The sequence below is a fragment of the Joostella sp. CR20 genome, from assembly GCF_038433465.1.
Lineage (GTDB): Bacteria > Bacteroidota > Bacteroidia > Flavobacteriales > Flavobacteriaceae > Galbibacter.
This window is the reverse complement of the sequence record NZ_JAESVF010000001.1, coordinates 1-57,206: the sequence shown is the minus strand read 5'-3', so window position 1 is coordinate 57,206 and position 57,206 is coordinate 1. Positions and strand designations below refer to the sequence as shown.

The window sequence follows — 57,206 nt, the reverse complement described above, 5'->3', positions numbered from 1 at the left end:
TACGTCATTGTTAATAGGAACTCCATCAACAACAAATAAAGCTTGGTTGTTTCCAGCGATAGAACTGTTACCTCTAATTACAACTTGAGTAGATCCACCCATTGTTCCAGAAGGTTTAATATTCATTCCGGCAACTTTACCAGATAAAGAGTTAACGAAGTTTTGAGACTTCACGGTAGAAACCGCATCTCCTTTAACTTCTTGCGTAGCATAACCTAATGCTTTCTTTTCTCTTTTAATACCAAGGGCAGTTACAACAACCTCGTCTAATGCTTGTGCATCTTGAGATAGCGTAACATCTATAGTATTAGAAGCGCCTACAGTTCGTTCTTCGCTTTTTTGTCCAACAAAAGAGAATGTTAAGATATCTCCAGTGTTAGCTTGGATGGAGTAGTTTCCATCAAAATCAGTCTGAGTACCATTTGCGGTACCTTTAACTACAACATTCGCTCCAGGAAGTGGCAGTCCATCTTGGTCTGTGATCACCCCTGTTACGGTTTTTTCTTGTGCAAAAGTTATTTGCACAATTAACGCTAGTATTAGCGTCAAAAATCCACTAAACTTTGTTCTCATTTTATAAATTTATTTGAATTAGCTGATGCGAAAGTGATAAAAACATGTTAATATTCCAACTTTTTTCTCATAAAATGTAAAATTACTGTTAATAATAATCAAAGATTTAATAGTTAATGTTATAAAATCAATAATTCGTAATTTCAGCTTCTTATTTTGAGAAATGTGTATTTCGTTGCGGTTTATGATGCTTTGTTTTGTCATTTTGTTGAAAAATGTTCTTTATAAATATTGTGTAGTGATTTGTTTTTTGTGCTATTTGTTTTTCGATTTTATTGAAAATTAATTGTTTAAGGTTTGATTTATTCAAATATATCATTACCTTTGCCACCCTTTTAAGCGAGAGGTGTGTCTAGTTTGTAGCTGATCATCAGGGTTTTAAGGGGAATTTTAATTAATAAAACATAATTATTGTTTAGTAGATTATGCCAACAATTTCACAATTAGTACGAAAAGGAAGAGCCACAATTACTAAGAAGAGTAAATCGGCTGCTTTAGATTCGTGTCCTCAAAGAAGAGGGGTTTGTACGCGTGTGTACACTACTACGCCTAAGAAGCCAAACTCAGCTATGCGTAAAGTAGCAAGGGTTCGTCTTACCAATGGTAAAGAAGTGAATGCTTACATCCCTGGAGAAGGACACAACTTACAAGAGCACTCGATAGTATTAGTAAGAGGCGGAAGGGTAAAAGATTTACCAGGTGTTAGGTATCACATTGTTCGTGGTGCTTTAGATACAGCTGGTGTTCAAGGAAGAACGCAACGTAGATCAAAATACGGAGCAAAACGCCCTAAGAAGTAATTAAAACTTTTAACAAGAAGACATGAGAAAAAGACAGGCCAAGAAAAGACCTCTTTTACCAGATCCAAGATTTAATGATCAGTTAGTGACGCGTTTCGTTAACATGATGATGTGGGATGGTAAAAAGTCGGTAGCATTCAAGGTTTTCTATGATGCAATTGATATCGTAGAAGAAAAAAAGCAAGACGAAGAAAAAACTGCTTTAGAGATTTGGAAAGATGCATTGTCTAATGTTATGCCACATGTAGAGGTGAGAAGTCGCCGAGTAGGTGGGGCTACATTCCAAATCCCAATGCAAATTAGACCAGATAGAAAAGTATCGATGGCTATGAAGTGGTTGATTGGATATTCTCGTAAGAGAAACGAAAAATCAATGGCTCAGAAGTTAGCTGCTGAAGTTTTAGCTGCTGCTAAAGAAGAAGGAGCTGCAGTTAAGAAAAGAGTTGATACTCATAAAATGGCTGAAGCAAATAAAGCATTCTCTCACTTTAGATTTTAGTAAAAAAATAAAATGGCACAAAGAGATTTAAAATATACAAGAAACATAGGAATTGCAGCTCACATTGATGCTGGTAAAACAACAACAACGGAGCGAATTCTTTTTTATACTGGAGTTTCTCATAAAATAGGAGAGGTGCACGATGGTGCTGCTACTATGGACTGGATGGAGCAAGAACAAGAAAGAGGTATTACAATTACTTCTGCAGCTACAACATGTACATGGAGATTCCCTATGGAGAATGCTAAAGAAACTGATGAAACTAAAGGGTATCACTTTAATATTATTGATACTCCTGGTCACGTTGACTTTACTGTAGAGGTAAACCGTTCTTTACGTGTATTAGATGGATTAGTTTTCTTGTTTAGTGCGGTTGATGGTGTTGAGCCTCAGTCTGAAACTAACTGGAGATTAGCAGATAACTACGGTGTTCCTAGAATTGGTTTCGTTAACAAGATGGACCGTCAAGGGTCTAACTTCTTAAATGTTGCTAATCAGGTAAAAGAAATGTTAGGTTCAAACGCAGTGCCTATCGTTTTACCAATTGGTGATGAAGCTGATTTTAAAGGAATCGTAGATTTAGTTAAAAACAGAGCTATTGTATGGCACGAAGATAACTTCGGTTCTACTTTTGATGTGGTAGAGATTCCTGCAGATATGCAAGACGAAGTAAAAGAGTACCGTGCTAAATTAATCGAAGAGGTTGCTGAGTATGATGAAAGTCTACTTGAAAAATTCTTCGAAGATGAAAATTCAATTACTGAAGAAGAAATTCACGCAGCTTTAAGAGCAGCGGTAATGGATAGAGCAATCATTCCTATGATTTGTGGTTCTTCTTTCAAAAATAAAGGTGTTCAGTTCTTATTAGATGCTGTTTGTCGTTACTTGCCTTCGCCAGTAGATAAAGATGCTATCGTAGGAACAAACCCAGATACTGGAGCAGAGGTTAAAAGAAAGCCGTTAGTAGACGAGCCTTTTGCTGCTTTAGCATTTAAAATTGCTACCGATCCTTTTGTTGGTCGTTTAGCATTCTTCCGTGCTTATTCTGGTAGATTAGATGCTGGATCTTACGTGTTAAACAACAGATCTGGTAAAAAAGAGCGTATTTCTCGTATTTACCAAATGCACTCAAACAAGCAAAACGCAATCGAATATATTGAGGCTGGAGATATCGGAGCAGCTGTAGGTTTTAAAGATATTAAAACTGGAGATACGCTATCTGATGAAAAAGCGCCAATCGTATTAGAAAGTATGGATTTCCCAGATCCAGTAATTGGTATTGCTGTGGAGCCTAAAACAAAAGCAGATGTTGATAAAATGGGTATGGCTTTAGCTAAATTAGCTGAAGAAGATCCAACATTTACAGCTAGAACTGATGAGGCTTCAGGACAAACAATTATATCTGGTATGGGTGAGCTTCACTTAGATATTATTGTTGACCGTCTTAGACGTGAGTTTAAGGTTGAAGTTAACCAAGGTCAGCCACAGGTTGAGTATAAAGAGTCTATTACGCAAAAAGCAGAACACAGAGAGGTTTATAAAAAGCAATCTGGTGGACGTGGTAAATTTGCGGATATCGTATTTACACTTGAGCCAGCTGAAGAAGGTAAACTTGGACTTGAATTCGAATCTGTAATTAAAGGTGGTAACGTTCCTAAAGAATTTATCCCTTCAATTGAGAAAGGATTTAAAGAAGCAATGAAAAATGGTCCGTTAGCGGGTTATGAAGTAGATGCTATGAAAGTAACGTTAACTGACGGTTCTTATCACGATGTGGATTCAGATCAGTTATCATTCGAATTGGCTGCAAAATTAGGATTTAAAGCTGCTGCAAGAGCTGCAAAAGCTGTAATCATGGAGCCAATCATGAAATTAGAAGTGTTAACTCCTGAAGAAAACATGGGAGATATTGTAGGAGATCTTAACCGTCGTCGTGGTCAAGTTAACAACATGAGCGACAGAGCTGGATCTAAAGTAATCAAAGCTAGTGTTCCGTTATCAGAAATGTTTGGATATGTAACTTCGTTACGTACCTTATCATCTGGTAGAGCAACATCTACAATGGAATTCTCACATTATGCTGAAACACCTTCAAATATAGCTGAAGCTGTAATTAAAGAAGCAAAAGGAGTTGAAGCTTAAATTTTAAGAAAATGAGTCAGAAAATCAGAATAAAACTTAAATCATACGATTATAACTTGGTTGACAAGTCGGCTGAGAAAATCGTAAAAACAGTAAAAACAACGGGTGCTGTAGTAACAGGTCCAATTCCGTTGCCAACAAACAAAAAGATCTTTACTGTTCTTCGTTCTCCACACGTAAACAAAAAGTCTAGAGAGCAATTTCAATTAAGCTCTTACAAAAGACTTCTTGATATTTACAGTTCTTCATCTAAAACAATTGATGCTTTGATGAAGTTGGAATTGCCAAGTGGTGTTGAAGTAGAAATCAAGGTTTAATTACCTTCATTCATAATTTGTAATTATGAATAACATGTCCTGAGCTGTTAGCGAAGGAAAAACGGATAAAAATACATTCAGGGCTGAAAGTGTTTTTTCGCCCTGAAGTTTTTTAGATAAACAACAATTAGTAGTAACAATGAGGTGGAGGGTTTGTGATAGTTGCAAATTGTGCCTCGTAAATTAAATTAGAATGTCTGGGTTAATAGGAAAAAAGATTGGTATGACCAGCATCTTCGACGAGAATGGAAAAAACATTCCATGTACAGTAATCGAAGCTGGGCCATGTGTAGTTACCCAAGTCAGAACCGCAGAGGTTGACGGGTATGAAGCTCTTCAACTTGGTTTCGATGACAAGGCAGAAAAACATGCTAATAAAGCTGAGTTAGGTCACGCTAAAAAAGCAGGTGTTTCTCCTAAGAAAAAAGTTGTCGAGTTCCAAGATTTTAAAGGAGATTTCAAATTAGGTGATACTGTAACAGTAGAACAATTTGTAGAAGGAGAATTTATTGATGTTACAGGTACATCAAAAGGAAAAGGATTTCAAGGGGTTGTTAAACGTCATGGCTTTGGTGGTGTGGGTCAATCTACTCACGGTCAGCACAACCGTTTAAGAGCACCTGGTTCTATTGGTGCTGCATCATATCCTGCTCGTGTATTTAAAGGTATGCGTATGGCTGGACAAATGGGTGCAGAAAAAGTAACAGTACAAAACTTAAGAGTGTTAAAAGTTGTTCCAGAGAAAAATCTTTTAGTAGTTAAAGGATGTGTTCCAGGACATAAAAACGCTTATGTAATCGTTCAGAAGTAATGGAAGTAGCAGTTTTAGATATCAACGGAAAAGAAACTGGAAGAAAGGTTAGTCTTTCTGATTCAGTTTTTGGTGTAGAGCCAAGTACTCACGCTGTATATTTAGATGTTAAGCAATATTTGGCTAATCAACGTCAAGGTACGCATAAATCTAAAGAAAGAGCAGAGATTGCTGGTAGTACACGTAAGATTAAAAAGCAAAAAGGTACAGGTACTGCTAGAGCAGGAAGTATCAAATCTCCTGTTTTTAGAGGAGGAGGTAGAATTTTTGGTCCTAGACCAAAAGATTATACACAAAAGCTTAACAAAAATGTGAAGCGTTTAGCGAGACGTTCAGCATTATCAATCAAAGCAAAAGAGGAATCAATTATCGTTTTAGAAGACTTCAATTTTGAAGCTCCAAAAACTAAAAATTTCACTAATGTTTTGAAAGCTTTAGGGTTAGATAATAAAAAATCCCTTTTTGTCTTGGGTGATTCAAATAATAACGTATATTTGTCGTCACGCAATTTAAAGACGTCTGAAGTTATAACTAGCTCAGAATTAAGCACTTACAAGATTGTTAATGCAAATAACATCGTGCTTTTAGAAGGGTCTATAGAAGGAATTGAGTCGAATTTAAGTAAATAAGAAACCAATGAGTGTGTTAATAAAACCAATTATTACCGAAAAAGCGACCGCTGATAGCGAGTTGAATAATCGTTATGGTTTCATTGTAGATACTAAGGCAAACAAGTTACAAATTAAGGATGCCGTTGAAGCTGCTTATGGAGTTTCTGTTGAAAAAGTTCGCACAATGAATTACGGTCCAAAAAGAAGTACTCGCTATACGAAAGCAGGAATTCAGCATGGTAAAACTAATGCTGTAAAGAAAGCTGTTATTCAAGTAGCTGAGGGGGATATTATTGATTTTTATAATAATATATAAGTAAAGACAAGAAATGTCAGTAAGAAAATTAAAACCAGTAACTCCTGGACAGCGATTTAGAGTAGTAAACGGATTTGACGCGATTACTACTGACAAGCCGGAGAAGAGCTTACTTGCTCCGTTAAAAAAGTCGGGAGGTAGAAACAGTCAAGGAAAAATGACTATGCGCTATTTAGGTGGTGGTCATAAGAAAAAGTATCGTTTGGTTGATTTTAAAAGAGCTAAAGCAAATGTTGAAGCTACTGTTGAATCAATTCAGTACGATCCAAACAGAACTGCGTTTATTGCATTGATAACTTACAATGACGGAGAGAAGAGTTATATTATCGCTCAAAACGGTTTGCAAGTAGGTCAAACTGTAGTCTCTGGAGTTGGAGTTGCTCCTGAAATAGGTAATGCAATGCCTTTGAGTGAAATTCCATTAGGTACTATTATATCTTGTATCGAATTACGTCCGGGTCAAGGAGCTGTTATGGCTCGTTCGGCTGGTGCTTTTGCTCAATTAATGGCAAGAGACGGGAAGTATGCTACAGTGAAGCTTCCTTCTGGTGAAACAAGATTGGTGTTAGCAGGTTGTTTAGCTACAATCGGAGCGGTATCTAACTCAGATCATCAGTTAGTAGTTTCAGGTAAAGCAGGTAGAAAACGTTGGTTAGGTAGAAGACCTAGAACAAGACCAGTAGTGATGAACCCGATTGATCATCCAATGGGTGGTGGTGAAGGTAGAGCTTCTGGAGGTCATCCAAGATCTAGAAACGGAATACCAGCTAAAGGATTTAGAACAAGAGCTAAATCTAAAGCGAGTAATAAGTATATTGTAGAACGTAGAAAGAAATAAAGTATTAAAAGATGGCACGTTCACTGAAAAAAGGACCTTACGTTCACTATAGTTTAGAGAAAAAAGTTCAACAGAATGTTGAATCTGGTAAGAAGACAGTTATTAAAACTTGGTCTAGAGCATCTATGATTACTCCAGATTTTGTTGGTCAAACAATAGCTGTGCATAATGGTCGTCAATTTGTTCCTGTATATGTTACAGAGAACATGGTAGGTCATAAATTAGGAGAATTTTCACCAACAAGATCGTTTAGAGGTCACGCTGGTGCGAAAAATAAAGGAAAAAAATAATAAGTAGCCATGGGAGTTCGTAAAAGAGAAAGAGCAGAGCAAATAAAAGAGGCTAAAAAGAATTTAGCATTTGCAAAGTTGAATAACTGCCCAACTTCACCTAGAAAAATGAGGTTAGTTGCCGATTTAGTTCGTGGGGAGAAGGTTGAAAAGGCACTTGCTATTTTGAAGTTTAGTCAAAAAGAGGCGTCTCGTCGTTTAGAGAAATTGTTAGTTTCTGCAATTGCAAACTGGCAAGCTAAAAACGAAGATGCTAACTTAGAAGAAGCAGATTTATTTGTTCAGGAAATCCGTGTAGACGGTGGAGCTATGTTGAAGAGACTTCGTCCAGCACCACAAGGTCGCGCGCACAGAATTAGAAAACGTTCAAACCACGTAACAATTGTGGTTGGAGCTAAAAATAACACACAAAGCTAAGATAGAGTATGGGACAGAAAACAAATCCAATCGGAAATCGTCTTGGTATCATTAGAGGATGGGAATCTAACTGGTATGGAGGTAATGACTATGGAGATAAACTTGCTGAAGATGATAAAATCAGAAAGTATATCCATGCTCGTTTGTCAAAAGCTAGTGTGTCTAGAGTAATTATTGAGCGTACGCTTAAGCTTGTAACCGTTACTATCACTACAGCACGTCCAGGTATCATTATTGGTAAAGGAGGTCAAGAGGTAGACAAGCTAAAAGAAGAGCTTAAGAAAATTACCGACAAAGAAGTTCAAATTAACATCTTTGAAATTAAGAGACCAGAACTAGATGCTAATCTTGTAGCTGCAAGTATTGCGCGTCAAATCGAAAACAGAATTTCGTACAGACGTGCTATTAAAATGGCTATTGCTGCAGCAATGAGAATGAACGCCGAAGGTATCAAAGTTCAAATCTCTGGACGTTTAAACGGAGCCGAAATGGCACGTTCTGAAGCGTATAAAGATGGTAGAATTCCTTTGTCAACATTTAGAGCTGACATTGATTACGCACTTCACGAAGCTCATACTACTTATGGTAGATTGGGAATCAAAGTGTGGATCATGAAAGGTGAGGTTTATGGAAAGAGAGAGCTTTCTCCGCTTGTTGGAATGTCTAAGAAGCAAGGGAAAGGCGGCAATAACAATGCCGGTGGTGGAGCTAGAAAATCTCGTCGTAGAAAGTAATTTTTTAAAGTAAAAGAAAAATGTTACAGCCGAAAAGAACAAAATACCGTAAGCAGCAGAAAGGCCGTATGAAGGGTCTTTCTCAAAGAGGGCACGAACTTTCAAATGGTATGTTTGGTATAAAATCAATGGATTCATCATTCATCACAGCACGTCAAATTGAGGCGGCTCGTGTTGCAGCTACTCGTTTTATGAAGAGAGAAGGGCAATTATGGATCAAGATTTTCCCAGACAAGCCAATTACAAAGAAGCCACTTGAGGTGCGTATGGGTAAAGGTAAAGGTGCTCCAGAATATTGGGCAGCTGTAGTTAAACCAGGTAGAATTATGTTTGAAATAGGTGGAGTACCTATGGATGTTGCAAAAGAAGCTTTAAGGCTTGCAGCGCAAAAACTACCTGTAAAAACAAAGTTTATTGTAGCTAGAGATTATTCAGCTTAATTAATTTAAGAAGATTATGAAACAGTCAGAAATTAGAGAATTATCTACTGCTGAGCTACAAGAGCAGCTTGGTATTGTTAAAAAACAATATGCAGATTTAAAATTAGCTCACACAATCACACCTTTGGAGAATCCACTTCAGTTGAGACATACTAGAAGAACGGTGGCTAGAATTGCAACAGAGCTTACTAAAAGAGAATTACAATAATTCGATTCTGCTAGAAGATGGAAAATAGAAATTTAAGAAAAGAGAGAATAGGAGTTGTTACAAGTAACAAAATGCAGAAATCGATTGTGGTTTCTGAAGTGAAACGTGTAAAACACCCTATGTACGGTAAGTTCGTGTTAAAAACAAAGAAATATGTTGCGCACGACGAAAAAGACGATTGCAATATTGGTGATACTGTAAAGATCATGGAAACAAGACCTATGAGTAAAACCAAATGTTGGAGATTAGTTGAAATCATTGAAAGAGCTAAATAATTATGGTACAACAGGAATCAAGATTAAAAGTAGCAGACAACACGGGAGCTAAGGAAGTTCTTACGATCCGTGTATTAGGAGGTACTAAAAGAAGATATGCTTCTGTTGGTGACAAAATAGTTGTTACCGTAAAAGATGCAACGCCAAACGGAAACGTTAAGAAAGGGCAAGTATCTACAGCAGTTGTAGTTCGTACCAAAAAAGAAGTAAGAAGACCAGATGGTTCTTACATTCGTTTTGATGATAATGCTTGTGTTCTTCTTAACCCTGCAGGAGAAATGCGCGGTACTCGTGTATTTGGACCAGTAGCTAGAGAATTGCGCGATAAGCAATTTATGAAAATTGTATCATTAGCTCCAGAGGTGCTTTAATACATTAAGAAATGATAAAACTAAAGATAAAATCAGGAGATACTGTTAGAGTAATTGCAGGAGAGCACAAAGGTGCAGAAGGGCAAGTGCTTAAAGTAAATCGTGAAAAGAACAAAGCGATAGTTGAGGGAGTAAACCTTGTGTCTAAACACGAGAAGCCAAGTGCTAAAAACCCTCAAGGTGGTATCGTTAAGAAAGAAGCTCTTATTCACATATCTAATTTATCGTTAATTGATCCTAAATCAGGTGAAACTACGAGAGTAGGTTACGAAGTAAGAGATGGTAAGAAAGTGAGATTTTCTAAAAAATCTAATGAAGTAATTTAATTATGGCTTACATTCCAAGATTAAAACAAGAGTATAAAGAAAGAATAGTTTCTGCTCTTACAGGAGAGTTTGGGTACAACAACGTAATGCAAGTGCCTAAACTGGAAAAGATTGTTATTAGCCGTGGAGTTGGTGCAGCTGTTGCAGATAAAAAGTTGATCGACTACGCAGTAGACGAATTAACTCGTATTTCTGGACAGAAAGCAGTGGCTACAATATCTAAAAAAGACGTTGCATCTTTTAAACTACGTAAAGGTATGCCAATTGGGGCAAAAGTTACTTTACGCGGAGAGATGATGTACGAATTCTTAGATAGATTAGTTACTTCAGCACTTCCTCGAGTAAGAGATTTTAATGGAATCAAAGCTAATGGTTTTGATGGACGTGGAAACTATAACCTTGGTATTACCGAGCAAATTATCTTTCCAGAGATCAATATCGATAAAGTAAACAAAGTAGCAGGTATGGATATTACTTTTGTTACTTCTGCTGACACCGATAAAGAAGCAAAATCATTATTAAGCGAATTAGGATTACCTTTTAAAAAGAACTAGTATGGCTAAAGAATCAATGAAAGCCCGTGAGGTGAAAAGACAAAAATTGGTAGATAAATATGCTGAAAAAAGAAAAGCTTTAAAAGAAGCTGGAGATTATGAGGCATTACAAAAATTACCAAAAAATGCTTCTCCAGTACGTTTACACAATCGTTGTAAATTAACTGGAAGACCTAGAGGGTATATGCGTACTTTTGGGATTTCTCGTGTAACATTCAGAGAAATGGCAAACCAAGGTTTGATCCCAGGAGTTAAAAAAGCAAGTTGGTAAAAAACATTAATAGGTAGTAAGTTTGAAATTTTTCAAAAACTGTTACCGCAAATAGATACAGATGTATACAGATCCTATAGCAGATTATTTAACAAGAATTAGAAACGCTAACAGTGCAGGACACAGAGTGGTAGAGATACCAGCTTCTAATTTGAAAAAAGACATTACTAAAATATTATTCGATCAAGGATATATTTTAAGTTACAAATTTGAAGACAACTCAGTACAAGGAACTATCAAAATAGCTTTGAAATACGATAAGCTAACGAAAGAGCCTGTAATTAAAAAACTGAAGCGTGTAAGTACACCTGGTTTACGTAAGTATGCAGGTAAAGATGAACTTCCTAGAGTTCTTAATGGTCTTGGTATTGCAATCGTTTCTACTTCTCACGGAGTGATGACGAGTAAGCAAGCGAAGCTTGAGAATGTTGGTGGAGAAGTATTATGTTACGTTTACTAATCATTAAAGACAAGAAGAAATGTCAAGAGTAGGTAATAGTCCAATAGCAATTCCTGAGGGAGTTACTGTAGATATTAAAGAAGACGAAGTTACCGTTAAAGGTAAACTTGGAGAATTATCTCAAACTTTTTCTGATGTTACTATTAAAGTAGAAGAAGGAAATGTGGTTATAGAGCGTTCTTCAGAGGTGAAAAATGTTAAAGCAAAACACGGTCTATACAGATCATTAATCAACAATATGGTTGAAGGTGTTTCTAAAGGCTTTACTAAAGAGTTAGAATTGGTTGGAGTTGGTTATAGAGCTAGCAACCAAGGTCAAAAGTTAGATTTGGCTGTAGGTTTTTCACATAACATAGTTATGGATTTAGCACCTGAAATTAAGATTGAAACAATTTCAGAAAAAGGTAAAAACCCAATCGTAAAACTAACCTCATTCGATAAGCAATTAGTTGGTCAAGTAGCAGCTAAGATTCGTTCTTTCCGTAAGCCAGAGCCTTACAAAGGAAAAGGAATTAAGTTTGTTGGTGAACAATTAAGAAGAAAAGCAGGTAAATCAGCTTAATAATTAGCATTATGGCATTATCAAAGACTGAAAGAAGACAAAGAATCAAAAACAGAATCCGCAAGGTTGTTTCTGGAACGGAAGCAAGACCTAGATTGGCTGTTTTTAGAAGTAATAAAGAAATTTATGCTCAATTGATCGATGACGTAGCAGGTAAAACTTTACTATCAGCATCATCAAGAGATAAAGAAATTAGTTCTGCAAAAGGTACTAAAACTGAAATAGCTGCTCTTGTAGGGAAAGCTATTGCAGAGAAAGCTAAGAGCGCTGGATATGAAACAATCTCTTTCGATAGAGGTGGATATTTATATCACGGTAGAGTTAAATCATTAGCAGATGGTGCTAGAGAAGCAGGACTTAAATTCTAAGAAGATATGTATCAAGATTATAAAAACGTAGAATTAGTAAAACCTAGTGGACTTGAGTTAAAAGACCGTTTAGTAGGTGTACAAAGAGTTACTAAAGTTACTAAAGGAGGTAGAGCCTTCGGATTTTCTGCAATTGTTGTTGTAGGAGATGAGAACGGTGTAGTAGGTCATGGATTAGGAAAATCTAAAGAGGTAGCAGATGCTATTTCTAAAGCAGTAGAAGACGCTAAGAAAAACCTAGTACGTATTCCTCTTAACAAAGGTACATTACCTCATGAGCAAAAAGGGAAATATGGAGGTGCTAGAGTATACATTCAGCCAGCTTCACACGGTACCGGGGTTATTGCAGGTGGTGCAGTACGTGCGGTATTAGAAGCAGTTGGAGTACACGATGTACTTTCAAAATCTCAAGGTTCTTCTAACCCTCATAACGTAGTTAAAGCAACTTTCGATGCTTTATTACGTTTAAGAGACGCAAGAACAATCGCAGCACAAAGAGGAATTTCTTTAGAAAAAGTTTTTAAAGGATAAACCAAGGAAAGATGAAAAAAGTAAAAGTTACGCAAGTAAAAAGCAGCATTAAACGTCCTGAAAGACAAAAAAGAACGTTAAAAGCGCTAGGCCTAAAAGGAATTGGTCAAGTTGTGGAGCATGATGCAACACCAAACATCCTTGGTATGGTAAAAAAAGTAGAACACTTAGTTTCTTTTGAAGAAGCTTAATAACAATATAGTTATGAATTTAAGTAACTTACAACCAGCTGAAGGTTCAGTACATAGAGACGGAAAAAGAGTAGGACGTGGTCAAGGTTCTGGCAAAGGTGGTACTGCCACTAGAGGTCATAAAGGAGCTAAGTCTCGTTCAGGATATTCTAAGAAAATTGGTTTTGAAGGAGGGCAAATGCCACTTCAAAGACGTGTTCCAAAATTTGGTTTTAACAACATCAACAGAAAAGAATACGCGGGAATCAATTTAAACAAGTTACAAGAATTGGTTGATAAAGGTGTTGTTACAGACACTGTAGATTTAGATATTTTAGTAAACAACGGAGTTGTTAAATCTAACGAGCTAGTAAAAATACTAGGTGGTGGAGAACTAAAAGCTAAATTAAAAATATCAGTACATAAATTTACCGCCAGTGCTAAAGCAGCTATCGAAGCGGCCGGAGGTGAAGCAGTAAGTTTATAACCAACAAGTAACCATGAAGAAATTTATTGAGACATTAAGCAATATTTGGAAAATAGAAGAACTAAAGGGTAGAATTTTAATTACCCTTGGTCTTCTTTTAGTTTACCGTTTTGGTGCACAAGTAGTATTACCAGGTATTGATACACAACAATTGGCAGAATTATCATCTAGAACAGATGGTGGAGGATTATTAGGTATCCTAAATGCATTTACAGGAGGAGCTTTTGCAAATGCTTCTTTCTTTGCATTAGGAATTATGCCTTATATTTCTGCATCTATCGTAGTTCAATTAATGGGATTGGCAATTCCTTACCTTCAAAAATTACAAAAAGAAGGAGAGAGTGGTCGTAAAACATTAAACCAAATTACCAGATGGTTAACCATCGGTATCTGTTTGGTGCAAGCTCCAGCATACCTATATTCTTTGGGTTCATTAGGAGTGCCAGACAGTGCTTTTATTTTAGGTAAAGGGTTAGATTTTATGATTCCTGCAGTTTTAATTTTAGTAACAGGAACCATTTTTGCTATGTGGTTAGGAGAGAAAATTACTGATAAAGGTATCGGTAACGGAATCTCTTTACTTATCATGGTTGGTATTATTGCTAGAATGCCACAATCATTTGTGCAAGAATTTGTTTCTAGAACATCAGGTTCAAACGGAGGATTAATGTTGATATTGATTGAATTGATTTTATGGTTTGTAGTTATACTAGCATGTATCATGTTGGTTATGGCAACAAGACAAATTCCAGTTCAGTATGCTCGTAGAACAGCTTCTGGTGGCTATGAAAAAAATGTTTTTGGATCTAGACAGTACATTCCGTTAAAATTAAATGCTTCTGGAGTAATGCCAATTATATTTGCTCAAGCAATCATGTTTGCGCCTGCATATGTAGGTAGAATAGGGGCTTTGAAGGATACAGGTGTTGGTCAATGGTTGCAAACAGAGTTTAGTAATATCTTTGGATTGTGGTACAATGTAGTTTTTGCGTTATTAATCATAATATTTACGTATTTTTACACCGCAATTACAGTACCAACAAATAAAATGGCTGATGATCTAAAGAGAAGTGGTGGATTTATCCCTGGAATTCGTCCAGGAAAAGAAACCTCAGATTATTTAGACAAAATAATGTCTTTAATTACATTCCCAGGATCTTTATTTTTAGCAATAATTGCTGTATTACCAGCTATCGTTGTTAAATTAATGGGAGTACAACAAGGCTGGGCGTTGTTTTATGGAGGTACATCATTACTAATTTTAGTAGGTGTAGCTATCGATACAATGCAACAAGTAAATTCATATTTGTTGAACAGGCATTATGATGGCTTGATGAAAACAGGTAAAAATAGAAAAGTTGTAGCTTAATTATGGCAAAACAGCCCGCAATAGAACAAGATGGAAGTATTATCGAAGCATTGTCTAATGCAATGTTTCGAGTAGAATTAGAAAACGGTCACGTTGTAACGGCTCATATCTCTGGAAAAATGCGTATGCATTACATTAAATTGTTACCAGGAGATAAGGTGAAACTTGAAATGAGCCCTTACGACCTTACTAAAGCAAGAATTACTTATAGATATTAAAGAGATGAAAGTAAGAGCATCACTAAAAAAGAGAAGTCCCGAGTGCAAGATTGTGCGTAGAAAGGGGAGATTGTATGTAATTAATAAAAAGAATCCTAGATTTAAACAAAGACAAGGATAAGTTATGGCTAGAATCGCAGGAGTAGATTTACCAAAGCATAAAAGAGGAGTTATCGGTTTAACTTACATCTTTGGTATTGGAAAAAGTAGAGCTAAAGAAATCTTAGCAAAAGCTCAAGTTGACGAAGACAAAAAAGTTAACGATTGGGCAGACGAGGATATCGCTGGAATTAGAGAGGCTATCGCTTCTTATAAAATTGAAGGTGAACTACGTTCAGAAGTTCAGTTAAACATCAAACGTTTAATGGACATCGGTTGTCAAAGAGGTATTCGTCATAGAGCAGGTCTTCCATTAAGAGGACAACGCACTAAGAACAACTCTAGAACAAGAAAAGGTAAAAGAAAAACTGTTGCTAACAAGAAAAAAGCAACTAAATAATTAAGACATTAGTCATTAGTGTTTAGACGTTAGATGAATCTGTTTGAAATAGCAATGTTTAGGATTCTAACAACTAAAAACTAACAACTAGAAACTAAAACAATATGGCAAAGTCAAATACAAAAACTACTAAAAAACGTAAAGTTATAGTAGAATCTGTAGGGGAAGCTCATATCTCTGCATCATTTAATAACGTTATTATCTCTTTAACAAACAAAAAGGGAGATGTTATTGCTTGGTCATCAGCAGGGAAAATGGGATTCAGAGGTTCTAAGAAAAACACTCCTTACGCTGCTCAAATAGCTGCAGAAGATGCATCTAAAGTAGCTCAAGAAGCTGGTCTTAGAAAAGTAAAAGTGTACGTTAAAGGACCAGGATCTGGTAGAGAATCTGCAATCCGTTCTATCCACAATGCAGGAATTGAAGTAACAGAAATTATCGATGTTACTCCATTACCACACAACGGATGTCGTCCACCAAAAAGAAGAAGAGTTTAATTAATATTAATGTTTAAACGAAGGTTTTTACGATTATCGAAGGATTTAGCCTTAATTCATAATCACCTTCAAAATAACTTACAACATGGCAAGATATACAGGTCCAAAGACTAAAATAGCCCGTAAATTCGGAGAGGCAATTTTTGGAGACGATAAATCTTTTGAGAAAAGAAATTATCCTCCAGGACAACACGGAAACAACCGTAGAAGAGGTAAAAAATCAGAATATGCTGTCCAATTAATGGAGAAGCAAAAAGCTAAATACTCTTACGGTATCCTTGAAAAGCAATTCAGAAATTTATTCGAAAAAGCAAACCGTAGCAAAGGTGTTACTGGTGAGGTGCTTTTACAACTTTGTGAGTCTCGTTTAGATAACGTAGTTTATAGAATGGGGGTTTCTCCATCTAGACGTGGTGCAAGACAATTAGTGTCTCACCGTCACATTACAGTTAACGGAGAAATTGTAAACATTCCTTCTTACCAATTGAAAGCTGGTGATGTTGTTGGAGTAAGAGAAAAATCTAAATCATTAGAAGCAATCGATAGATCGCTTGCAAATAACAGTAGTGTTTACGAATGGATTACTTGGAATAGCGAGAAAAAAGAAGGAACTTTTGTAAGTGTTCCTGAGCGTATTCAAATTCCAGAAAATATTAAAGAGCAATTAATCGTCGAGTTATACTCTAAATAATAATTAGACAGCAGTCGTACTATGGCAATACTAAATTTTCAGAAGCCCGATAAAGTTATAATGATCGATTCTACCGATTTCGAAGGTAAGTTTGAATTCAGACCTTTGGAACCAGGATACGGATTGACCGTTGGTAACGCATTACGAAGAGTTCTTTTATCTTCTTTAGAAGGTTTTGCAATTACATCTACAAGAATCGATAAAGTAGAACACGAGTTTTCGGCAATCGAAGGTGTAGTTGAGGACGTTACAGAAATCATTTTGAATTTGAAACAAGTACGTTTCAAAAGACAAATTGAAGATATCGATAACGAAACCGTTTCTATTTCGATTTCAGGTAAAGAACAAATTACTGCTGGAGACTTCCAAAAGTTTATATCAGGTTTCCAGGTTTTAAATCCAGATTTAGTAATCTGTAATTTAGATCCTAAGGTTACCATAAACATGGAAATTACAATCGAAAAAGGTAGAGGGTATGTGCCTGCTGAAGAAAACAAGAAAGCCAATGCGCCTCTTGGAACAATCTTCACAGATGCAATTTACACACCTATCAAAAATGTTAAGTTTAGCATTGAGAATTACCGTGTAGAACAAAAAACAGATTACGAAAAATTAGTTTTCGAAATCATTTCTGACGGATCAATTCATCCAAAAGATGCTTTAACTGAAGCTGCTAAAATTTTAATCCACCACTTCATGTTATTCTCTGATGAGCGTATAACTCTTGAAGCTGATGAGATTGCACAAACAGAAACATATGATGAGGAATCTCTTCATATGCGTCAATTACTAAAGACCAAATTAGTCGATATGGATCTTTCAGTAAGAGCATTAAACTGTTTGAAAGCAGCCGAAGTAGATACTTTAGGAGACTTAGTATCTTTCAACAAAAACGATTTAATGAAATTCAGAAACTTTGGTAAAAAATCTTTAACCGAGCTTGAAGAACTTGTAAACAACAAAGGATTAAGCTTCGGAATGGATTTGTCAAAGTATAAATTAGATAAGGACTAACATAATATCCTCATAATTTGCTCCTCAGAGGAGTTGAGCAAGATGCGGGTTTAAAACAATTGTCATGAGACACGGAAAGAAATTTAACCATTTAGGTAGAAAAACAGCTCATAGAAAAGCAATGCTTGCTAATATGGCTTGCTCATTAATCGAGCACAAGCGTATTAATACAACTTTAGCAAAAGCTAAAGCATTAAAGCAGTTTGTAGAGCCTATCGTTACTAAATCTAAAGAAGATACAACTCACAACAGACGTATCGTATTTAGTAAATTACGCGATAAATATGCTGTTACAGAGCTTTTTAGAGATGTAGCTGTTAAAGTAGGAGACAGACCAGGAGGTTACACTAGAATTATTAAACTAGGAAACAGACTTGGAGATAACGCTGACATGGCGATGATTGAGTTGGTTGATTACAACGAAACATACAATGTAGCAGAATCTTCTACTAAGAAGAAATCTACTAGAAGAGGTAGAAATAAAAAAGCAAGTCAGGATACAGCTGTAGAGGCACCTCAAGCTAAAGAGGCTCCTGCTGCTAAAGATGAAGCTTCTGAAAATGAAAAACCAGAAACTTCACAAGAATAGTGATTAATGTTATCATAACATATCGAAAAGGATAAACGTTTTAGTTTATCCTTTTTTTTGTGTTATTTTGTAAAACTTTTGCAACGTACTAAAATGAAGTATCAATCTAGAAAACAAGCAATGATTTTATTAGCAGACGGAACCATTTTTTATGGTAAAGCCGTAGCTAACAAAGAAGGAAGTGCTTTCGGAGAGGTCTGTTTCAACACAGGAATGACAGGCTACCAAGAAATTTTTACAGATCCATCTTATTTTGGACAATTAATGGTAACTACCAATGCCCATATCGGGAATTATGGTGTTAAAAATGACGAAGAAGAATCGGATACCGTTAAAATTGCGGGTCTTATTTGTAAAAACTTCAGTTATGTTCCATCAAGAGTTGGAAAAACAGATTCACTAGAAAACTTTTTAGACAACAATAATATTTTAGCAATTTCTGATGTAGATACCAGAGCTTTGGTAAGCTATATTCGTGAGCATGGTGCTATGAATGCAGTAATCTCTACGGAAGTTGATAAAATAGATGAGCTAAAGAAACAACTTAACGATACTCCAGATATGGTTGGGCTAGAACTTGCTTCTAAAGTTTCTACCAAAGAACCTTATTTTTACGGAGACGAAAATGCAACCTACAAAATAGCTGCTTTAGACTTAGGGATTAAAAAGAATATCCTTAGAAATTTAGCAAAACGCGACTGTTATATCAAAGTATTTCCATACAACGCAACATTAGCAGATTTGGAAGCATTTAATCCAGACGGTTACTTTTTATCAAACGGACCTGGAGATCCAGAGCCACTAGAAGGAGTAATTGAATTGGCTAAAGAGATTATCGAGAAAGACCTTCCGTTATTTGGAATTTGTTTAGGGCATCAAATTATTGCATTGTCTCAAGGAATTTCAACTTTTAAAATGTATAATGGTCACCGAGGAATTAACCACCCAGTAATCAATCATGTTACAGGGAAAGGAGAAATTACTTCTCAAAATCACGGTTTTGCCATCAACAGAAAAGAAGCAGAAAGCAACCCGAATGTAGAGATTACACATTCTCACTTAAATGATAATGAGGTAATGGGAATTCGTTTAACAAACAAAAACTGTTTCTCTGTGCAATATCACCCAGAAGCAGGTCCAGGACCAAACGACGCTACATATTTATTCGATCAATTTATAGAAAACATTAAACAACAAAAACTAGAAACAGTATGAGTATCATCATAAGTGTACACGCACGTCAGATATTAGATTCAAGAGGAAATCCAACCGTAGAGGTAGATGTAGTTACAGAAAATGGAGTTTTAGGTAGAGCAGCAGTTCCATCTGGAGCTTCTACTGGAGAGCACGAAGCAGTTGAGCTACGCGACGGAGGGAATGCATACATGGGGAAAGGTGTTTCTGATGCAGTAAATAACGTAAATACAATTATCGCAGAAGAGCTTTTAGGGGCTTCTGTTTTTGAGCAAAATTTAATCGATCAAACCATGATTGATTTGGATGGAACTCCAAACAAATCAAAATTGGGTGCAAATGCAATTTTAGGAGTTTCGTTGGCAGTTGCAAAAGCTGCAGCAAACGAACTTAATATGCCATTATATCGTTACGTTGGTGGGGTTAGCGCAAACACGCTTCCTGTACCAATGATGAATATTATTAATGGGGGTTCTCACTCAGATGCGCCAATTGCTTTCCAAGAGTTTATGGTAATGCCTGTAAAAGCTAAAAACTTTACACATGCAATGCAAATGGGAACCGAGATTTTCCATAACCTTAAAAAAGTATTACACGATAGAGGTTTAAGTACAGCTGTTGGAGACGAAGGAGGTTTTGCACCAACTTTAGACGGAACAGAAGATGCTTTGGATACCATTACAAAAGCTGTTGAAAAAGCAGGTTACAAAATGGGAGACGAAGTAATGATTGCTTTAGATTGTGCTGCTGCTGAATTTTATGTAGACGGAAAATACGATTACACTAAATTTGAAGGCGACAAAGGAGCTGTAAGAACTTCTGAAGAGCAAGCACAATACTTGGCAGACCTTAGCGCAAAATATCCAATTATCTCTATTGAAGATGGAATGGATGAAAACGACTGGGAAGGTTGGAAAGCACTTACTGACAAAGTAGGAGATAAAGTTCAGTTGGTTGGAGACGATTTATTTGTTACCAATGTAGAGCGTTTATCTAAAGGAATTGAAAACGGAATTGCAAATTCTATTTTGATTAAAGTAAACCAAATTGGTACTTTAACTGAAACTATTGCGGCTGTAAACATGGCTAAAAACGCTGGTTACACTTCTGTAATGTCTCACCGTTCTGGAGAAACAGAAGACAACACAATTGCAGATTTAGCTGTTGCTTTAAACACAGGACAAATCAAAACTGGATCGGCTTCACGTAGTGATCGTATGGCAAAATACAATCAATTGTTACGTATTGAAGAAGAACTAGGTGCTGTTGCTTATTACCCACAAGCAAAAGCTTTCAAAGTAAAATAAATCTTTTTTATTAGATAGTTAAAAGCTCCGCTATTTCTGCGGAGCTTTTTTTGTTTTATAGTTTTTCATATTAACATTCATTTAATGAAGAAAATTTTCACTATGTCATTTTAATTATTTAATTTAAAGGTGATTATAACGAAGGTCAATAACCAACAAAATCTACCGCAGTGAAAACCAATTTTCTTTTTGTTTGTGCCGAGAATGACGGAATAGCCAATTGCAAAGCTGGAGGGATGGGCGACGTTGTTCGCGATGTACCTCGGCAAATAGCAATGCACGGAGATATGTCTCATGTGGTAACGCCATCGTATGGTAGATTGCATCAAAACGGAACCGAAATTGGAACACTTCATTTTACATACAGAGGCGTTCCGCAGGAAGCTTTTTTGTATGAAGTTCAAGGGAAGAAGCCAAACAATTTAATAAAGCACTATGTAATTCATCACCCAGAGATTACTTCGGGAGATATTGCTCATATTTATTTTAACGATCCCGAACAGCCTTTTTATACGGATGCTTGTATGTTTTCACTGTTTTGTACGGCTGTTGCACAGGCAGTCAAGCAAGATTTGTTTGGGGAATTGCAAATTATACATTTACACGATTGGCATACGGCAATGTTGCTTTTCCTGAAAGCGTATCATCCGACGTTTGAGTTTTTGCAATCGATACGGTTTGTATATTCAATTCACAATTTGGCAATTCAAGGAATTCGTCCGTTTCGAGATAATTTTTCTTCCTTACAAGCTTTTTATCCTGAAGTTTCTATAGATGATGAAAAGTTGAAAGATCCTCGATATCACGATTGTATTAATTTAATGGCGTTGGGAATTCGTTTTGCTGATGCTGTGCATACGGTATCTCCATCGTACAAAGAAGATATTCAGAAGCCAAGTAACTTTCCAGCATTTGTGGGGGGCGAAGGATTGGAAAATGATTTAAAAGAAGCGAATGAGCAAGGACGTTTGTTCGGAATTTTAAATGGTTGTAATTATAAAAACATCAATCGAGTTCGAAAAAATGAACTTTGCAAGCACAGTATCAAAGCAATTTTTAAATGGTTACAAGAGCCTAATAAAAAATATAAAGCTGATTTTCTAGCACACACCGGAAATAAAATTTATTCGTTAACCGAAAACAAACCGAGTTTTGTGTGTGCAAGTGTGGCAAGACTTACCGAACAAAAATTCTTTTTCTATAAAAACAATCCTGAGTTGCTAAAATCAATTTTAGATGAATTGGCTACTCGAAACGGGGTGTACATAGTTTTAGGAACAGGAGCGCCAGAGTATGAAGAGTTGCTACGAGCCATCAGTTACGAAAAGGAGAATTTTATTTTTATAAACGGGCAATCAGAAGAAATTATCGATTCTTTGTATTATGAATCCGATTTGTACTTAATGCCAAGCTTGTTTGAGCCTTGCGGAATTAGTCAGATGCTTGCCATGAGAAACGGACAGCCGTGTTTGGTACATGCTACAGGCGGACTTATAGATACGGTCGAACATTTTAAATCGGGCTTTAGTTTTGCAGGAGACTCGTTAGAAGAAAAAAACGCAAACTTTATAGCTGTTTTTAAAGAGGTGTTGGATACGTATTTTGAGGATAAGGAAACTTGGAAATACATTAGTAAAATTGCAAAAAGCAAAAGATTCAGTTGGGAGAAGTCTGTAAAAGAATATTATAGCGATTTGTATGAAATTCCATTGCTTGAAAAGAAACCTTCAATTAAAGATGCACAAAGTATCAAACGTTATAAATCTATAAAGTCTGATATTCATTCAGTATAAAAATCGATTAGATGGTTTTTAAGGATGTACTGTTTCCTTTCAGAAAAAAATAACAAAATAGGAATGAAACGCTTCTTTTTTTTAAATCACATAATAAATTCACATATTTATAATTTGACAGGTCTATAATTGTGAAATATTAAATTTAAGTCGGTTAGGATAATTTTTGTTCTGTTTAAAAAAATAAAAAATATACTTCTGCTATATTTTAACCTTTTTGAGTAGTAAAAAGAACGTTAGTTAACCGTAAATTAACACTTTATTTCGTATTTTCGCAACACTTGAAAAATTATTAAAAAATTAAAATATATTATGTCAGATACGGCTACTATTGAGTATAAAGGTAAGAAAATAGAATTTCCAGTTGTTGAAGGGACAGAAAACGAGTTAGCGATAGATATTAAAGCGCTTAGGGCTTCAGCAGGTATTATTACTTTAGATCCAGGATACAAAAACACAGGTTCTTGTGAAAGTGCAATTACTTATTTAGATGGAGAAAAAGGGATTTTGAGGTACAGGGGATACGCTATTGAGGACCTTGCCGAGAAAGCTGACTTTTTGGAAGTTGCTTATTTATTGATTTTTGGAGAATTACCAAACAAAGAACAATTAACAAAATTCCACAACGATATTAAAGCAAACTCAGAAGTTGATGAGGATGTTAAGAAAATTGTAGATAGTTTCCCAAGAACTGCGCATCCAATGGGAGTTTTGTCTTCATTGACAAGTGCATTGACTGCTTTCAACCCTTCATGTGTTGATATCAATTCTGAAGAAGATATGTACAATGCTATTGTTAAAATTATGGGGAAATTCCCAGTTTTAGCAGCGTGGACATTACGTAGAAGAAATGCAAAACCTTATGACTACGGAAGTTCTTCTTTAGGATATGTTGAGAACATGCTTTACATGATGTTTAAAAAACCAAACGAAGAGTACAAATTAAACCCAATTGTAGTAAATGCGTTGGATAAATTATTGATTCTTCATGCAGACCACGAGCAAAACTGTTCTACATCAACAGTAAGAATTGTAGGATCGTCGCATGCTGGTTTATTTGCGTCATTATCGGCTGGGGTTTCTGCATTATGGGGACCACTTCATGGAGGTGCAAACCAAGCGGTAATCGAAATGTTGGAAGGAATTAAAGAAGACGGAGGCGATACGGCTAAATACATGGAAAAAGCAAAGGATAAAGAAGATCCTTTCCGTTTAATGGGATTCGGACATAGAGTTTATAAAAACTTCGATCCTCGTGCAAAAATCATTAAAAAATCTGCAGACGAAGTATTAGGAGATTTAGGAGTTGAAGATCCTGTATTATCTATTGCAAAAGGTTTAGAGAAGCAAGCCTTAGAAGACGATTACTTCGTAAAAAGAAAATTATATCCAAACGTAGATTTCTACTCTGGAATTATTTACAGAGCTCTAGGAATTCCTACTGAAATGTTTACTGTAATGTTTGCATTAGGAAGACTACCAGGTTGGATTGCACAATGGAGAGAAATGCGATTGAAAAAAGAACCAATTGGAAGACCAAGACAAATTTATGTTGGTGAAAATTTAAGATCGTTTGTTGAGTTAGATAAAAGATAATTCAAAAACAATATAATTTCAAAGGGGATGTTTTGCATAACATCCCCTTTTTTGTTTTATCTCAATTAATAATGATATTTTTGAGGAACCATTTAAATTAAAGCCTCCAAAAAACAGAGATATATGTTGAAACTACATGTAACAAATGAAACTTCAAAACTAAAGGCAGTTGTTTTGGGTACTGCCAAAAGCAACGGACCTACGCCAACGGTATCCGAAGCTTACGACCCAAAATCGTTGGAATATATTAAGGCAGGAACCTATCCGAAGGAAGAAGATATGGTGCCAGAAATGGAAGCTTTTAACACAGTTTTCGAAAAATATGATGTGCAAGTGTATCGTCCAGAATTAATTGAGAATTGTAATCAAATTTTTTCAAGAGATATTGCATTTGTTATTGATGATTATTTTATAAAATCAAACATACTTCCAGACCGCGAGCAGGAGTTGGAAGCCATTCAATACATTATAAATCAAATAGAACCTTCAAAAGTGATTACTCCGCCAGAAGAAGTTCACATTGAGGGTGGTGATGTAATGCTTTGGAATGATCATATTTTTATAGGAACATACAAAGGCAGCGATTATGCCGACTTGATTACTGCGCGCACCAATATGCACGGAGTGAATTTTATCAAAGAAATGTTTCCGAACAAAATTGTAAAAGAATTCGATTTAAACAAGTCGAATACCATCGCTAGAGATAATGCATTACATCTAGATTGTTGTTTTCAACCAGTCGGGAAAGACAAAGCAATTATCCATAAAGAAGGGTTTAGAAACGAAGCAGATTATCAGTATTTGGTAGATTTATTCGGAAAGGAAAACCTATTTCATATCGATAAATACGAAATGTATCATATGTTTAGCAATGTATTTTCAATTGCTCCTGAAGTTGTAGTTTCAGAAAAAAGCTTTACCAGATTGAATACTTGGTTGCGTGAAAATGGTTTTACAGTGGAAGAAATTCCGTATGCCGAAATCTCAAAACAAGAAGGACTTTTACGTTGTTCAACCATGCCTTTAATTCGGGCAAACAACTAATAGCTCTGTAAATACTTTTTTTGTTTACTCTCTAACTTTCTTTGTAGCTTTGCGCGATAAATTTAACAAGCTAATGAGTCAAATTACCAATACTATTTTAATGGTTCGTCCAATTCGTTTTCGAATGAACGAACAAACTGCAGTTAATAATTACTTCCAAGAGGATATCGATATGCTCAATGAGGCGATAAATACCAAAGCCCAAAATGAGTTTGATGCTTTTGTGGAAAAGTTGAAAAATGCAGGGATAAATATTATTGTGGTTCAAGACACTCCAAATCCAGATACGCCAGATTCAATTTTTCCAAACAATTGGATTTCTACGCACGAAGATGGTACGGTTACTTTATATCCGATGTTTGCTGAAAATAGAAGGAATGAGCGTCGCGAAGATATTTTGAATATTTTAGAAGAACATAATTTCCATATCGAAAACGTAATGGATTATACCGTTGCGGAAGAGGAAGAAGTGTTTTTGGAAGGAACTGGAAGTGTAATTTTAGACAGAGTAAATCGCAAAGCTTATTGCGCACTTTCTCCTAGAGCCGATGAGGATTTGTTTATTGAATTTTGCGAAGATTTTGAATATTTCCCGGTGGTTTTTACAGCCAATCAAGATGTTGATGGCGAAAGAAAACCAATTTACCATACCAATGTAATGATGTGTGTTGGCGATGATTTTGCAATTATTTGTACCGATAGTATCGACGATAAAAAAGAACGTAAAAATGTACTTACTCATTTAAAGACCGACGGGAAAGAAATCATTACAATTTCAGAAAAACAAATGAATAGTTTTGCTGGTAATATGCTCGAAGTACAATCTAACACAGGTGAAAAGTTTTTGGTGATGAGCCAATCAGCGCGTCAAAGTTTAACTCCAGGACAAATAAATTCAATTGAAAAATATGCAACCATTTTATCTGGCGACTTAACAACTATTGAAACTTGTGGCGGTGGAAGTGCTCGATGTATGATGGCTGAGATATTTCTTCCAAAAAAATAGTATCTTTAGAGAACAGCGAATAGATTTAAAAATATGCTTTCGAAAAAAACAAAATACGGCTTAAAGGCACTTACTTACATGGCAAAAAAGGAGAGCAAAAGCCCAGTGCTTATTTCTGAAATTGCAGAACAAGAAAATATCTCCAAAAAGTTTCTAGAAATAATTCTTCTTCAGTTAAAAAATAGTGGTTTTTTAGGCTCTAAAAAAGGAAAAGGAGGAGGTTATTACCTTATTCGCGAACCAGAAAAAATTACCGTTGCCTCGTTGATACGAGTATTGGAAGGGCCTATTGCAATGTTGCCTTGCGTGAGTTTAAATTTTTACGAAAAGTGCGATGACTGTAAAAATGAGGAAGAATGTTCGTTGAGTAGACTGATGATTGAAGTTAGAGATAGTACACTAAAAGTATTGGAAAACAAAACTTTAGCTGATTTAACAAAATCTACAACGATTGTCTAAGTTGTTATTTTTTAGGTAGTTGTATTTTTTTAATGTGATTTTTCTGTTAAAAACCTACTAAATCACTAGAGTATTAATATCTTTGTTCTTTAGTTAGAACAATGTATTATGGATTTAGTAGCAATAAATAAACTTTTAAAAGATAAATCTCCTTCGGAAATTGTGCAATGGGCGCTAGCGCAAGGAGAAAATCCAGTAGTTACCACAAATTTTCGTCCGTATGAAGCGAGCATCCTGCACGCTGTTACTTCAGAAGAAAAAGATATTCCTGTAATTTGGTGTGATACCGGTTACAATACCAATAAAACGTATTTACACGCAGAGAGGTTGATTAAATCTTTGGCGTTAAACATTAAACTATACGTGCCAAAACAAACTGTGGCGCATAGAAATATGGTGATGGGGATTCCGAGTATCGAAGACCCACTGCACAAAGTGTTTACCGATCAAGTAAAGTTGGAGCCTTTTAAAAGAGCAATGACAGAAATTAAACCCGATGTTTGGTTTACCAACTTACGAAAAGGACAAACCGCTTTTCGCGATAGCTTAGATATTGTTACAAAAGGCAATGATGGCGTGTTGAAAGTGAGTCCGTTTTTTTATTATACAGATGAAGAATTGGATGCGTATTTGGAGAAACATCAGCTTGAAAACGAATTTAATTACTTCGATCCAACAAAGGTTTTAGAAAATAGAGAATGTGGTTTGCACGTGAGTTAATCTTAATTATCAAATAAAACGTATATAAAAAGGATTGCCAATGGTAGTCCTTTTTTTGATTTCTTAAAATTGAGATTTAAAGAAAATATTCTAAAATCAATTCAAAATAAAAACTTATTCTTATCTTAATGGAAATGTATAAAACATTGGGGATGTTTAAAAATTACATATTTATATTCGTATTGATGTTGTGCGTATCTTGTGGGCCTACAATTTTTCAGGAGCATATTGTATTCGATCAAGAGCGTGAAGATCTTACTATTGAATATATGAAAGAGCACTACGGAATTGAGCAAGAAACGCCAACAATTGTTCCGAAGATGGTGGTGGTGCATTGGACGGAAATACCAACTTTTCAAAAAACAATAGATGCCTTTTACGACACGCATTTGCCGAGCAGTCGCAAAGCAATTTCTGGAGCAGGAAGTTTAAATGTTTCATCGCAATTTGTAATCGATAGAGATGGATTGATTTATAGTTTGATGCCAGAAACTACCATGGCGCGCCATGTAATTGGGCTTAACCATTGCGCTATCGGAATTGAAAATGTAGGAGGGCCAGATATGCCACTTACCAAAGCGCAGTTAAATGCAAATGTTAAGCTGATAAAATATTTAAAAAGAAAATACCCAATTGAATATGTTATTGGGCATTATGAATACCAACGTTTTGAAAATACAGAGCTTTGGTTGGAGAAAGATAAAGGCTACCGAACGGTTAAAACTGACCCGAATAAGGAGTTTATGGAAGCCATTCGAAACCGTACTGCTCAATTGAATTTTAAACCCATACCTAATTAAACCGCATTAATTTATGAACACTCGTTGTTTTAAAAACATTGTACTTGTTATAGTTTTTATAGGAAGTAGTTCTTTGCTTTCTGCCCAAGATTTCTACCAACAACTTTTCGATAATTACGATACTTACAAAGAACAGAGTATTACAAAGAGAAGGTTTACACATAGTAAAATAATGCCTTTAATAAGTAATTTAAAAGGCAATGACTTTTTTACCGTGCAAAAGGTAGGAACTTCAATTAAGGGTAAAAGCTTAAACTTGATAAGTTTTGGAGAAGGTGATATAGATGTTTTTTTATGGTCGCAAATGCACGGAGATGAGTCGACAGCAACCATGGCAATTTTTGATATTTTTAATTTTTTTAAAGCCGATGATTTTCAGCAAGAAAAAAAAGAAATGCTATCGAAATTGCGAATTCATTTTCTTCCGATGTTAAATCCAGATGGCGCTGAAATGTTTACTCGAAGAAACGCCTTGGGAGTAGATATTAATAGAGACGCACTTCGTTTGCAATCGCCAGAGAGTAAAACTTTAAAACGCATTCGCGATAGTTTGAATGCCGACTTCGGATTTAATTTACACGATCAAAGTACGTATTACAACGCCAATCGAACTCCAAAACCTGCAACTATTTCGTACTTGGCGCCAGCGTATAATTACGAAAAAGATGTAAATGAAACTCGTGGAAACGCCATGAAACTCATTGCGTACATGAATGATATTTTACAGCAATATGCGCCCGGACAAGTTGGGAGGTATAACGATGATTTTGAACCACGTGCTTTTGGTGATAACATTCAGAAATGGGGAACAAGTGTGGTACTTATCGAGTCTGGAGGATATCCAAACGATCCAGAAAAACAACACATTAGGAAGTTGAATTTTGTTACGATTCTTTCGGCAATTCACGCTATCGCTACTGAAGAATTTAAAGCCATATCGAGAGATAATTATTTTAATATTCCAGAAAACGACCGAAAGTTATTCGATTTAAAACTTACAGGAGTGCAATATCCGTTATTGGGAAATACCTATACAGTAGATTTAGGAATTCATGAAAATGAAGTTTCCGCACATACCGAGTCTGGTTATTTTTACAAAGCTAATATTGCCGATATGGGCGATTTATCTACTTATTTTGGTTATGAAGAGTTTGATGCTTCAGCCTATAAAGTAGTTGTTCCTAAAATTTATCCTGAAGCATTTTCTACGTTGCAGGCAGTTACTGAAAAGGGAGTTGCTTCACTTTTGAAGGAAGGCTATGCCTTTGTGAAAGTTTCAAATCTTCCGCAAGATAAAGATGCTGTACAGTTTCCGTTGCATGTAATTTCTTCTGAAAAAAATACAGACATTAAGTTTTATGTTGGTGCCAATCCAACTTTCTTTTTGGAGAAAAATGGAAAACTTGAGTACCTGGTAATAAATGGAAATTTAGTGAGTTTGTCTTCCGAAGAAAAACCTTTTGGGAATGCTTTAATTTTTAGATAAACGTTTCTTTGAAACTAACTGTTTTAAAAATGAAAAACTCATAATAGGAATAAAGAGCGCAAAAGGAAGTGAAGTTATAATGAGTATTTTTTGGAGCGCTATTAGCATATCTACATCTTCTTTTATATTTCCTAAAATAAGCATGGCAGTACTGAATATTGCAATAACGATTGACCAAATAATACGGTGTGATTTTTTGGGTTCGAGATTGCCTTTGTCACTAAACATACTTAATACAAAAATGGCAGAATCAACCGAAGTAAGTAGGAAGCCGATAAGTAATAATACGATGGAAGTATTGATGAAAAATTGGAACGGATAATGCTTGAAGAAGACAAAGATGGAAGTGAAAACATTTCCAAATTCGTTGTTGTATTCATTCCAACTTTCGATTAATTGAAAAGCGTTTTCTCCAAAAGTTGTAAACCATAAAAAGGTGCCGAGGGAGGGAATTATCATAACTCCAAGTAACATTTCTCGAAGGGTTCTCCCTTTCGAGATTCGAGCTATAAATACTCCGGTGAACGGAGCCCATGCTAACCAAAATGCCCAGTAGTAATAGGTCCAATCTGTTAAAAAATCTTTCCCAGGATTGTAATTGCCTAAAGCTAAACTCAGCGAAACAAAATCTCTGATATAGTAAAATAATGCGATACAGAATTCTTTTAAAATTGTAATAATATCGCTTTGTAGAAGTACAAAAATCAACAATGTAATTGTTGCTATTAAGTTTATTTTTGAAATGTTTTTAATGCCTTTGTGAATGCCTTTCCAAGCAGATAAAAAGGCAAAACCACAGATAACAACAGTTAAGCCAATAGTAAAACTAAGATTCAAATTTTTGTTGAGTAGATGTGTGAGTCCGCCATTAATTTGAGAAGTTCCCAAAACGATCGCTCCAACAAGTCCGAATATTGTGGCTATAATCACTAAAATATCGATACTGCTTAATAGTTTGGGAGACTTTATTAAAGGTTGTACAGTTGTACTTACGCGTCCTAATTTATTTTTGGTGAATAAATAATAACCAATAACTAATCCGAACAGACCGTAAAATGCCCAAGCCGTGAAGCCCCATTGAAAAAAAGTATATTCGAGGGCAAGGATTCGATTGTCAAAATTAACTTCAATTGGTGGATTTAAGTACATGTACACAGGCTCTTGAACTGCTCGAAGCAAAATTCCGGCACCCATGCCAGCACTGTATAGCATTGCAATCCATGCCCATCTAGAATATTCTGGTCGGTCGGTAGCTTTTCCGAGTCGTAGTTTTCCCAAGGGAGATAATGCCAATGCAATTAAAAAAATAACACAAAAAAATCCGAGGTATAGGTAATAAGTCCCAAACCAACTTCGAACCCATAATGAGGCACTTTCAATGAATTCATAGCTTTTTGTAGGAAATGCAAAAATGATTCCTGAAAGTATCAAAATTGAACTTACAGAAAGGGATAGTAATTTGTTTTTAAAAATTTGCAGAGTGCTCTTATTTTATAATTTAATAATTGAGTATGACATTGTCGATAATGAGTTCACTTCCTACCGCTCCTTCAAAATAATCACCATTTGCACTCGACGTAAACACAGCTACTAAATGCGTAGGAGTTTCGCTTGTTTCAGCATAAAGTTCGCCATCTTTCGGAAGCATGTAACTTGGAGTGTCTGCAGGGAGTTCACCATAAGTAAAATCTACAGTAATGTTTTGTAAATCACTTCCAGTTTCTGCATCAATTCGGTGCCAAGCTGTAGCAACTCGTTTTGTGATATTATCTTCGCGACGCTCTAATAAAATATACATGTCTCCAGTATCTGGGTATGAGAGGTTATTTTGATTTGCATCTATATTGGTTTCCCCAGGAGTGTATTTAAAATCTACGCTGAAGGAGGTTGGAGTGGCTGTAAAAGGTGTTCCAAATTCAATAGCGTCTAACGGATTGTTAAAGCTGATGTTGTCTTCTAAAAAATCTCCAGTAAAAACAGAACCAGCTGCAATAGGTTTGTTTACAACAGCGCCAAGTCTGGTGTAGCGTGTAGTTAGTTTAACACCGTAGTTATTGGGCGTGATTTCAACTTGCTCGGCATTGGGGTCTATTCCGGCAAAAACTACTCCTGGATTACTTGTTCCCCAAACAGAGGAAGCGTCGTCTACTCCTGGATCAAGATACGATCCTTCATTGTGCCAAACACTAAAATCGGAATTATCGATTTGTGGTTGACTTCCAATTTCAAAAACCGAAAGTATCCAAGGAGAAACCGTATTGTCTTCCGCAGTAATATTGGTTATTACGGTGCCGTTTGTGAAATCGAGGGTGTCTCCAACAGCAATTGTTGCAGTAGCAAAAGAAGATAACTTCAGACTTCGGATAACGATAATTTCAAGGTTAGTGCCATTTGCAACATCTATTCTAATTGAATCATTAATAGCATCGATGTATGGATTACCACTTTGTGAACTAACTTCGATATTGGTAATATCTGCAGAACTACTTAAACCAAAATAATCTTCATCTACACAAGCAGAGCAGAGTAGAATAATGATAAAAAGTGTTACAAATGGTTTCATGTTTTCAGCGTTTAAATTAATAGAAAGAGCTTAAAAGTAGTATGCCAATCCGAAGTCTAGCGATAATAGTGAAATATCGAAATCGAGTTTAAAGTCAGAACTGCTTCCTTGTTTAATCCCATTTGTGGTAATGTCTGAGTGTGTATAGTCAAGGCCTAATAATTTCAAAGCAACTTCAAAAGCAAAGCCTTCAGTTAAAATAACAGCAACGCCAGGTTTCACTCCTAGTCTTAAATTAAATTCGTCGTTAAAAGTTTTTGTAATATCATCCTCACTTTTGGTATGCCTAGTATTTGTATTTCCAAAGCCTACTCCCAAATTAGTTTCGTTAAAAAAATTCAATCTATGATTGGCAGTTACAGGATAATAATTTCTGAGGAAACCAGTGAACGTATGTACAGATTTTGCCGATTGGTACCTAGGAGATTCATCGTCGGTTTGGTAATTTAGATCTTGAGAATGTTTTAAATAACTGTACTGTAATCCTATGGACATATTGTCTTTTACAAAATATCCGCCAGTAAAATTAATTTCAAAATTTTCTTGTTCGTTTTTAGAAATATTAAAAAGAATATTCTCTATATCGTCATCGTCGTCTGTGTTTACACTTAAGGTTATCCCGGTGTGCCATTTCCCTTTACTAAAGTTAATTACAGGCTCTTCATCTTGAGCAGAACTTAATAAAGGAAAACCTATCAAAGCAATCAATGTGCTGAAAAATAGAACCTTATTGTAGTTGTGTTTCATTTGTGTTTTTTTAAACTGATTGACTTTTTTACTGTGTGGTGTAAACCTTCAAAGTTTATAAGTGTTAAATTATCACAGCGATAATATGGTTTAAAATTAGGTAAAAATTCTAAACTGAAGGAGAAGTAGCTGTGTTTTATAAATACAGCATGTTTGTTTTTGTTGCTGAAATTAAAAAGTAACTTTATTGGTAGATGAAGATATTGAGTAGATTAAATTGTGTTTTAAACAGTTGTTAGGCCGAAAATAGTTGTTAAAATCCGTATCTTTGCACCCAAATTTTTCGTAAAAATGAATATTCAGGAAATCATAATTACCAAAGTTAAAGAAGCAGTACTTTCTATTTTTGATAAAGAGTTACCAACTGTCGAGTTACAAGCTACACGTAAAGAGTTTGAAGGCGATATTACAGTGGTAATTTTTCCAATGTTGCGTACCATAAAAGGAAATCCGCAACAAATAGGGGAGCAAATTGGTGCTTATTTGGAAGCCAATGTTTCAGAAATTGAAAAGTTTAATGTGGTAAAAGGCTTTTTAAACTTAGTAATTTCAGATGCATATTTTATTGATTTTTTCAATCAGATAAAGTTAAATTCAACTTTCGGATATAAAAATCCGCAGGAAGGAGAGAAAGCTGTGATGGTTGAATATTCATCTCCAAACACCAACAAACCGTTGCATTTAGGGCATGTTCGTAATAATCTATTAGGATATTCTGTTGCCGAGATTATAAAAGCTGCTGGAAAGAAAGTTTATAAAACTCAAATTATAAACGATAGAGGAATTCATATTTGTAAATCCATGTTGGCTTGGCAAAAGTTCGGCAATGGCGAAACTCCAGCAAGTACAGGTCTTAAAGGAGATAAGCTCGTAGGGAATTATTACGTGGCCTTTGATAAAGCCTACAAAGCTGAAATCGAAAATTTAGTAGCACAAGGTGTTGATAAAGCAACTGCCGAAAAAGAAGCACCATTACTTTTGGAAGCTCAAGAGATGTTGAGAAAGTGGGAAGCTGGCGATGCTGAAGTTGTAAAACTTTGGGAAACTATGAACGGTTGGGTGTACGAAGGTTTCGATACAACTTATAAAAATTTAGGAGTAAACTTTGACGCACTTTACTATGAAAGCGACACTTATTTACTTGGGAAAGATGTAGTTGCCGATGGTTTGGAAAGAGGTATTTTTTATAAGAAAGAAGATGGTTCGGTTTGGATTGATTTAACCGACGAAGGTTTGGATGAAAAAATTGTGTTAAGAGCCGATGGAACTGCCGTTTATATGACGCAAGATATCGGAACTGCTATACAACGTATAAAAGATTATCCAGATGTTGGAGGTTTGGTTTATACTGTAGGAAACGAACAAGATTATCATTTTCAAGTATTGTTTTTAATTCTGAAAAAACTCGGATTTGATTGGGCGCAAAACTTGTATCATTTAAGTTATGGAATGGTAGATTTGCCAAGCGGGAAGATGAAGAGTAGAGAAGGGACTGTTGTAGATGCCGACGATTTGATTACAGAGATGGCTTCTACTGCTGAAGAAATTTCTATGGAACTTGGTAAATTGGATGGTTTTAGCGAAGAAGAAAAACAAGCACTTTATAAAACAATTGGACTTGGAGCTTTGAAATATTACATTTTAAAAGTCGACCCTAAAAAGCGAATTTTATTCGACCCAATGGAGTCTATCGACTTTCAAGGAAATACAGGGCCGTTTATTCAGTATACCTATGCCAGAATTCAGTCTATTTTAAGAAAAGCCGATTTTAATTATAAAGAAGGAAATGTAGCAACAACTTATGTGTTACACGAAAAAGAAAAATCGCTTATCAAACAAATTGAATTATTCCCTGAAGTAGTTCAAAATGCGGCATCAAATTTCAGTCCGGCAATTATAGCAAACTATACTTACGACTTGGTAAAAGAGTTTAATTCTTTCTACCAAAACGTTTCTATTTTAGGAGCCGATGATGCTTCAGAAAAAATGTTTAGAGTACAACTTTCAGCAAAAGTAGCTGAGGTTATCGCCAATGCTTTTAGCTTGTTAGGAATTAACGTTCCAGAGCGAATGTAATTTCAAGAGCGAAATTTAAAAATATAAAAAAGCCCCGAAAAATTTTCGGGGCTTTTTGCTGTAAATAAAACAGCTCGAAACTAACAAACTCAAATAATATTTATTTTAATTTGGATATAACATGTATTGTATATCGCATAAATCTAACAACTCATATTTTTTTGGACGTAATTTTACAAGCCTTGTAAGTTCCAAAACTTCTTGTTTGTTAAGCAAAATGAGTAAGTTTGATTGTATTGTTGGGATAGGAATACGCTTGTTGTAAATAGAATACTTGTATTCTTCTTCCCAATATTCAATTTCTAAATTGTGTAAGTAATTATGAAAACTCTCAAATTCACCCTCAGTAAAATTAAAGTTGAGGTTGTTATACAGTAATTGGTACATATTATTGTGTTTGCAATAAATCAAAATACCATTTTTACATCGATTTAATATTTGCAGGTTTTTACACATAATTACTTGTTTTATAGAAGGTTTTACATTGTGTTCAGTTTTATTTTACAATAAAACTATCGATAACTGCTTCAATTTCTTTTTTGCTACTATTGGCAGGCATTCCAAATAAATGCGCAAATAATGGTTTGTTATCTACAGTTTTTTGAAGCTCGATATCTTTATTTTGGTCAAATACTTCTTGCCATTTGTTTCTTACAATTTTCCAGAATTTTTCATTCTCTTTCCACCAATCTTGAGCAGCTTTACACTTTTCGTCTGCAACTTTAGTGTAGGTATCAAATCCTTTTTCTTGTGCTAAAACAAAATCGTTTCCGTTTTCATCTCTTACAATTTTGTCGTTGTCTTGTTCGTGTATCCAACCATAATCTGTAATAGCGTGAATGTTTCTACGTTTCATAACATTATAGTCATCTCTAACTGTATGTTCTCTTCTAGGAAGCGGAGCATCGGTAGTGTTTACCCAATATTTTTTTCCGTCAACATTTACCCAAGTTGCAGTTCCTTCGTAACGAGGGCTATCATCTACTTGATAAACTTTTTGTGTCCATTGTCCTTGTACATCCGCTTTGCTAAGTTGCTCAAACTTCCACTCTTTGTCTTTGTAAAACTGGTATAAGTTTGTGTTTTCGTACAACCAATCTTGGCGCCAGTGCTTAATAATCATAGTATCGTTTGCAATAAGTAAGTGTTGCATAACAATTTTATTAGGCTTGTCTTCCACCAATTCTACCCACTCCAAAGCGCCAACTTGTTTCACTTTTGATGGTTGGTAAGTAGAATCTTTTGCGTTGTTAAAGGTTTCAGCAAAATTGAAGCGTACTTCATAACAACCGCACATGTCTTTAATGTTTTTTTGGTCTTGTGCTTTCTTGTTTTCCTGAGCAGATGCAGTTAAACCGCTCAAAGTAAGTGATAAACCTAAAAGGAATAATGTTTTTTTCATTTGTTGATTTAATTAGTTTTTCATTTCTGATGAGACAAAAATATAAAATTTATTTAGATTGAATAAAAATAACTTATATATTTGCTGAAAATTATCAAGAACCAGTCTAAATAATGAGATTCATAACAAACCTATTTATATTCTTATTTTCAGTAGTAACATTCTCTCAAACGCTACAACTGTCCGATACTACGCATGTAAACGATCTAAAAGAAGTGGTAGTAACTGGGCAATACAATCCGCAGTCGGTTAAAAAGTCGGTGTATGAAGTAACAGTTATCAGCAATAATGATATCAAACGACAAGCAGGAAATAATTTGGCAGACGTTTTAAATCAAACCCTAAATATTTCAATTATTCCAAATGCATCAACTGGGAAGTCTGATATAAAAATGTTCGGTTTAGATGGACAATATGTTAAGATTTTGGTAGATAATATTCCGTTAGTAAACGATGAAGGCTTCGGAAACAATACCGACCTCACTCAGATAAACCTAGACGATATCGAACAAATAGAAATTGTAGAAGGCGCTATGGGAGTGCAGTATGGAACAGGTGCTGTAGCTGGAGTAATTAATGTGATTACTAAAAAATCGTCTCGATATAAATGGCAAATTACGCCTTACATTCAAGAAGAAACTATTGGAGATGAGTACGGATGGTTTGATAAAGGAAGACATATTCAATCGTTGAGCGTATCGCACAATATTTCGGAGAAAATGTATGCAAATGCAGTAGTTACCCGAAACGATTTTGCAGGTTTATGGAACGATAAAGAAGGAGAAGATTACCCGTATAACGACGGAAAACGTGGTTATGAGTGGTTGCCAAAAGTGCAATTTAATGCGAAAGGAATTTTGAGCTACAATACCGAAAATGCAAAGCTATTTTACAAGTTTGAGTATTTCGATGAAACAGTTTCTAGATACGATTCTGTAGTGCGCGAAAACTACAATCCATCAACGCAAACATCAAATCCTGTAGCGAGCGATGAGATTTTTTCTTCGGAACGTTTTACGCATCATTTAAATGCGAATGGAAATTTTAACGGTGGTGTAAATTACGATGTCTCTTTATCTTTTCAGCAACAAAAGAAAAATGCCGAAACTTATAATTACCGAATTGTAGAAGGTGAGAAGTTTGATGTTGCCAACTTTGAGTATGAATCTCGAAAAGTGTATTACTCAAAAGGTAACTTCAGCAATTTCTTACAAGGAAATGTTTTTGATTTTCAAACAGGGTACGAAGTTGAGCTCACTAACGGTTATGCGTCATCAATTTCTGGTGACTACGACGGAGAAAACATCAGTAGAAAAATTAACTCTTACGATGTTTTTGCTTCCGCAGAATACATTCCGAACAGCAAATTTTCATTACGTCCAGGAGCGAGAGTATTGTTTTCAAACAAGTTTGACACACAACTGGCGCTCGAGTTATCAGCAAAATATTTGTTTGATAACAACTTAGAGTTGCGTGCAATAGTTGGGTCTTCGCCAAGACGTCCAAATTTTACAGAGTTGTATTCTTATTTTGTAGATGCGAACCACGATGTGCAAGGGAATGAAAATTTAAAACCAGAAGACGGAATATCGGCTTTTGTGCATGCCAAAAAAGAATTTCAGCTCACTCCAGATTTTGCTTTAAGAAGTAAACTTTCGGTTGGGTATATAGATGTGAGCGACCGTATTGAATTGATTATTGTAAATCCATCGCCATTGGCATATCAATACAATAATATCGATACGTACCGAAGATGGAACGTGTCTTTTACCAACGGAATTCAATATAAAAACTTAACAGGAAACCTCGGACTTTCTTACTCGGGAGTTTCAAAAGTTTTGGAGGGTAGAACGTATAACGACGATTATTTAAAGTCGTTGCAAATCAACGCCAATGTATCGTACAGCATTCCGCGATGGAACACTACTTTTTCAACTTATTTTAAACACAACGGACCAGAATATCAATTTTTGCAAGACCAGAATGAGGCAGGAGAAACCATCATTATTCGTGGGGAACAAGACCCGTATAGTTGGTGGGATGCATCGGTACGAAAATCGTTTTACAACAATAAATTTCAGATTACAGCAGGAGCCAGAAACCTGTTAGACGTTACGCGAATAAACAACACAACCGTAGGAGGGACAGTGCACGGCGCTGGAGCTTCAAATATATTATTAGGCTACGGGAGATCGTATTTTGTAAAGCTTCTGTATAACATAAATTTTAACTAAACAATCAACATAAATAATCAAATAAATTTTACACAAATGAAAAACAATTTTTTATTTCTAACCTTGCTAGCGCTATTTACACTTGTTTCTTGTAGTGACGACGATAGTAAAACTGTACAAGAGTTTGTAGTGGCTTTCGAAAACCCATCGGTAAGTTTTTCTGCAGATGAAACTACCAAAGAGGTAAAACTCGTATTTTCTCGTGCAGCTACCGAAGACGGAATTGCAACGATTTCTTATACAACTGTAAATGCTGCTTATGGAACAGATTTTACTACAGATCCATCTGGTGAAAGCGGAACTTTCGAAGTGGCTTTAGTTGCAGGAACTAGTGCTTCTACTTTTACTTTCAACAAACTTCAAAATCCAATTGAAGGAACGGAAATGTCGGTTGCTTTAAAACTAGACAGAGTAACGAATCCAGAAGGCGACGTAAGAGGAAATACAACTTTAGACGTAAACTTTACTGAAAGTGCTGCTACGGGTGGTGTTATTTCTCCAGAAGTGGGAGGTCCAAACCAACCAAATCAAGTGTATGTAGACTTAAGTGCGCAAACACAAACTGCAGTTAAGAGAGATGTTTGGGATTTAGGGTTTTACGCTGGAGACGAGTTTAGAGTGGTTCTTAACGGATCTATTTATATGGCTGCAAAAGCATTAGAGACTACCGATATCGATGCGGTAACTGAAGCAGATGTTGCAGAGTTTCAATCGAGTGTTGCTGTAGGAACGTTTAGTGCAGAGAGCGCTGGTTACATCGATAACCCAGCAGGTGCATTATCTGGAACTGCTATTGCTGAAATTTCTGAAACTGAAGCAGACAACAAAGTGTACTTATTAAACTTAGGTTCTGAAATTGGTACTGAAACTCCAGAAAACGGAAGTATTGATGTTACTGATGACGCAAGAGGTTGGAGAAAAATTAAAATCAACAGAAGCGGAAACGATTATGTATTACAGTATGCTGAATTAAATGCAACAACGCACAACGAAGTAATTATTTCTAAAGACGAAGCGTATAACTTCACCTTCTTTAGTTTTGCTACGGAAGCTGCTGCAGAGGTAGAGCCTGCAAAAGATAAATGGGATTTAAACTTTACAGTTTTCACAAACGAAATTCCAGGATATGGAGCTTACGGTTATGCAGATTATGTTACAACAAACATCAAACAAAGTGCTTCTGCATATATGGTAAGCGAAGAAGATTTTACATATGAAGATTTTACAGCTTCAAATGTAGATGAGGCAAGTTTACTTGAAGATCAACGCGGAATTGGAAGTAACTGGAGAAATGCTGGAGGACCAAGTTCTTTACCATCATTAAAAGAAGCTGTTTTCTTTGTAGTGAAAGACGCAAACGGAAACTATTACAAAGTTCGTTTTACAGCACTTTTAAGCGAAAGTGGAGAAAGAGGATATCCTTCATTTGAATACGCTTTATTGTAAAAATCTAAAAAATAGTAAATGAAGTTTTTAAACATACTTTTTATCATTCTCCGTTTGTATCTAGGTGGTGTGATGATTTATGGCGGAATCCATAAGTTCGAACAGCCTAGTATTTCACCGATTGAAGTGGTACAAAAAGCAGAAAAGTTTTCTAGCCCAGAGCACGAAAATACACTGCAAAAAATACTTTACATCAGTGGGGCGAAACAAACAGGATACTTTTGGGAAGTTCTTGGTGTGTGCGAATTGCTCTTCGGAATTCTTTTAGTAATTCAAGGAACAGGGTTCATCGGGGCACTTTTATTACTCCCAATAAGTTTACACATCTTTTTGTTTCACTACTACCTAGAAGGTGATGAAATAGGAGAATTATTTAAAACACTTGGTCTTTTAATAATCAATATAGTATTGGTGTTAAAAGAATACCCAAAATGGAAACACTTACTATGGATCAGACCATTGTAATCAAAGCATTTAATTGGCTTGGGGGTCAGTTAAATAATTAGTTATTCATTAATTCATGTGGTTTGAGGCGCTTTTTAACAAAGGCGCCTCTTTTTTTGTACAATATTAATATCTTGCAGTATAAACCAACCTGTTGTAAAATGAGCCGTAATAATTTTAAAAACTAACCAACCTAAAAGCACTTAATTTTTATGGCGAATTACATCTAGCAGTATTTTAAAAGAATAGCAGATGAAACCTACTTTAAAAATGCTATTGTATGCACTTTTGGTGTTTATAGTAGCTTGTTCTTCTGATGACGGAGCGCTTCCAGAAGAAAATAATTTAATCAATGTTGATAATCGGCAAAGTACGGGCGACTCGGCTTTCGATTTTTTATCAGAAGAAAACTTTACAAATTTATTCATCGAAGTGGTGTATGTTGAAGGGTTTGAACCTTCCGAAGAATCTTTAAATAATTTAGTGAGTTTTATCAATCAACGATGTTATAAATCTGAAGGAATTCAGATAAGCAAACGCGCAATTCCTTCCACAGGAAAAAGTTCGTATACAGTTGAAGAAATCGATAAACTTGAAAAAGATGTTAGAATACAATACAATTCAAATAAGCAATTAGCACTCTTTGCGTTATTTCTAAACGGAAGTTATAATAATGGCAACGAAGACGCGATGGTTTTGGGAGTAGCATATAGAAATACATCTTTTGTTATTTTTGAAGAAGAAATTCATAACTTTAATAACACGATTACGGGATCTAATTTAGTTTTGTTTGAAAGTACCGTTTTGAGACACGAATTTTGTCATTTGTTGGGACTTGTAGATTTAGGTTCTGAAATGCAAACCGATCACCTTGATACTGAAAACGGACATCATTGCAATGTGGAATCGTGTTTGATGAATCATGAAATTGAATTTGGATTTAATCTCGGAAATGTAGCTTCCGAAGCAAATATTCCGCAGTTAGACGATCATTGCTTGGCAGATTTACGGGCTAACGGAGGAAGATAAATTTTTTAAATGGAGCAAAAAAACAATTTAGTTGAAGGAAAAATTTTAAACAGTCTTTTAGGGTTGGCTTTTCCGATTATAATGGCAAATATCCTTCAAACCATGTATCAATTAATCGATACTTTTTGGCTTGGACGTTTGGGAGCCAATGCTGTGGCAAGTGTAAGTTTAAGTTTCCCGATTTTGTTTTTAGTGCTTTCTTTAGGAGGAGGATTAACCCTTGGCGGAACTGTAATTGTATCGCAACACAAAGGAGCTGGCGACCAAAAAATGGTGAATTATGCAGCATCTCAAACTGTATTTGTAATCTTCTTTATATCTATATTTTTAGCATTGGTTGGCTACTTTTTGTCCGATCCTTTAATGCGATTGGTAGGTGCGAGTCCAGAAATTTTATCCGATTCGGTTACTTATTTCAAAGTTTCCTCGTGGGGATTTATTTTCCTATTTATGTTTTTTGTATACCAATCTTTAATGCGAGGTATTGGTAATGTGTTGATCCCAATGTATATCGTTTTGGCAACGGTTATTTTAAATTTAATCCTCGATCCGCTTTTTATTTTTGGATACGGATCCATTCCTGGTTATGGTGTTGCAGGAGCTGCTATTGCAAGTATTATTACGCAAGGAGTATCTGCAGTTGCAGGAATGTGGATTCTCTTCCGAGGAAAAAGAGGAATAAAAATTAAGTTTTCTCATATGAAATTTGATTTCCCTTGGATTAAAAATTTATTCATTATCGGGATTCCTTCGAGTTTAGATCAATCGAGTAGAGCCACTGCCATGACGGCAATGGTTATGCTGGTAACTAGTTTTAGTAGTGATGTTGTTGCTGCCTACGGAATTGGAGCCAGAATTTTAAGTTTGGTTATTGTACCCGCACTGGGGCTTTCGATTGCGACTACAAGTTTGGTAGGACAAAATATTGGAGCCGATAGAATTGATAGAGCCGAAAAAGCAGGCGATTTGGGAGCGCTTATTGCAGCAATAGGACTTACATTTTTAGGGATGTTGTTGTTCTTTTTTGCTGAACCACTTACTCGATTTTTTGTTCCAGATGATGAAAATGTAATTCGTATTGGAGCAAAATTTATAAAGATAATGGCGCCAAGCTTCGGACTTTTGGGTGTACAGCAGGTACTTAACGGAGTATTTAATGGAGCAGGTTTAACTACGGTTTCCATGTTTATTTCTATACTAACTCTTTGGATTATTAGATTTCCAACAGGTTTTATATTGTCGCACAAAACGCCTTTGGATTACGAAGGAATTTGGTGGGCATTTCCTATTTCAAACGCATTGGCAGCCATCATAGCATTTGTTTATTACAAACGAGGTACATGGAAAACAAAACAGCCAAAGGTTTTTAATTTTGAATAAATTGGTTTGTTAAGTGGGAATCAAAGATTGAAGAAGTTTAAAAAAACAGCTAAGGTTTCTAAAACCTTAGCTGTTTTTTGGTCATCTCGTATTGTTACCGTCATTCCGAACGAGGTACGAGGAGGAATCTCATTCTGTATGATGTGAGTCTGAATCAAGTTCAGGTTGACGCTTTATTTTAAAGTATTTTCAAACTAGGCTTCCTTTGTCGGTAGACAGGCGGAGGTTCTTCTGTTTAACTGTTGAATCGGGTAATTGTTGAATTGAGGGGGAGATTTTAAAAATAAAATGTAAAAGTTAAGGTTTCTGAAACCTTAACTTTTGTATCAATCTCATGTATTTTTTCAGCAGAAAAAAGAAAAAATCAAAGCATCTTCTAGAGATAAATGCAAAACACTGCAAGAAGTCTGAAAATAAGCTTCCAACTTCTCGTTCAAATTCTTAAATTTGCACTTCTCGAATAATGAGGGTTTAAAAAGAAGAAACACAATATGTTTGATAATTTAAGCGATAAGTTAGATAAGGCGTTTCATGTTTTAAAAGGGCATGGACAAATAACAGAGGTAAACGTTGCGGAAACACTAAAGGAAGTGCGTCGTGCTTTGCTTGATGCCGATGTTAACTTTAAAACAGCAAAAGAGTTTACAAATACAGTTAAGGAAAAAGCTTTAGGACAAGATGTATTAACAACATTGAAGCCTGGGCAATTGATGGTGAAACTCGTAAAAGACGAGTTGGTTGAATTGATGGGAGGCGAAGCTGCAGGTGTTGATCTTTCTGGAAACCCATCGGTAATTTTGATGGCTGGTTTGCAAGGTTCTGGTAAAACTACCTTTTCTGGGAAATTGGCTAATTTCTTAAAAAACAAAAAAACAAAGAAACCATTATTAGTAGCTTGTGATGTGTACCGTCCTGCGGCGATCGATCAGTTACATGTAGTGGGAGAACAAATAGGGGTTGAGGTTTATTCTGATAAAGGAAATAACGACCCTGTACAAATTGCAAACGCTGGTATTGCGCATGCAAAAGCAAACGGACATAATGTGGTGATTGTCGATACTGCAGGGCGTTTGGCAGTAGATAAAGAAATGATGGATGAAATATCTAACATTCACGCTGCAATTAAACCAAACGAAACACTGTTTGTTGTCGATTCGATGACTGGGCAAGATGCCGTAAATACTGCCAAAGCATTCAACGATGTGTTGGATTTTAACGGTGTTATTCTTACCAAATTAGACGGTGATACTCGTGGGGGAGCTGCCTTATCGATTAAATCGGTAGTTAATAAACCAATTAAATTTATAGGTACGGGAGAGAAGATGGACGCTATCGATGTGTTCTATCCGTCGCGTATGGCCGATCGTATTCTTGGAATGGGAGATGTTGTTTCTTTAGTTGAAAGAGCTCAAGAACAATACGATGAAGAAGAGGCGCGTAAACTTCATAAAAAAATTGCAAAGAATCAGTTTGGGTTTGACGATTTCTTAAATCAAATTCAGCAGATTAAAAAAATGGGAAGCATGAAGGATTTACTAGGAATGATTCCTGGTGCCGGAAAAGCTTTAAAAGGAATGGATATCGATGATGATGCTTTTAAAGGTGTAGAGGCTATTATTCATTCAATGACTCCAGAAGAAAGATCGAATCCTTCTGTTTTAAACGGAAGTAGAAAAAAACGTATTGCAAAAGGAAGTGGAACATCTATTCAAGAAGTGAATCAGTTATTAAAACAATTCAACCAAATGAGTAAGATGATGAAGATGATGCAAGGTGGCGGTGGCCGTAAAATGATGCAGATGATGCAAGGGATGAAGTAAATTCATTTTAAAAAAAAATAAAAAATCCAATAAACCTAAAACCCATATAATGGAAATTCTAGACGGGAAAAAAATATCCAATCAAATTAAAGACGAAATTGCTGTTGAGGTTGAAAAGATGAAGAAAAAAGGGGAGAAAGTTCCTCATTTGGCAGCAATCATCGTAGGGAACGACGGCGCTAGCCTTACTTATGTAGGGAGTAAAGTGAAGGCCTGCGAGCGTGTTGGATTTGAGTCTACTTTGGTTAAAATGCCAAGTACAACAAGCGAGTTAGAATTGCTTAAAAAAATTGAAGAACTCAATAAAGACGAAAATATTGACGGTTTTATTGTACAGCTTCCGTTACCAGAGCAAATTAATGAGCAAAAGGTACTTATGGCTGTCGACCCAGATAAAGATGTAGATGGTTTTCACCCGATGAATTTTGGGAAAATGGCGTTGGATATGAGTACGTTTATTCCGGCAACACCTTTCGGAATTTTAGAATTGCTAGAGCGTTACAACGTGGAGACTAAAGGAAAACACACAGTGGTTATTGGTCGTTCGCACATTGTTGGTCGCCCTATGAGTATTTTGATGGGAAGAAAAGGTTTTCCAGGAAATTCAACCGTTACATTAACGCATAGTCACACCAAAAATATCACGCAAATTACTTCGCAAGCTGATATTATTATTACAGCTTTAGGGCAACCTAATTATTTAAAAGCTGAAATGGTAAAAGATGATGTAGTTGTGATAGACGTAGGGATTACACGTGTGCCAGATGAAGATGCGCCACGCGGTTATAAAATTACTGGCGATGTAGATTTTGAGAATGTAAGTAAAAAAGCAAGTTATATTACGCCTGTGCCTGGAGGTGTAGGACCAATGACGATTGCCATGTTACTTAAAAATACACTGTTGGCAAGAGAACGTCACAGAGCAAGAAATTAAAATTTTAAATAGAAAAGGAGCTTTATTAAAAGCTCCTTTTTTTTGTTTTTTCTGAATTATATCTCGCGAGTCTGCTTTGAGGAGCTTGACTTTTTCCCGTATTCGTTTTTGTAAATTCGTACCAACAGCAAAAATAAACTTACTAATAGCGGTCCGAAAATAAGACCGATAAATCCAAACAAAGGAACACCAACAACAACTCCAATAAGTGTAATAAGTGGGTGGAGGTTTGATAATTTATTCTGAACAATAATCCGGAAAACATTGTCGGTAGAGCCAACAACTACGGCGCCGTAAATTAATAGTCCGATTGCTTGCCAATTTTGCCCTTGTGAGAGCAGTAACAGCGTTACTGGTAAAATACCTAATGCAGTACCAACAAAAGGAATCATGGAACCTACAATGGTAATTACAAACCAAAATAGCGGACTCTCAACTCCAAAAATATAATACCCAATTAAAGCAACAATACCTTGCATAAGCGCCACCAAAGGAATTCCGATTGCGTTAGACTTTACAATTTCGCTACTTTCCTTAGAAATAGCTTCAATATTTTCGTTGTTTAAAGGGATGTAAGCTAGGAATATACTTTGAAGATTCTTGGCATTTATCAGCATAAAATAAAGAATAAAAAACATAATCCCGATAGCGATAACAGTGTCGAACGTAGAACCTGCAAGCCCTTGTATTTGTTCTGAAACCCAACCAGAAACGTCTTTTGTTTTTACTTGCTGAAGTACATCAATATCTACATAGTTTTCAACTTGTGCTACTTTTGATTTCAAAATGGTTGTAATTTCTTCTGAATTCTTTACAGCGTTTTGAATTTTAGATGAGAGTAATAAGATGATTAAACTTACCGGAATAACAATAATTACTACCGAGATAATACAAATAATGGTTGCTGCTAGCCAAGGTTTGTAACCTTTGTCTAATAATTTTATCATGTAATTTCTGAAAAGAACATAAACGGTAATGGCTCCTAATATTCCAGATAGGTAGGGTGTTAATTCTTTGAAAATTAAAAAGCCTAAGGCAATGATGCATGCCAGCATAAAAAGTTGCCTAATCAAAGATGGGCTAAGTTGGTCTTTACTCATAAATTTACTTTTGATTGGAGAATTATATAAAGTTAGTCAAAGTTTTTAAAGTAAATAACTATGGTTTAGATTGTTTTTCTGAAGTGTCTTTTACCAAAACTCTTGTTTTAGGGAAACTGTCGGGGTAGTTTTTCTGTATAAATTCGATTAGCTTTTCTCTAACAAATACGCGTAAATCCCATGCTTTCGGAGAGCTGTTTGCACTCATAAGTGCTCGTATTTCTACATAGTTTTCTTTGGCATCTGTTACTTGTAGAACATTTGCTTTTCCGTCCCATAAATTTGTACTTTCTAGAAGCCGGGTGAGTTCTTCGCGTAAAGCATCAAAAGGAATGTTGTAATCGGTGTAAATAAAAACAGTACCCAGAATATCTGAGTTGGTACGTGTCCAATTCTGAAAAGGTTTTTCAATAAAGTAGGAGGTTGGTAGAATTAACCTGCGTTTGTCCCAAATTCTAACTACAACAAAAGTGAGTGAGATTTCTTCCACCCATCCCCATTCGCCTTCAACAACGAGTACATCGTCTAGTCGGATAGGTTGTGAAATGGCAATTTGCAATCCTGCCAAAATCGAACCGATAACTTTTTGTGCTGCCAAACCTAAGATGATTCCAGCAACTCCCGCCGAAGCAAATAAACTTACGCCAATTTTTCGGACGCCTTCAAAAAGCATTAGTGTTGCTGCAACTGCGATGATGATAATTATAAAAATTACAATGCGTTCTAGAAGGTTGAATTGTGTGTAAAGTTTCCGCGCATACAGGTTGTCTTCACTTGTAAAATCGTATCTTTTTAGGTAGCGAGATTTTAATACTTTTAATAAAACTATGAGTGCCCATGCAATACTTATAATGAGTAAAATACTGCTTAATTTTCCGATGAGAAAGGTAGTTTCTTCAGTATAATTTAAAAAACTACTCGCACCAGTTTTAAAAAAAATGGAGAGGGTAAAAAGGAGAATAGGAGTTATAAAACGCTTGGATTGTGTCATGAGTTGGCTTTTAAGTTGGTTCTTTTAAAATATAAAACTTTACGAAAGAAACCAATTCATTAACAAGCTTATAACCTATAACGTTGGCGCAAAAAAAATCCTGACTTATAACAGTCAGGATTTTAGATATAGATTTGCAGAATGTTTTTACTGATTCATCGTCATTAAAAACTCTTCATTGTCTTTTGTCATTTTAATACGTTGCTCCATAAACTCCATTGCTTCAATAGGGTTCATATCCGACAAGTATTTACGTAAAATCCAGATGCGTTGAATTGCATTTTCATCTAGTAATAAGTCATCGCGACGTGTAGAAGAAGAAATCAAGTCGATAGCTGGGAAAATACGTTTGTTAGAAATACGTCTGTCTAACTGTAATTCCATATTACCAGTTCCTTTAAATTCTTCAAAAATAACCTCGTCCATTTTAGAACCTGTGTCTGTAAGTGCAGTAGCAATAATAGTAAGCGATCCGCCACCTTCAATATTTCTTGCAGCACCAAAGAAGCGTTTTGGTTTGTGTAAAGCGTTGGCATCAACCCCTCCACTCAATACCTTACCACTTGCAGGTTGTACGGTGTTGTATGCACGTGCCAAACGTGTAATAGAATCTAATAAAATAACCACATCGTGGCCACATTCTACCAAACGTTTTGCTTTTTCCAATACAATGTTGGCAACTTTTACGTGTCGGTCTGCAGGCTCATCAAAAGTAGATGCAATAACTTCTCCACGTACATGGCGTTGCATATCGGTAACCTCTTCTGGGCGCTCGTCGATAAGTAAAATTAATTGGTACACTTCTGGGTGATTGGCAGCAATGGCATTGGCAATGTCTTTTAACAACATTGTTTTACCCGTTTTTGGTTGCGACACAATCATACCACGTTGTCCTTTTCCGATAGGCGAAAACAAATCTACAATTCGTGTAGACATAGTGCTTTGTCTTTCGGCAATTTTAAATTTTTCCGTAGGGAATAAAGGCGTTAAATGCTCAAAAGAAACACGGTCTCTTACCACTTGTGGGTCAAGTCCGTTGATGAGGTTTACCTTGATAAGCGGGAAATATTTTTCACCTTCTTTTGGCGGACGCACAGTTCCTTTTACGGTATCTCCAGTTTTTAATCCGAATAAACGAATTTGCGACTGAGAAACATAAATATCATCTGGAGATGATAAATAATTGTAATCGCTACTTCTTAAAAATCCGTAGCCATCTTGCATAATATCTAAAACACCTTCACTTTCAACAATTCCGTCGAACTCAAAATCTGGTTCGCGGTATCTGTTTTTCTTCTCCTTATCAAAGTTGTCTTTGTCTTTTGGAGTGTTGTTGTTTTTATTGTTGTGGTGTTGTTGTTTGTTTCGTTGCTGTTGCTGATTGTTGTCTTTGCGAGCTTTTTGATTTTTGTTATCATTTGTATTGCTCTTCGACGTGTTGTTGTTCTTTTTAGAATCTTCTTTTGCAACAGTTTTTTCCTGATTGTTCTCTGGCTTACTAGCAGTAGCTTCCGTAGTAGTTTTATCAGTTTTAGTATCAGGAGTTTTTTGTGAGTCTTGTTGAGAAGTATTTGTTTTCTTTGGAGTTCTAACTCTTTTTCGTTGTGAGGAAGGAGCCGATGCAGTTTTCTTCTCATCCGTAGGCGCAGGTTTGTTTACTTGAGCCTTTTCTTTTGCTACTGCATCTGGACTTGCTGCTTGAACGTCTAATATTTGGTAAATTAAGTCGTTCTTTTTAAGAGATTTGTATTTTGAAATACCCGCCACTTTGGCAATCTCATGCAATTCAGCAAGTTTCTTTGCTTTTAAATCTGAAATTTCAAACATTGATTAAATAAATAATTTATTATTGGTTTGAGGAAAAAAATGATTTGTTTTCTTGAAAATACTTATATGAAGTACAAAATGGAACGTAGTAAAGTACTCGTTTCGAATTGACTACGCAATATTACAAATTTATTTTAATAAACAAGCATATTTTTTCGAAAAGAACGCTATTTTTGCCATACAAAACTAATAAAAGTGTTACAACGCATACAAAGCATATATTTACTTGTTGTAGTATTGGTAAGTGGAGTTTTACCTTTTTGGGTAGCACTTTGGACCGATACCGAAGGGCAAGCAGTATACGCTCAAAACGACATTTTGTACAGCGCTGCATTTTTGGCAATTGCCATATTAGCTTTTGTAGCAATATTTTTATTTAAGAAACGAAAAAATCAATTTGTGTTAAACAGATTGAACATAATATTTAATCTTTTTTTACTAGGATTTTTCGTTTATCGATCGCTAGTCTTATCCGGAGAAACCAACGTTTCAGAGAAGGGTATTGGGATGCTTCTCCCTATTGTTTCTATCGTTTTTTTAGTGTTGGCCAACAGAGCCATTAAAAAGGACGAAGATCTCGTAAAATCAGTGGATCGGTTACGATAAACCTAACATCTTAGTATATTAGTGCGTTAAGCCCAGGTGAAGATCTGGGCTTTTTTTATGTCTTAAAAAAATGTTTTTTTGGGTGTTGCGCTCTCGCGCCGGGCTATTCGTTACAAGTCCTCGCAAAGCTCCGGGCTTTACACTGCTATCCCTAACACGGCGAGTTGTGAGAGGAAGTAGATGTACGAATGTTTTTATGAGTAGATAAGTTTCAAAAGGTGCAGAGGGGCAAAGTTTCAGCCAAGAAAACTTTAACTTATTACCTCGTTACCTTTTTCACTTCTCATAAACATTTAACCGATTCAACATTTTCAATAATCTTACATGATGTGACATCTCGACTCCGCTCGATGTGACTCTTGATTTTTAATTGTCATTTCGACAGAGAGAGGGACGAACGACGAGAAATCACATAACGAAGGGGTTTTCGATTGAAGTATAAAAGTCACAGAAGGACAAAGGTGCAAAGTTTCAACCAAGAAAACTTTAACTTATTACCTCGTTACCTTTTTCACTTCTCATAAACATTTAACCGATTCAACATTTCAATAATCTTACATGATGTGATGTCTCGACTACGCTTGTCTACCGACAAAGGCAGGCTTGATATGACTCTTGATTTTTAATTGTCATTTCGACAGAGAGAGGAACGAACGACGAGAAATCACATTACGAAGAGTTTTTAGTTTGAAGTTTAAAAGGTGCAGAGAGACAAAGGTGCAAAGTTTCAACCGAGAATACTTTAACTTATTACCTCGTTACCTTTTTCACTTCTCATAAACATTTAACCGATACAACATTTCAACAATCTAACATGATATGACATCTCGACTCCGCCTGTCTACCGACAAAGGCAGGCTCGATGTGACAGAGGTTTGAAAATAATAAAGGGGCAAAGTTTAAATATAGAAAACCCTTAACTCTTTTAATCGTTTGCTTAGAGGTATAAAACGAGATTACCAAATAAAAACAGCTAAGGTTTCTGAAACCTTAGCTGTTTTATTTTTTTAACTTCAACAATTAACCAATTCAACGGTTAAACAAAAAGAGACCTTGACTACATGTAGCATAATTAAGTTTGAGACTTCCAGTTTCTAACTTTCGTCTTCAAACCACTTCTCTCTATTTGTATTCAGAAACAAAATGCAGTTTTACATTCGGGTATTTCTGTTGAGTCATTTGGATAGAGAACGCAGAGTCTGCTAAAAACACTAATTGTCCTTGTTTGTCTTTAGCTAAAAACTTCTGCTTTACACGTTTAAACTCTTTAAATTCTTCGCTATTTGCATCTGCAGGTTCTACCCAGCAAGCTTTGTGTACAGGTAAGTTTTCGTAGGTACATTTTGCACCATATTCGTGCTCCAATCTGTATTGAATAACTTCGTATTGTAGCGCTCCCACAGTCCCGATAATTTTACGGTTGTTCATTTCCAACGTAAAAAGCTGTGCAACACCTTCGTCCATTAACTGGCTAATCCCTTTGTCAAGTTGTTTCGCTTTCATTGGGTCGGCATTGTTAATGTATCTAAAATGCTCTGGCGAAAAGCTAGGGATTCCTTTAAAGTTTAATGCTTCACCTTGTGTAAGGGTGTCTCCAATTTTAAAGTTTCCTGTATCGTGTAATCCTACAATATCTCCAGCAAATGAAATGTCTACAATCTCTTTCTTTTCAGCAAAAAAAGCATTCGGACTAGAGAATTTCAATTTTTTATTATGACGAACATGTAGGTAAGGAGTGTTTCTCTCGAAAGTTCCAGAAACAATTTTTATAAACGCCAAACGGTCGCGGTGTTTAGGGTCCATGTTGGCATGGATTTTAAAAACAAAACCAGAAAATTCTTTTTCGTTCGGATCTACCAAACGCTCTTCTGCCTTTTTAGGAAGCGGATTTGGAGCGATGTCTACAAAACAATCAAGGAGTTCTCTAACACCAAAATTGTTTAAAGCCGAACCAAAAAACACAGGTTGTAAATTGCCTTTTAAATATTCGTCACGGTTAAAATCTGGATACACTTCGTAAACAAGTTCTAAATTGTCTCGTAAGTCGGTAGCAGCTTTTTCTCCAATTATTTTTTCCAATCCTGGGTTGTTAACATCGTCAAAAGCAATGGTTTCTTCAATGTTCTTTTTGCTATCTCCGCTAAAAAGGTTAATGTTTTTCTCCCAAACGTTGTAAATCCCTTTAAAATCGTATCCCATTCCGATAGGGAAACTAAGCGGAGTAACTCTCAAGTTTAGTTTTTGCTCAACTTCATCCAATAAATCGAAAGCGTCTTTCCCTTCGCGGTCTAATTTATTGATGAAAACAATCATAGGGATGTTACGCATGCGGCAAACTTCTACTAATTTTTCGGTCTGTTCCTCAACCCCCTTTGCAACATCAATTACCACAATAACACTATCTACAGCAGTAAGCGTTCTAAAGGTATCTTCAGCAAAATCCTTATGTCCAGGCGTATCGAGAATGTTAATTTTTCGATCTCTGTAATTAAATGCTAAAACCGACGTAGCTACCGAGATTCCTCTTTGGCGTTCAATTTCCATAAAGTCACTCGTAGCACCTTTTTTAATTTTATTGCTTTTAACGGCACCTGCTTCTTGAATAGCACCACCAAAAAGGAGTAGTTTTTCTGTTAATGTAGTTTTACCAGCATCTGGATGGGAAATAATCCCGAAAGTTCTTCTTTTCTTAATTTCTTCTTGTAAACGCATGCGTACCTTTTTTTCAAGACTGCAAAAATAATTGATTCTTTAAGATGCATCACTATGATTGTAATTATTTATTTCATTCTAATAATTAGTGTATTACCTATACATTAATATTAATATATATATGAGTACGATTTACCTTTAACACTTTGTCGAAAGAATATGGTTATACGTCTATTTTAAAACATGATTGCTATCAGCTTTTATACATTTGTTTTGTGTTAACGTAATTTTAACATTTAAACCCTAAATAAAACCCAAATTTTATTAACCTAAAACTCAAAAACATGAACAATTTTAAATATGCTTATGGTGAATCTCCTAAGAAACTATTCAGTTTTCTATTTTATTTAACATTGTGTTGTTAGAGTTTTAACAAGATTTTTCGGTATTGCTACTTATTTATTATCAGTAAGTTAGTTGTTTTTCTTGCGAATGTGTAGTATGTCGAAATATGACGTAGGTCAACTATTTAAATTTTAAAAGCTATGCGTGCATAGTAAATTTGTGTAAAGGTTTTAATTAATGTTTTTAACATTTAAATCGAATAGATGTATCTGATGAAAAAATTATACATTTTATTAACATTTATTTTTTTATTACCAATAATAGCACTCGGACAACAGGCGGGCGATTATAAAGCTATTGCTGATGGTTATTGGGGGAATGCGAGTATTTGGCAGCGTTTCGATGGTAGTAATTGGGTGGCTGCAAGTGTATCACCAGGGAAGGCAAGTTCGCATGGTGAGGTTACAATAGCAGGCTATACTGTTAGGTTGAATTCCGACGTGGAGTATATTTTTTCAAAACTAATCATTAAAGAGGGAGAAGGTAATTCTAAAATAGGGGCATTGGTTGTTGAGTCATCGGCTCAATTATTGGCAAAGGAAATAGTTGTTCAAGATAGAGGAGCCATACGTTGGCGTTACACAAATGTAACGTTAGACCTGCACAAAGATGTGAATCTAATAATAGAGTCTGGGGGGAATTTAGCAGGAAATGGTGATGGAGGATGTGTAAGTAGTAAAGCTTTAAGTATAGGAGGTGAATTGTATGCAGCCTGTACAGGTAGTGCTGTAACTTTTCAAGATGTTATAGATGCTGGTGGGGTAAATTATAGCCCGAAGCTTACCATTACGAACATAAATACAAACTCGTATAATGCTGTTGGGGATGTAGTTACTTATGAAATTACAGTTTCAAACGAAGGGCTTTCTGATCTAGAAGATATTACAGCCGTAGATCCTAAAACAGGATTAGACGAAACACTCAGTTTAGCTGCTGGAGAAAGTCGTACATATACATTAACATACACCGTAGTTCAAGCTGATGTAGATGCAGGTTATATAAAAAATACTGCAAGCGCTGTTTATGGAAGTGTTGAAGTAACTTCAACAAATGGAAAGGAAATAAAATTTAGAGTGTTTCCTGTGGAGTTGGTGGTGAATACTACCGATTGTCAATGGGGTTATAATTATGAGGTTAAATTGGCATATGATATTGTTTCAACTGAAACAATGTATACTTTTCAAGGAGAATTAGTTTGTCCTGAAGGAAACGGATATTTTGATATGCCAGAGACAACAAGTCGTGGGTATACACAAACAAATGCTGGTTATGCTAGAAATCAATCCGATTGCGCTACAGCAACTATTGACGACATAGGATGTCAAGTTGTTGATATACAGCTTTATGGAAATGGGATTCCTGAGCAGAAAGTTACATTTAATATGTTGGAAAATGATTATTACAATGTAGTAGATGCCGATAACACTGTTTATATGGGGGCAGAAGAAAATAACCCTCCAGAGATTACTATAAACAACAACAACGGGATGTTGCATTGTGTTGATGGGCAAACTACCATTGTTAGTCAAAATAGTGTTTCGATTACCGACCCAGAAGATGGAGAAAATGGCCAGTTAGAACAGGTTTTTATACAAATTTCTGAAAACTACAAAGATGGAGATTTGTTGAGTTATGATAATACTGTTACAGGAATTACTTCTAGTTGGAGTGAAACAGAGGGGAAATTAACTCTTACAGGGCCAGCAAGTTTTAATGAGTTTGAAGATGCTATCGAGTCTGTTTATTACACTTCTTCAAATCCAGATATTTCAGATGATATTCGCTCAATATCTATAGTTCTTAATGAGTTGAATTTTTTAGCATCAACAGGGCACTATTATGAGTATGTCCCTTCCGTAGGAATAAAGTGGACAGAAGCAAAAGCAATTGCCGAGACAAGATACTTTTATGGAATTCAAGGATATTTGGCAACAATTACTTCTGAAGAAGAAGCTGCTCTACTTGGTGAGCAAGCAGAAGGTGCAGGTTGGATTGGTGGTAGTGACGCTGAAATTGAAGGGGAGTGGCGTTGGATGACAGGACCAGAAGCCGGACAACAATTTTGGCAAGGAGGAACACCAGCGCAAGGAGGGACAGTGTACTCAGGAGCCTATGCTAATTGGAATAATGCAGAGCCAAACAACCAAAACAATGAAGATTACGCGCACATAACATACAATGTTGGTCCTATTGGAAGTTGGAATGATTTGCCAGATGCAGGTACTAGTGGAAATTACGAGCCAAAAGGATATTTGGTAGAATATGGTTGGACTGATGGTACTGATGAGTTTCCAAAAATAGCAGCTACAACTACAATTACTCCATTTATAGCACAAACTCATCCTGTTGATCAAACGGCTTTTGCAGGAGATGAAGCGACATTTGTGGTGACAACTCGCGCAGCAGATTCATATCAATGGCAAGTTAGTCTTGACGGAGGGGATACTTTTACTGACATTTCAGCAACAGATGATAATTATCAAGATATAAATACTCCAGGATTAAAAGTTGTAAATATAGATAAGGATAAGGAGGGGCATATGTATAGAATGATAATGCAAAAAGAAGAGTGTAGTTATACCTCAGATGCAGCAACCTTATTCGTGAAAATAAGAACTGTAATTACCAATCGAAACCAAACTTATAGAGTTAATAAAAGTTAGCTCGAAATTTAAAACATTAAACTTAATTCAACCTCAATAAAAATGAAAACAAATTGCTATAAAATTAAAAATAACTACGTCTGTAGGACCTAGTAAAAAGAGCTTTAGAAGAAGCTGAAAAAACACCAAAATAAATATTAAAAATTGAATGTTGCTGTAGACAACAGTTAGAAACTTTTGTCTATTTATAAAGGATTATTGCTAAAAAATAAAGTTTTAAAATGAAAAACGGGATTTTAATTATTGTATTGCTACTTTCTGGTTTTGCGTTTTCTCAAACAACTATAAACCTTGAAAATCAATGTAACTGTGAAATTATAAAAGGTACAGAGGTTACCAATGCTGGAGCAACGGTAAATCCTGCCGATTTAGGAGATATCTATGTAAATACAGATACGGGAGTATTGTATTTCTGGGATGGAGACTCATGGGAGTTGACTTCGGGAAGCTTAGTAAGGAATGTTGAATTCAAAGTCGATAAAGTAAATAAAAAACTTATTCTAATTGATTCGGAAGGGAAAGAGGTAGAAGTGTCTTTTGCAGATATATCAGCAGAAATTAATACAGATGAACAAGAATTATCTTTTTCAGAAGAAACAAATAAGTTAGCTATTTCGAATGGTAATGAAGTTGATTTATCCTCTTTAGATGATAGTGCAGTAATTGAAACATTAGATGGTAGAGTTACAGCCAATGAAAACGCGATTGGAGCATTAGAAGCGAGTGTAGCTGCAAATACTAATGCTATTGCAGCGAATGCTACAAATATTTCAAATAATACAGATGCAATTTCTGAGAATGAAGCAGCAATTGGAGTATTAGAAACGAGTGTAGAAACGAATACTTCAGCTATTTCAGAAAACACAGCTGCTATTACAACAAATACTGAAGACATCACTTCATTACAGAATGAGAAGGAAGATGCATCGAACAAGTCGGATGATACAGCATTAGGAACATCATCAACGTTGTTTCCAACACAAAATGCAGTAAAGACGTATGTAGATAATTCGATAACAGCTTCAGAGCAGACAGTAGTAAGTGTTGATGAAGGGAATAGTATAAAAGCAGGAACCGACGGCGGTGCTTTTTATGACGATAGCACTTTGCAAACAAGTGTAGCCACAAATACTAATAATATTGCAACGAATGCTGAAAATATTTCAGATAATACAGATGCAATTGCTGATAAGGAAGATGCATCGAATAAGTCAACCGATGGTACTTTATCAGA

Annotated in this window: 63 protein-coding genes (1 of these 63 running past the window's edge); 53 read left to right on the top strand and 10 right to left on the bottom strand. The window is 35.7% G+C overall.

The annotated features are described in order from the left end of the window. On the bottom strand, positions 1-573 hold the beginning of the coding sequence (locus tag JMA43_RS00315) for a SusC/RagA family TonB-linked outer membrane protein (protein WP_342153775.1). Its footprint begins 2,649 nt before the window's first position; only the first 573 of its 3,222 coding nucleotides appear in the window; its start codon is at positions 571-573; the stop codon falls past the left edge of the window. A 425-nt stretch (positions 574-998) separates the two neighbouring features. Here JMA43_RS00315 and rpsL point away from each other — a divergent pair, with 425 nt between their 5' ends. The 42 genes from rpsL (at position 999) to JMA43_RS00105 (ending at position 29,653) form a co-directional block, all read left to right on the top strand. Further along, complete coding sequence (gene rpsL, locus JMA43_RS00310) at positions 999-1,373, top strand: 30S ribosomal protein S12 (RefSeq protein ID WP_143954394.1); 375 nt, start codon at positions 999-1,001, stop codon at positions 1,371-1,373. A 22-nt stretch (positions 1,374-1,395) separates the two neighbouring features. Then, a complete protein-coding gene (rpsG, locus tag JMA43_RS00305; RefSeq protein ID WP_342153771.1) occupies positions 1,396-1,872 on the top strand; it encodes a 30S ribosomal protein S7 in 477 nt (158 codons plus the stop codon). Positions 1,873-1,884: 12 nt separating this feature from the next. Next, positions 1,885-4,014, top strand: coding sequence for an elongation factor G (gene fusA, locus JMA43_RS00300; RefSeq protein WP_342153769.1), 2,130 nt, complete (start codon positions 1,885-1,887; stop codon positions 4,012-4,014). Positions 4,015-4,025: 11 nt separating this feature from the next. Beyond that, positions 4,026-4,331, top strand: coding sequence for a 30S ribosomal protein S10 (gene rpsJ / locus JMA43_RS00295; protein ID WP_342153767.1), 306 nt, complete (start codon positions 4,026-4,028; stop codon positions 4,329-4,331). 193 nt (positions 4,332-4,524) lie between these two features. After that, positions 4,525-5,142 (top strand): 50S ribosomal protein L3, encoded by a 618-nt coding sequence (gene rplC / locus JMA43_RS00290; protein WP_342153764.1) that lies wholly within the window; start codon positions 4,525-4,527, stop codon positions 5,140-5,142. Then, positions 5,142-5,771, top strand: a complete 630-nt coding sequence (gene rplD / locus JMA43_RS00285; protein ID WP_342153762.1) for a 50S ribosomal protein L4 — start codon at positions 5,142-5,144, stop codon at positions 5,769-5,771. The genes rplC and rplD overlap by 1 nt, the downstream gene beginning before the upstream one ends. A gap of 7 nt (positions 5,772-5,778) precedes the next feature. Further along, positions 5,779-6,069 (top strand): 50S ribosomal protein L23, encoded by a 291-nt coding sequence (gene rplW, locus JMA43_RS00280; protein WP_342153760.1) that lies wholly within the window; start codon positions 5,779-5,781, stop codon positions 6,067-6,069. 13 nt (positions 6,070-6,082) lie between these two features. Beyond that, entirely contained in the window at positions 6,083-6,907 is an 825-nt protein-coding gene (gene rplB / locus JMA43_RS00275; RefSeq protein ID WP_342153758.1) for a 50S ribosomal protein L2, read from the top strand. An 11-nt stretch (positions 6,908-6,918) separates the two neighbouring features. Beyond that, on the top strand, positions 6,919-7,197 hold the full coding sequence (gene rpsS / locus JMA43_RS00270) for a 30S ribosomal protein S19 (RefSeq protein WP_008613595.1): 279 nt from the start codon (positions 6,919-6,921) through the stop codon (positions 7,195-7,197). A 9-nt stretch (positions 7,198-7,206) separates the two neighbouring features. Next, positions 7,207-7,614, top strand: coding sequence for a 50S ribosomal protein L22 (gene rplV, locus JMA43_RS00265; protein WP_342153755.1), 408 nt, complete (start codon positions 7,207-7,209; stop codon positions 7,612-7,614). 8 nt (positions 7,615-7,622) lie between these two features. After that, a complete protein-coding gene (rpsC, locus tag JMA43_RS00260; protein WP_342153753.1) occupies positions 7,623-8,348 on the top strand; it encodes a 30S ribosomal protein S3 in 726 nt (241 codons plus the stop codon). 20 nt (positions 8,349-8,368) lie between these two features. After that, positions 8,369-8,788: a 50S ribosomal protein L16 gene (rplP, locus tag JMA43_RS00255; protein WP_008613592.1), complete on the top strand. Its 420-nt coding sequence runs from the start codon at positions 8,369-8,371 to the stop codon at positions 8,786-8,788. Between the two features lie 16 nt (positions 8,789-8,804). Then, positions 8,805-8,996: a 50S ribosomal protein L29 gene (gene rpmC, locus JMA43_RS00250; RefSeq protein ID WP_342153750.1), complete on the top strand. Its 192-nt coding sequence runs from the start codon at positions 8,805-8,807 to the stop codon at positions 8,994-8,996. 17 nt (positions 8,997-9,013) lie between these two features. Then, positions 9,014-9,271 (top strand): 30S ribosomal protein S17, encoded by a 258-nt coding sequence (gene rpsQ, locus JMA43_RS00245; RefSeq protein WP_008992269.1) that lies wholly within the window; start codon positions 9,014-9,016, stop codon positions 9,269-9,271. Positions 9,272-9,273: 2 nt separating this feature from the next. Next, positions 9,274-9,642, top strand: coding sequence for a 50S ribosomal protein L14 (rplN, locus tag JMA43_RS00240; protein WP_342153747.1), 369 nt, complete (start codon positions 9,274-9,276; stop codon positions 9,640-9,642). A gap of 11 nt (positions 9,643-9,653) precedes the next feature. Further along, entirely contained in the window at positions 9,654-9,968 is a 315-nt protein-coding gene (gene rplX / locus JMA43_RS00235) for a 50S ribosomal protein L24 (protein ID WP_342153745.1), read from the top strand. Positions 9,969-9,970: 2 nt separating this feature from the next. After that, positions 9,971-10,522 (top strand): 50S ribosomal protein L5, encoded by a 552-nt coding sequence (rplE, locus tag JMA43_RS00230; protein WP_342153743.1) that lies wholly within the window; start codon positions 9,971-9,973, stop codon positions 10,520-10,522. Position 10,523: 1 nt separating this feature from the next. Then, on the top strand, positions 10,524-10,793 hold the full coding sequence (gene rpsN, locus JMA43_RS00225) for a 30S ribosomal protein S14 (RefSeq protein ID WP_342153741.1): 270 nt from the start codon (positions 10,524-10,526) through the stop codon (positions 10,791-10,793). 61 nt (positions 10,794-10,854) lie between these two features. Further along, the gene (gene rpsH / locus JMA43_RS00220; RefSeq protein WP_342153739.1) at positions 10,855-11,253 is read left to right on the top strand and encodes a 30S ribosomal protein S8; all 399 of its coding nucleotides are present in this window, start codon (positions 10,855-10,857) and stop codon (positions 11,251-11,253) included. 19 nt (positions 11,254-11,272) lie between these two features. Further along, entirely contained in the window at positions 11,273-11,815 is a 543-nt protein-coding gene (gene rplF / locus JMA43_RS00215) for a 50S ribosomal protein L6 (RefSeq protein ID WP_342153737.1), read from the top strand. Positions 11,816-11,826: 11 nt separating this feature from the next. Next, a complete protein-coding gene (gene rplR, locus JMA43_RS00210) occupies positions 11,827-12,183 on the top strand; it encodes a 50S ribosomal protein L18 (RefSeq protein ID WP_342153735.1) in 357 nt (118 codons plus the stop codon). 6 nt (positions 12,184-12,189) lie between these two features. Continuing rightward, positions 12,190-12,714, top strand: coding sequence for a 30S ribosomal protein S5 (gene rpsE / locus JMA43_RS00205; protein WP_342153734.1), 525 nt, complete (start codon positions 12,190-12,192; stop codon positions 12,712-12,714). Positions 12,715-12,725: 11 nt separating this feature from the next. Then, positions 12,726-12,905 carry a 50S ribosomal protein L30 gene (gene rpmD / locus JMA43_RS00200; protein WP_178949692.1) on the top strand — a complete coding sequence of 60 codons (180 nt, stop codon included), beginning with the start codon at positions 12,726-12,728 and terminating at the stop codon, positions 12,903-12,905. 13 nt (positions 12,906-12,918) lie between these two features. Beyond that, positions 12,919-13,371 (top strand): 50S ribosomal protein L15, encoded by a 453-nt coding sequence (gene rplO / locus JMA43_RS00195; RefSeq protein WP_342153731.1) that lies wholly within the window; start codon positions 12,919-12,921, stop codon positions 13,369-13,371. Positions 13,372-13,384: 13 nt separating this feature from the next. Beyond that, positions 13,385-14,740 (top strand): preprotein translocase subunit SecY, encoded by a 1,356-nt coding sequence (secY, locus tag JMA43_RS00190; protein ID WP_342153729.1) that lies wholly within the window; start codon positions 13,385-13,387, stop codon positions 14,738-14,740. 2 nt (positions 14,741-14,742) lie between these two features. Continuing rightward, on the top strand, positions 14,743-14,958 hold the full coding sequence (gene infA, locus JMA43_RS00185; RefSeq protein WP_008613577.1) for a translation initiation factor IF-1: 216 nt from the start codon (positions 14,743-14,745) through the stop codon (positions 14,956-14,958). A gap of 4 nt (positions 14,959-14,962) precedes the next feature. Continuing rightward, positions 14,963-15,079 carry a type B 50S ribosomal protein L36 gene (ykgO, locus tag JMA43_RS00180; protein WP_074978891.1) on the top strand — a complete coding sequence of 39 codons (117 nt, stop codon included), beginning with the start codon at positions 14,963-14,965 and terminating at the stop codon, positions 15,077-15,079. A gap of 3 nt (positions 15,080-15,082) precedes the next feature. Next, positions 15,083-15,457, top strand: a complete 375-nt coding sequence (gene rpsM, locus JMA43_RS00175) for a 30S ribosomal protein S13 (protein ID WP_342153718.1) — start codon at positions 15,083-15,085, stop codon at positions 15,455-15,457. Positions 15,458-15,561: 104 nt separating this feature from the next. Further along, positions 15,562-15,954: a 30S ribosomal protein S11 gene (rpsK, locus tag JMA43_RS00170; protein ID WP_342153716.1), complete on the top strand. Its 393-nt coding sequence runs from the start codon at positions 15,562-15,564 to the stop codon at positions 15,952-15,954. Positions 15,955-16,039: 85 nt separating this feature from the next. Then, a complete protein-coding gene (rpsD, locus tag JMA43_RS00165; protein WP_342153714.1) occupies positions 16,040-16,645 on the top strand; it encodes a 30S ribosomal protein S4 in 606 nt (201 codons plus the stop codon). 21 nt (positions 16,646-16,666) lie between these two features. After that, positions 16,667-17,659, top strand: coding sequence for a DNA-directed RNA polymerase subunit alpha (locus JMA43_RS00160; RefSeq protein ID WP_342153712.1), 993 nt, complete (start codon positions 16,667-16,669; stop codon positions 17,657-17,659). A 64-nt stretch (positions 17,660-17,723) separates the two neighbouring features. Beyond that, positions 17,724-18,248 carry a 50S ribosomal protein L17 gene (gene rplQ / locus JMA43_RS00155; protein WP_342153710.1) on the top strand — a complete coding sequence of 175 codons (525 nt, stop codon included), beginning with the start codon at positions 17,724-17,726 and terminating at the stop codon, positions 18,246-18,248. Positions 18,249-18,341: 93 nt separating this feature from the next. After that, positions 18,342-19,463 (top strand): glutamine-hydrolyzing carbamoyl-phosphate synthase small subunit, encoded by a 1,122-nt coding sequence (gene carA / locus JMA43_RS00150; RefSeq protein ID WP_342153708.1) that lies wholly within the window; start codon positions 18,342-18,344, stop codon positions 19,461-19,463. Continuing rightward, positions 19,460-20,749 carry a phosphopyruvate hydratase gene (eno, locus tag JMA43_RS00145; protein WP_342153706.1) on the top strand — a complete coding sequence of 430 codons (1,290 nt, stop codon included), beginning with the start codon at positions 19,460-19,462 and terminating at the stop codon, positions 20,747-20,749. The genes carA and eno overlap by 4 nt, the downstream gene beginning before the upstream one ends. Positions 20,750-20,919: 170 nt before the next feature. Then, positions 20,920-22,542, top strand: coding sequence for a glycogen synthase (locus JMA43_RS00140; RefSeq protein ID WP_342153704.1), 1,623 nt, complete (start codon positions 20,920-20,922; stop codon positions 22,540-22,542). A gap of 312 nt (positions 22,543-22,854) precedes the next feature. After that, positions 22,855-24,138: a citrate synthase gene (locus JMA43_RS00135; protein ID WP_342153702.1), complete on the top strand. Its 1,284-nt coding sequence runs from the start codon at positions 22,855-22,857 to the stop codon at positions 24,136-24,138. Positions 24,139-24,261: 123 nt separating this feature from the next. Continuing rightward, entirely contained in the window at positions 24,262-25,182 is a 921-nt protein-coding gene (locus tag JMA43_RS00130) for a dimethylarginine dimethylaminohydrolase family protein (RefSeq protein ID WP_342153700.1), read from the top strand. 73 nt (positions 25,183-25,255) lie between these two features. After that, the gene (gene ctlX / locus JMA43_RS00125) at positions 25,256-26,188 is read left to right on the top strand and encodes a citrulline utilization hydrolase CtlX (protein WP_342153698.1); all 933 of its coding nucleotides are present in this window, start codon (positions 25,256-25,258) and stop codon (positions 26,186-26,188) included. Between the two features lie 33 nt (positions 26,189-26,221). Beyond that, a complete protein-coding gene (locus JMA43_RS00120; protein ID WP_342153696.1) occupies positions 26,222-26,647 on the top strand; it encodes an RrF2 family transcriptional regulator in 426 nt (141 codons plus the stop codon). A gap of 108 nt (positions 26,648-26,755) precedes the next feature. Further along, entirely contained in the window at positions 26,756-27,367 is a 612-nt protein-coding gene (locus JMA43_RS00115) for a phosphoadenosine phosphosulfate reductase domain-containing protein (protein ID WP_342153695.1), read from the top strand. A 128-nt stretch (positions 27,368-27,495) separates the two neighbouring features. Then, entirely contained in the window at positions 27,496-28,167 is a 672-nt protein-coding gene (locus JMA43_RS00110) for an N-acetylmuramoyl-L-alanine amidase (protein ID WP_342153692.1), read from the top strand. 13 nt (positions 28,168-28,180) lie between these two features. Then, positions 28,181-29,653 carry a M14 family metallopeptidase gene (locus JMA43_RS00105; protein WP_342153690.1) on the top strand — a complete coding sequence of 491 codons (1,473 nt, stop codon included), beginning with the start codon at positions 28,181-28,183 and terminating at the stop codon, positions 29,651-29,653. On the opposite strand, the gene JMA43_RS00100 is transcribed toward JMA43_RS00105, so the two are convergent. Genes JMA43_RS00100 through JMA43_RS00090 form a run of 3 tightly spaced genes read right to left on the bottom strand, consistent with a single transcriptional unit; the run spans position 29,639 to position 32,963 of the window. Next, positions 29,639-31,126: a BCCT family transporter gene (locus tag JMA43_RS00100; protein ID WP_342155090.1), complete on the bottom strand. Its 1,488-nt coding sequence runs from the start codon at positions 31,124-31,126 to the stop codon at positions 29,639-29,641. The two genes, JMA43_RS00105 and JMA43_RS00100, sit on opposite strands and share 15 nt — an antisense overlap. Before the next feature lie 25 nt (positions 31,127-31,151). Next, positions 31,152-32,216, bottom strand: a complete 1,065-nt coding sequence (locus tag JMA43_RS00095) for a PCMD domain-containing protein (RefSeq protein WP_342153688.1) — start codon at positions 32,214-32,216, stop codon at positions 31,152-31,154. Between the two features lie 30 nt (positions 32,217-32,246). Further along, positions 32,247-32,963, bottom strand: a complete 717-nt coding sequence (locus tag JMA43_RS00090) for an outer membrane beta-barrel protein (protein WP_342153686.1) — start codon at positions 32,961-32,963, stop codon at positions 32,247-32,249. A 291-nt stretch (positions 32,964-33,254) separates the two neighbouring features. On the opposite strand from JMA43_RS00090, the gene argS reads away from it, so the two are divergent. Further along, complete coding sequence (gene argS, locus JMA43_RS00085; RefSeq protein ID WP_342153684.1) at positions 33,255-35,039, top strand: arginine--tRNA ligase; 1,785 nt, start codon at positions 33,255-33,257, stop codon at positions 35,037-35,039. A 105-nt stretch (positions 35,040-35,144) separates the two neighbouring features. On the opposite strand, the gene JMA43_RS00080 is transcribed toward argS, so the two are convergent. Together JMA43_RS00080 and JMA43_RS00075 are read right to left on the bottom strand one after the other, a co-directional pair. Next, positions 35,145-35,495 (bottom strand): DUF6686 family protein, encoded by a 351-nt coding sequence (locus JMA43_RS00080; RefSeq protein ID WP_342153683.1) that lies wholly within the window; start codon positions 35,493-35,495, stop codon positions 35,145-35,147. 40 nt (positions 35,496-35,535) lie between these two features. Continuing rightward, positions 35,536-36,441, bottom strand: a complete 906-nt coding sequence (locus JMA43_RS00075; protein WP_342153681.1) for a DUF6607 family protein — start codon at positions 36,439-36,441, stop codon at positions 35,536-35,538. Between the two features lie 113 nt (positions 36,442-36,554). Between JMA43_RS00075 and JMA43_RS00070 the strand changes: the two genes are divergently transcribed. The 7 genes from JMA43_RS00070 (at position 36,555) to JMA43_RS00040 (ending at position 45,728) form a co-directional block, all read left to right on the top strand. Beyond that, positions 36,555-38,675 (top strand): TonB-dependent receptor plug domain-containing protein, encoded by a 2,121-nt coding sequence (locus JMA43_RS00070; RefSeq protein ID WP_342153679.1) that lies wholly within the window; start codon positions 36,555-36,557, stop codon positions 38,673-38,675. Positions 38,676-38,711: 36 nt separating this feature from the next. Further along, a complete protein-coding gene (locus tag JMA43_RS00065) occupies positions 38,712-40,121 on the top strand; it encodes an HmuY family protein (protein ID WP_342153677.1) in 1,410 nt (469 codons plus the stop codon). A gap of 18 nt (positions 40,122-40,139) precedes the next feature. Continuing rightward, a complete protein-coding gene (locus tag JMA43_RS00060) occupies positions 40,140-40,586 on the top strand; it encodes a DoxX family membrane protein (RefSeq protein ID WP_342153675.1) in 447 nt (148 codons plus the stop codon). Between the two features lie 231 nt (positions 40,587-40,817). Next, positions 40,818-41,594: a membrane metalloprotease gene (locus tag JMA43_RS00055; protein WP_342153673.1), complete on the top strand. Its 777-nt coding sequence runs from the start codon at positions 40,818-40,820 to the stop codon at positions 41,592-41,594. Between the two features lie 9 nt (positions 41,595-41,603). Next, entirely contained in the window at positions 41,604-42,974 is a 1,371-nt protein-coding gene (locus JMA43_RS00050) for an MATE family efflux transporter (RefSeq protein ID WP_342153671.1), read from the top strand. Between the two features lie 491 nt (positions 42,975-43,465). Then, positions 43,466-44,794 (top strand): signal recognition particle protein, encoded by a 1,329-nt coding sequence (gene ffh, locus JMA43_RS00045; protein WP_342153669.1) that lies wholly within the window; start codon positions 43,466-43,468, stop codon positions 44,792-44,794. Positions 44,795-44,843: 49 nt separating this feature from the next. Continuing rightward, positions 44,844-45,728, top strand: coding sequence for a bifunctional 5,10-methylenetetrahydrofolate dehydrogenase/5,10-methenyltetrahydrofolate cyclohydrolase (locus JMA43_RS00040; RefSeq protein WP_342153667.1), 885 nt, complete (start codon positions 44,844-44,846; stop codon positions 45,726-45,728). A 56-nt stretch (positions 45,729-45,784) separates the two neighbouring features. On the opposite strand, the gene JMA43_RS00035 is transcribed toward JMA43_RS00040, so the two are convergent. From JMA43_RS00035 to rho, 3 genes are all read right to left on the bottom strand, one after another. Beyond that, positions 45,785-46,828 carry an AI-2E family transporter gene (locus JMA43_RS00035; RefSeq protein WP_342153666.1) on the bottom strand — a complete coding sequence of 348 codons (1,044 nt, stop codon included), beginning with the start codon at positions 46,826-46,828 and terminating at the stop codon, positions 45,785-45,787. A gap of 58 nt (positions 46,829-46,886) precedes the next feature. Continuing rightward, on the bottom strand, positions 46,887-47,819 hold the full coding sequence (locus JMA43_RS00030) for a mechanosensitive ion channel family protein (RefSeq protein WP_342153664.1): 933 nt from the start codon (positions 47,817-47,819) through the stop codon (positions 46,887-46,889). Between the two features lie 147 nt (positions 47,820-47,966). After that, positions 47,967-49,646, bottom strand: a complete 1,680-nt coding sequence (rho, locus tag JMA43_RS00025; RefSeq protein ID WP_342153662.1) for a transcription termination factor Rho — start codon at positions 49,644-49,646, stop codon at positions 47,967-47,969. Between the two features lie 195 nt (positions 49,647-49,841). On the opposite strand from rho, the gene JMA43_RS00020 reads away from it, so the two are divergent. Further along, positions 49,842-50,252: a DUF4293 domain-containing protein gene (locus JMA43_RS00020; protein ID WP_342153660.1), complete on the top strand. Its 411-nt coding sequence runs from the start codon at positions 49,842-49,844 to the stop codon at positions 50,250-50,252. 1,122 nt (positions 50,253-51,374) lie between these two features. Here JMA43_RS00020 and JMA43_RS00015 read toward each other — a convergent pair. Next, the gene (locus JMA43_RS00015; protein WP_342153658.1) at positions 51,375-52,964 is read right to left on the bottom strand and encodes a peptide chain release factor 3; all 1,590 of its coding nucleotides are present in this window, start codon (positions 52,962-52,964) and stop codon (positions 51,375-51,377) included. A gap of 557 nt (positions 52,965-53,521) precedes the next feature. Between JMA43_RS00015 and JMA43_RS00010 the strand changes: the two genes are divergently transcribed. Continuing rightward, positions 53,522-55,972, top strand: coding sequence for a DUF7507 domain-containing protein (locus JMA43_RS00010; protein WP_342153656.1), 2,451 nt, complete (start codon positions 53,522-53,524; stop codon positions 55,970-55,972). 221 nt (positions 55,973-56,193) lie between these two features. Beyond that, positions 56,194-57,206 (top strand): hypothetical protein (locus JMA43_RS00005; RefSeq protein ID WP_342153654.1); only part of this gene is annotated, 1,013 nt, incomplete at its 3' end.

What these genes read in the sequence shown, in the direction of transcription:
- rpsL (WP_143954394.1), top strand. Translation starts at nt 999, where the DNA reads ATGCCAACAATTTCACAATTAGTACGAAAAGGAAGAGCCACAATTACT.
- rpsG (WP_342153771.1), top strand. Translation starts at nt 1,396, where the DNA reads ATGAGAAAAAGACAGGCCAAGAAAAGACCTCTTTTACCAGATCCAAGA.
- fusA (WP_342153769.1), top strand. Translation starts at nt 1,885, where the DNA reads ATGGCACAAAGAGATTTAAAATATACAAGAAACATAGGAATTGCAGCT.
- rpsJ (WP_342153767.1), top strand. Translation starts at nt 4,026, where the DNA reads ATGAGTCAGAAAATCAGAATAAAACTTAAATCATACGATTATAACTTG.
- rplC (WP_342153764.1), top strand. Translation starts at nt 4,525, where the DNA reads ATGTCTGGGTTAATAGGAAAAAAGATTGGTATGACCAGCATCTTCGAC.
- rplD (WP_342153762.1), top strand. Translation starts at nt 5,142, where the DNA reads ATGGAAGTAGCAGTTTTAGATATCAACGGAAAAGAAACTGGAAGAAAG.
- rplW (WP_342153760.1), top strand. Translation starts at nt 5,779, where the DNA reads ATGAGTGTGTTAATAAAACCAATTATTACCGAAAAAGCGACCGCTGAT.
- rplB (WP_342153758.1), top strand. Translation starts at nt 6,083, where the DNA reads ATGTCAGTAAGAAAATTAAAACCAGTAACTCCTGGACAGCGATTTAGA.
- rpsS (WP_008613595.1), top strand. Translation starts at nt 6,919, where the DNA reads ATGGCACGTTCACTGAAAAAAGGACCTTACGTTCACTATAGTTTAGAG.
- rplV (WP_342153755.1), top strand. Translation starts at nt 7,207, where the DNA reads ATGGGAGTTCGTAAAAGAGAAAGAGCAGAGCAAATAAAAGAGGCTAAA.
- rpsC (WP_342153753.1), top strand. Translation starts at nt 7,623, where the DNA reads ATGGGACAGAAAACAAATCCAATCGGAAATCGTCTTGGTATCATTAGA.
- rplP (WP_008613592.1), top strand. Translation starts at nt 8,369, where the DNA reads ATGTTACAGCCGAAAAGAACAAAATACCGTAAGCAGCAGAAAGGCCGT.
- rpmC (WP_342153750.1), top strand. Translation starts at nt 8,805, where the DNA reads ATGAAACAGTCAGAAATTAGAGAATTATCTACTGCTGAGCTACAAGAG.
- rpsQ (WP_008992269.1), top strand. Translation starts at nt 9,014, where the DNA reads ATGGAAAATAGAAATTTAAGAAAAGAGAGAATAGGAGTTGTTACAAGT.
- rplN (WP_342153747.1), top strand. Translation starts at nt 9,274, where the DNA reads ATGGTACAACAGGAATCAAGATTAAAAGTAGCAGACAACACGGGAGCT.
- rplX (WP_342153745.1), top strand. Translation starts at nt 9,654, where the DNA reads ATGATAAAACTAAAGATAAAATCAGGAGATACTGTTAGAGTAATTGCA.
- rplE (WP_342153743.1), top strand. Translation starts at nt 9,971, where the DNA reads ATGGCTTACATTCCAAGATTAAAACAAGAGTATAAAGAAAGAATAGTT.
- rpsN (WP_342153741.1), top strand. Translation starts at nt 10,524, where the DNA reads ATGGCTAAAGAATCAATGAAAGCCCGTGAGGTGAAAAGACAAAAATTG.
- rpsH (WP_342153739.1), top strand. Translation starts at nt 10,855, where the DNA reads ATGTATACAGATCCTATAGCAGATTATTTAACAAGAATTAGAAACGCT.
- rplF (WP_342153737.1), top strand. Translation starts at nt 11,273, where the DNA reads ATGTCAAGAGTAGGTAATAGTCCAATAGCAATTCCTGAGGGAGTTACT.
- rplR (WP_342153735.1), top strand. Translation starts at nt 11,827, where the DNA reads ATGGCATTATCAAAGACTGAAAGAAGACAAAGAATCAAAAACAGAATC.
- rpsE (WP_342153734.1), top strand. Translation starts at nt 12,190, where the DNA reads ATGTATCAAGATTATAAAAACGTAGAATTAGTAAAACCTAGTGGACTT.
- rpmD (WP_178949692.1), top strand. Translation starts at nt 12,726, where the DNA reads ATGAAAAAAGTAAAAGTTACGCAAGTAAAAAGCAGCATTAAACGTCCT.
- rplO (WP_342153731.1), top strand. Translation starts at nt 12,919, where the DNA reads ATGAATTTAAGTAACTTACAACCAGCTGAAGGTTCAGTACATAGAGAC.
- secY (WP_342153729.1), top strand. Translation starts at nt 13,385, where the DNA reads ATGAAGAAATTTATTGAGACATTAAGCAATATTTGGAAAATAGAAGAA.
- infA (WP_008613577.1), top strand. Translation starts at nt 14,743, where the DNA reads ATGGCAAAACAGCCCGCAATAGAACAAGATGGAAGTATTATCGAAGCA.
- ykgO (WP_074978891.1), top strand. Translation starts at nt 14,963, where the DNA reads ATGAAAGTAAGAGCATCACTAAAAAAGAGAAGTCCCGAGTGCAAGATT.
- rpsM (WP_342153718.1), top strand. Translation starts at nt 15,083, where the DNA reads ATGGCTAGAATCGCAGGAGTAGATTTACCAAAGCATAAAAGAGGAGTT.
- rpsK (WP_342153716.1), top strand. Translation starts at nt 15,562, where the DNA reads ATGGCAAAGTCAAATACAAAAACTACTAAAAAACGTAAAGTTATAGTA.
- rpsD (WP_342153714.1), top strand. Translation starts at nt 16,040, where the DNA reads ATGGCAAGATATACAGGTCCAAAGACTAAAATAGCCCGTAAATTCGGA.
- JMA43_RS00160 (WP_342153712.1), top strand. Translation starts at nt 16,667, where the DNA reads ATGGCAATACTAAATTTTCAGAAGCCCGATAAAGTTATAATGATCGAT.
- rplQ (WP_342153710.1), top strand. Translation starts at nt 17,724, where the DNA reads ATGAGACACGGAAAGAAATTTAACCATTTAGGTAGAAAAACAGCTCAT.
- carA (WP_342153708.1), top strand. Translation starts at nt 18,342, where the DNA reads ATGAAGTATCAATCTAGAAAACAAGCAATGATTTTATTAGCAGACGGA.
- eno (WP_342153706.1), top strand. Translation starts at nt 19,460, where the DNA reads ATGAGTATCATCATAAGTGTACACGCACGTCAGATATTAGATTCAAGA.
- JMA43_RS00135 (WP_342153702.1), top strand. Translation starts at nt 22,855, where the DNA reads ATGTCAGATACGGCTACTATTGAGTATAAAGGTAAGAAAATAGAATTT.
- JMA43_RS00130 (WP_342153700.1), top strand. Translation starts at nt 24,262, where the DNA reads ATGTTGAAACTACATGTAACAAATGAAACTTCAAAACTAAAGGCAGTT.
- ctlX (WP_342153698.1), top strand. Translation starts at nt 25,256, where the DNA reads ATGAGTCAAATTACCAATACTATTTTAATGGTTCGTCCAATTCGTTTT.
- JMA43_RS00120 (WP_342153696.1), top strand. Translation starts at nt 26,222, where the DNA reads ATGCTTTCGAAAAAAACAAAATACGGCTTAAAGGCACTTACTTACATG.
- JMA43_RS00115 (WP_342153695.1), top strand. Translation starts at nt 26,756, where the DNA reads ATGGATTTAGTAGCAATAAATAAACTTTTAAAAGATAAATCTCCTTCG.
- JMA43_RS00110 (WP_342153692.1), top strand. Translation starts at nt 27,496, where the DNA reads ATGGAAATGTATAAAACATTGGGGATGTTTAAAAATTACATATTTATA.
- JMA43_RS00105 (WP_342153690.1), top strand. Translation starts at nt 28,181, where the DNA reads ATGAACACTCGTTGTTTTAAAAACATTGTACTTGTTATAGTTTTTATA.
- JMA43_RS00095 (WP_342153688.1), bottom strand. Translation starts at nt 32,216, where the DNA reads ATGAAACCATTTGTAACACTTTTTATCATTATTCTACTCTGCTCTGCT.
- JMA43_RS00090 (WP_342153686.1), bottom strand. Translation starts at nt 32,963, where the DNA reads ATGAAACACAACTACAATAAGGTTCTATTTTTCAGCACATTGATTGCT.
- argS (WP_342153684.1), top strand. Translation starts at nt 33,255, where the DNA reads ATGAATATTCAGGAAATCATAATTACCAAAGTTAAAGAAGCAGTACTT.
- JMA43_RS00080 (WP_342153683.1), bottom strand. Translation starts at nt 35,495, where the DNA reads ATGTGTAAAAACCTGCAAATATTAAATCGATGTAAAAATGGTATTTTG.
- JMA43_RS00075 (WP_342153681.1), bottom strand. Translation starts at nt 36,441, where the DNA reads ATGAAAAAAACATTATTCCTTTTAGGTTTATCACTTACTTTGAGCGGT.
- JMA43_RS00070 (WP_342153679.1), top strand. Translation starts at nt 36,555, where the DNA reads ATGAGATTCATAACAAACCTATTTATATTCTTATTTTCAGTAGTAACA.
- JMA43_RS00065 (WP_342153677.1), top strand. Translation starts at nt 38,712, where the DNA reads ATGAAAAACAATTTTTTATTTCTAACCTTGCTAGCGCTATTTACACTT.
- JMA43_RS00060 (WP_342153675.1), top strand. Translation starts at nt 40,140, where the DNA reads ATGAAGTTTTTAAACATACTTTTTATCATTCTCCGTTTGTATCTAGGT.
- JMA43_RS00055 (WP_342153673.1), top strand. Translation starts at nt 40,818, where the DNA reads ATGAAACCTACTTTAAAAATGCTATTGTATGCACTTTTGGTGTTTATA.
- JMA43_RS00050 (WP_342153671.1), top strand. Translation starts at nt 41,604, where the DNA reads ATGGAGCAAAAAAACAATTTAGTTGAAGGAAAAATTTTAAACAGTCTT.
- ffh (WP_342153669.1), top strand. Translation starts at nt 43,466, where the DNA reads ATGTTTGATAATTTAAGCGATAAGTTAGATAAGGCGTTTCATGTTTTA.
- JMA43_RS00040 (WP_342153667.1), top strand. Translation starts at nt 44,844, where the DNA reads ATGGAAATTCTAGACGGGAAAAAAATATCCAATCAAATTAAAGACGAA.
- JMA43_RS00035 (WP_342153666.1), bottom strand. Translation starts at nt 46,828, where the DNA reads ATGAGTAAAGACCAACTTAGCCCATCTTTGATTAGGCAACTTTTTATG.
- JMA43_RS00030 (WP_342153664.1), bottom strand. Translation starts at nt 47,819, where the DNA reads ATGACACAATCCAAGCGTTTTATAACTCCTATTCTCCTTTTTACCCTC.
- rho (WP_342153662.1), bottom strand. Translation starts at nt 49,646, where the DNA reads ATGTTTGAAATTTCAGATTTAAAAGCAAAGAAACTTGCTGAATTGCAT.
- JMA43_RS00015 (WP_342153658.1), bottom strand. Translation starts at nt 52,964, where the DNA reads ATGCGTTTACAAGAAGAAATTAAGAAAAGAAGAACTTTCGGGATTATT.
- JMA43_RS00010 (WP_342153656.1), top strand. Translation starts at nt 53,522, where the DNA reads ATGAAAAAATTATACATTTTATTAACATTTATTTTTTTATTACCAATA.